Here is a 57,671-nt window from a genome sequence, read left to right as displayed (position 1 = left end):
CTTCTGCAACCGGTAGCACAGGAATATTGGCTGCCGCATAGTCATTAAAACGGAAAATCGCGATGGCATAGGAATGTGGCATCTGCCATAGGCTGAACATCAACAGCAAAATAGCCGCGCCCATGTCCATTTGCCCTGTCACACTGCAATAGCCAACCACGGGCGGTACTGCGCCCGAGAAGCTGCCAACTAAAGTGCCATACACTGAGTTACGTTTCATGTAGAGGCTATAAACCCCCACATAAACGATGTAACCAATAACGGCAAATAGCAGGGCTAATGCATTGGTAAACAAGGCTAAGATGCTAAAGCCTAACACACCTAAGGCGAGTCCAAACGCGAGTACGTTACCCACGGCAATTTCGCCCGTGACAGTGACGCGTTTGCAGGTGCGCTGCATCTTGGCGTCGATATCACGGTCAATACAGTTATTGATTGCGCAACCCGAGGCTACGACCAAGGACAATCCCACTAAGCTCGCCAGCATCAAGACCAAATTTACGTCGCCTTTGGCGGCTAATAAAAAACCGCCAGCAACGGAAATCAGATTCCCAAAAATGATGCCAGGCTTAGTGACCTGCACATACCCTTTGAAGCGTGCTTTCCATTGCGGTGACATAAATCTGTCTTGTGTTTGCATAGACTGTTTCTCGTTACATCATCAAAGCGTTGGCTTCGAGTATGATCCACACCGACAGGCCGACGACCATGACAATAATCAGGGCGGTAAATAGGAAGGAGAAGGTATTTACTTTGCCTTCTTTCGAGAAATCTAAGTGCAAGAAGTACTTAAGATGTACCACTATCTGCACTATCGCCATCACTAGCACTAAGCTGAGGGTGGTCGCTTTCTCGAAGTGATGGGTCATTACCGCCCAAAATGGAATGGCGGTTAATACCACTGACAGCACAAAGCCTATTAGATATGACTTAATGCTCGCGGCCAGATCGTCAGTGCCATGGATATGCTTATCAGTATGACTATGTGCGCTCATTACAGTGCTCCCAATAAATACACGACCGTGAATACACAAATCCACACTATGTCGAGGAAATGCCAGAACAGGCTTAAGCAGCTCAGGCGGGTGATGCTGCGATGACCTAAACCGGTTTTCGCCACTTCAATCATCATAATCGCCATCCAAATCAGACCTGCGGTCACGTGCAAGCCGTGCATACCGACAAGGGTGAAGAAGGACGACAGGAAAGCGCTACGCTGTGGGCCATTGCCGTGTTCAATCAGGTGATGGAACTCATAGACTTCCATCCCGATAAACACACAACCGAGGGCGAAGGTGACGAGTAACCAAGCCAAGGTCGCGGCTTTGTTATGGCGTTTAGCAAAAATCAGCGCCATGCCATAGGTAATACTACTAACGAGCAGGGCGGCAGTTTCGATCAGCACAAAGTCCAATTCGAAAATGTCTTTACCCGAAACGCCACCGTCCGTGTTCATGTAGAGCACAGCATAGGTTGCGAAAACCGAGGCAAACAAAATGCAGTCGGTCATCAGGTAAATCCAAAAACCAAACAGAGTGTTGCCACTCGTATCATGGTGTTCGTGATGATCTTCTGCGTGAGCTACTTCTAAATCTGCTGGGATTGCAATACTCATATCAGCCCCTTACTACATTGTTTAAGTGGGCATTTTCAATGCGAGCCACTTCATCGGGTTGCACGTAATAGTCGACGTCATTGTTATAGGCACGGAATAAGAACACGATAAACGCGCCCACTAAGCCCACAACGGCTAACCAGAGAATGTGCCAAATAGCGGCAAAACCCGCGGCAGTGATCCCCAGCGCCATTAAGATACCGCTTGAGGTATTTTTCGGCATATGGATTGGCTGATAGTGTTTGAGGCCTTGATAAGCCAAGCCTTTTTCTTTCGCATCGGTAAAGGCATCGATATCAGCAACCTGTGGCAGCTTAGCGAAGTTATAGCACTGGGGTGGAGAAGCGGTTGACCACTCTAAAGTATGGCCATTCCATGGATCGCCCGTAGTATCGCGGTTTTGGTCGCGGTCACGGATACTCACGTACAGTTGGATAAACTGCAGAATGATACCGACCATGATGATGCAAGCACCCACGGCGGCTAAGTAGATCCACAGGTTCCATGCTGGGTTATCCGTATGACTAATTCGGCGCGTCATACCCATAAAGCCCAATACGTACAGCGGCATAAAGGCTACATAGAAACCGATTTGCCAACACCAGAATGACGCTTTACCTAAACGTTCATTCAAGTGGAAACCTGTCGCTTTCGGGAACCAGTAAGTAAAGCCTGCTAAGTAACCAAATACCGCACCACCAATAATAGTGTTATGGAAATGCGCGATTAAAAACAAACTGTTATGTAGAACGTAATCGGCTCCCGGTAAGGCTAATAGCACACCTGTCATACCGCCTATGGTGAAAGTCACCATAAAGCCTAGCGTCCACAACACAGGTACAGTTAACCTTAGGCGGCCACGGTAGATAGTGAACAACCAGTTAAACAGTTTTACCCCGGTTGGAACCGCAATCACCATAGTCATCACCCCGAAGAAGGCGTTGACGTTGGCACTTGAGCCCATAGTGAAGAAGTGGTGTAACCAAACGATGAAACCTAAAATTGAAATCGCACCGCTCGCCCACACCATAGAGGTGTAACCGAACAAACGCTTAGCCGTAAAGGTTGAGATCACCTCGGAGAAAATACCAAAAGCAGGCAAAATCAGGATGTAAACTTCAGGATGTCCCCATGCCCAAAACAGGTTGATATACATCATGGCGTTACCGCCACCGTCATTGGTGAAAAAGTGGAAATCCATATAACGGTCGAGCGTTAACATGGCTAGCACGGCGGTTAAGATAGGGAATGACGCGACGATCAAAATGTTCGCCCAAGTACAAGTCCAAGTGAAGATTGGCATTTGCATCAGCTTCATGCCTGGGGCACGCATCTTAAGTACGGTGGCGATAAAGTTCACCCCGGTTAAGGTTGTCCCTATGCCTGAAATTTGCAGTGCCCAGATATAGTAATCGACTCCAACCCCCGGACTGTAAGCCAGTTCTGAGAGGGGGGGATACGCCACCCAACCTGTCTTAGCAAATTCACCTAAACCCAATGAAATATTGATCAGCACAGCGCCAGAGGCGGTCAGCCAGAAACTGAGGTTATTCAAGAAGGGGAAGGCAACGTCGCGTGCGCCAATCTGCAGCGGCACTACTAAGTTCATCAGACCTATCATAAATGGCATCGCCATAAAGATAATCATGATCACGCCGTGGGCGGTGAAGATCTGGTCGTAGTGTTCTGGCGGCAGATAACCTGCGGCGCCGTTGGTGGCGAGTGCTTGCTGGGTACGCATCATAATGGCATCGGAGAAGCCACGAATGAGCATCACCAAAGCCAACACTATGTACATGATACCGAGGCGTTTATGGTCAACTGAGGTTAACCAATTATTCCAGAGTACGCTCCATTTTTTGTGTTTAGTGATCAAGGCTGCGATATACAAACCTACCACAGCGACGACCGCTAGGGTCACCATGATGATGGGCTCGTGATACGGAATCGCATCTAAGCTTAATTTACCGAGAAATGACATGATTACTCCGCCTCCACTTTATGAGTGGATGAGTGCTCTAAGGATGAAGGTTCTGTGGATGAGTCTTGTGTTAATGACGGTACAGAAGGTGTTGAGCTATCCATGTCGGCCATGTTCTGTGTATTTTCCATCGCGTGCTCGCCTGCCATATGTGCCATGTCGTGCATACCTTTCATGTCTGCCATGTCAGATGTGTGCTCAGTGCCCATGTGTTCCATGCCTGCGTGCATGTCCATTCCTTCGTGACCTTTCATGCTCTCATGTGAGTCCATGTGCATGTATTGCATCACGATTTGGTCAAACATCCCTTTGCTCACTGAGCCAAAGTATTCAACTGGGTTGTATTCACTCGGTTTAGCCAGTGTGGCATAGGCCGCTGAGTCCAATGTTTTGCCCTGTTGTTTTAACTTGGCAACCCATGCATCGAAGTCGGCAGGTGTTTGAGTAGCAATCGCTTTAAACTTCATGCCCGCAAATCCGGCGCCGCTGTAGTTAGCCGAGATACCGTCGAAGGTGCCTGGTTCGTTAGCGATCAAATGCAATTTAGTGGTCATGCCCGCCATAGAATAAATCTGGCTGCCTAACTGAGGGATGAAGAAGGAGTTCATCGCAGTGTCAGAGGTGATCTTAAAGTTCACCGGCACATTGGCTGGGAACGCCAACTCATTGACCGATGCCACGCCTTGTTCTGGATAAATGAATAACCATTTCCAGTCCAGCGACACTACTTCAACCGTGACGGGTTTAGCTTCGTGTTCTAAAGGTTTATATGGATCAAGATCATGGGTCGAACCCCAAGTGATCACACCTAGCACTATCACGATCACAATCGGCACTATCCACACGACGGTTTCAATCGCCGTTGAGTGTGCCCATTTAGGCGCATAGATTTCCTGATCACGGCCATCGCGGTATTTCCACGCGAAGTACAATGTCATGGCAATCACAGGGATAACGACAATGAGCATGAGTAGGGTGGCGACGATAATCAGGTGTTTTTCATCGATACCGATTTGGCCCTTAGGGTCCAACACACCGCCATCACAACCCGCGAGCATGAGTGCTACTGCCGCGATTGCTGCTTTACTTAATTTTCGAATTAACAAAGGAAGATTCCTCTAACCCTAAGGTTTACAACTCTGCCAAGCGTTAACCGGCAGTCGCACTAAGCGGCGTTATCTGAGCGCAAATCCTGAGACCCAAGAGGCATGACACAACAATGTGCCGCCATTCCGAGGCCAATCGAAGATCAGCTTTCAGCGCTTAATGCTTAATTTTAATTTAAAAACAGAGGGTTAAAATGGCGGCGCGCGACAACCGTGGGCGGTATGTTCGAGGGATTTTAGCCTTGGGGGTGCTAAAAAAAGTGAAGCGTTAGTTAAATCGAGATGATTGAAAAATTTGAAGCAGGAGTCGATTAAATGCCATAACTGCAGAATAACGAGGGGGTTGAGCAATAATAGGCTGAGCAGACTGGCGCCGATAAACTCGACTAAAAAGCCATTGCTGAGGCTGATTAATTCACTAATATCGACACAACCGCCGATCAACACGGATAAAACGTCAGCTACAGGCAGCACAAACAATAACCCGAAAAACAGGGTTAGGTTTGTCATGCTAAAGGTTGAAAACCGAATAATCAGGTTCAATCTTTCAGCAATGAATTGGCTAAGAGCTAATTTCAATTAACGGGTCCGGTTGAACGGGAAAGGGAGTCAGTAGGCAGAACAAAAAATATTCAGCATGTAACTTTTTTATGCGGCAGGAGGATACCAAGAAGCGGCTATTGAATGAAAGCGGATCCCCGTAGTAAAAGGGCTTTAGTATTAAAAAAACCTTAATTAAAACTAAATTGGATCATTGTCCTTACAGAATTAACGGTATTTAAACTGATTTTGTTCTCATAAAATAAAAAATTGTGAAGCCTCTCATTTATTCATTTTGACTAAAGTTGGTTTGCTTGTGGTGTCATTGAGTTGATTATAGCCCCCATAAACATGTTAGCTTTACCCGCAAAAAGACTAAGCTTAACTTCTATGGCGGGGCTAATGTTGCCGATAGTTGTCTTGATGGGTTAGCTTGTTTGTCGCAAGATTGGGTTCGCCAAGTTTGGCTGTGTGATTAAGTACATTTGAGATCGACATCCCAAATAAAAACATCACGTTAAATGAGTGATTGTGTCAGTCATTTACGCTATTTACATTAGATAAACCGATTATTAAACTGTGAACTTATCTCGCCCCTGATATGTGCTTGAGATTGAGCCTGTGAGTAGGGCATGATGCTTCTCAATTCTCGAAGTGCGTCAGCATGAAGGACTACACATAAAGTCATTTATCCCATACCTTAAGGTAAACATTTTCATCGCCTTAGCTTACGTTATTGTAGGTAAAATTGGTTTGATGATTGCTTTGCCGCCTGGATATTCTGCTGCAATTTGGCCTGCCGCAGGTATTGCTATTGCCGCTTGTGTTTTATGGAAGGAATATGCGCCTTGGATTGGCGTGTTCATTGGTTCTTTGTTGATTAATCTCAACATCAGCGGACATATCCATTGGGGGTGGTTGCCCTTTGCGATTTCAATTGGCTCATCTATACAGGCAGTGCTTTCTGCCTATGTTCTTGGGCGAGTCGATCATTTATTCACCCTAGATAATCCTAACGCCGTCATTAAATCCTGCTTGAGTTTAGCTTTAACTTGTACTGTAGCGACTGTTTTTGGCAATTTCTCCTTAGTGATTAACGGTACGATTCCACAGTCCGATTTACTGGGTAGTTTAATAAATTGGTGGACTGGGGATTTGCTCGGTGCCGTGATTTTTATCCCTCTGACTATGTTGTTATTTGATAAGCGAGTTATTTGGCGTTCTCGCCGCATTCAGACGGGTGTGCCTTTGCTGGTGGGTTTTTTATTTTGCGTGGGGATTTATTACTACTCAGATATGAATCAGCGCCAACAGTTACGGGATAAGTTTCTGGTTCAATCTAATGCGATTATTAGCAATATTGAAAGTTTTCAAGATGCTAACCTCCAACAAATTGTTGCCTTAGCAAGCTTGTTCGATAATAGCGAGCAGGTTTCTGAGGATGAGTTTGTACAGTTTGGCAAACGCAATATGTTGATGAAGGATGGCTTTAGAGCTTGGTCTTGGTCACCGCTTGTGGCGGCAGCCGATCAGCAAAGTTTTGAGGCATCCATTCGTTCTGTGGTTGGTGGTTCCTACAAAGTGACTCGTCCCGAAGGCTGGCAGGCGAATACTGATGGTTGGCTAGTCCCTGTGATGTATATTCAGCCGCAGATAGGTAACGAAGCGGCCTTGGGATTGGATCTCAATAGTGAGCCGACGCGAGCCGCAGCCATAGCAAAAGTGCGTGCGACGTTAGCACCCGTGATGACAGCCAAGATTCAATTAGCACAAGATCCCAATGGTCCTGGTGGCACTTTACTCATTGCTCCTGCTTTTGACAGATTGGGTAAGATCTCAGGGTTTTGTTCAGCCGTAATTGATTTGCAAGGCATTATTGATGATGTTGATAGTGTAAAAGGGTTGCAGTGGCAACTGACAGATATGAGTGCGGGCGGTACCTTACTTTATAGCAATACTCAAAAATCGTTTCCTGAATTTAGCAGCAAGCTCTTCAGCGATAAAACTGGGCAGTATTTTCAGGCAAACCTGATGTTAGCGGATCGTCATTGGCATATAGTGATTTATCAATCCTATGCGGTGCTGATGGGCGATACTTTTAGCTTATCGCTACTAATGCTGCTGCTCGCCTTTATCACTTGTGCGGTCGTGGGCGGCATGACACTGGTTTCCTCCGGCGAGCGCCAACGTATTGCCGAAAAAGTGACAGAAAAAACCATGGCATTGTCGAAGGAAATTGCCCGCCGTCAGGCTTTTCAAGCTACCTTGGTCGAAAGTGAGCAAAAATATCGAAACCTATTTGATAAGGCCCCTGTGGGGCATGTGCTTAAACGTTTAGACGATGGTCAATTTGTGGCGATTAACCCCGCCTTTCAAGCGATTACGGGTTATTCACTCGATGAGCTTAATCAACTTGATCCTTGGGATCTTACCCCAAAGCGTTATCAATTAAGTGAAGAAGAGCAATTAGAGCGCTTAAAGCAGACGCGCCGTTATGGTCCCTATCAGAAGCATTATTTACATAAAAATGGCCAATTAGTGGCGGTGCGCCTTAACGGGGCTTTAGTTACTGGTGCCAATGGTGAACAGCTAATTTTGTTTATCGTCGAAGATATTACCGAGCAGGAGCGTACCGTTGCGCGGGTAAATCTCTTGGCGCAAGTATTTCAGCAGAGTGGTGAAGGCATCACGATTATGGATGCCAACGATATCATTGTGGATGTGAATAGCGCATTTTCTCAGATCACGGGTTATTCCCGAGAGGACATTATTGGTAAAAACTGCCGTTTTATAGAGGCTGAACGAACGGATAAAAGTATCGATTCTCAAGTCCGTGCAGCCCTCGAACAAACGGGTTTCTGGCAAGGTGAAGTCTGGGATAGGCATAAACAAGGCTACGATTTCCCGAAATGGTTGATGATGTCTGTGGTGCGGGATGATTCTGGTGCCGTGAGTCACTATATTGGCAGCTTTACCGATATCAGTGAGCGTAAAGTCAGTGAGGAACGCATTCATTTCCTTGCCCATCATGACTCTTTGACCTTATTGCCTAATCGACTGAGCTTGCAGTCGCGCCTCGAAGTGGTGTTTAAGGATGCTCTGGTATCCCACAGCCAAATAGCGGTAATGTTCATCGACATGGATCACTTTAAAAATATCAACGATACCTTGGGCCATCATGTGGGCGATCAACTGCTGCTAGAGGTGGCCCGACGTTTGAAATACATCGTTGGTGATAATGATACTGTGGCGCGTTTGGGAGGCGATGAGTTTGTGGTTGCCTTGTCCGATACAAACCATGATGAAGTGGCCAGTTTAGCCGAGGCGCTGCGCAGTGGTTTGAGTCAAACCTATGTGATTAATAATCAAGCATTACATTCATCGCCAAGTATAGGGATCAGTTTATTCCCCAATGATGGTGACAGTGTTGAAGCCTTGATGAAAAATGCCGATATGGCCATGTACCGCGCAAAAGCGGCTGGACGCAATAACTATCAATTCTTTACTGCGGCAATGAACACCTTGATCACTGAGCGCCAGCATATTGAAACTGGCCTGAGGCAAGTGTTAGCAAACGACGAATTGCGGCTGCATTATCAGCCACAAATTGATATTAGAAGCGGGCAAGTGGTCAGTGTCGAAGCGCTTGTGCGCTGGCAGCATCCCGAATTTGGCATGATAGCGCCTGACCGTTTTATTCCCATTGCCGAAGAGATTGACATGATCATCCCAATTGGCCAATGGGTGTTAGAAACGGCGATGGCGCAACTTGCTGTCTGGCGCGCTGCGGGTGCCACTGAATTGCGAATGGCAGTGAATCTGTCAGCGCATCAACTCCGTAAGGATACGATAGTCGCCGATATTACCAATGTGTTGGTGAAGCACAAGTTGGGCAAAGGCGCACTGGAGCTGGAGATTACCGAGAGTGTGGCGATGCAATATCCTGAGCAGAATGCGCGCTTATTAGCGGAATTGCGCCAACATGGTATCGAGCTCGCCATCGATGATTTTGGTACAGGATATTCCTCTTTATCCTATTTGAAACTCTTGCCCTTAGACAGGTTAAAGCTCGACCGATCCTTTGTGAAGGATATTGAGACCGACTCGAACGATGCAGCCATTAGCGCTGCAACTATTTCTATGTCCCATGAATTGGGGTTAACTGTGGTCGCTGAAGGGGTTGAAAACGAGGCGCAATTGGTATTATTGTCGAGTATGGGGTGCGACTTAGTGCAAGGGTTTTACTTTAGTAAACCCTTAGCGGCAGAAGAGTGTTTCCGCTTTATCCAGCGTAATTTATAACGGCAGAGTGTTGTTGTTTTTCTAATGCTGGCGCAGAGTTGGACTATACTTGAGTTCGCATTATGCATGCGTTAATCAAAATACTAAGGATGGTTTTATGCAAGTCATCTTCACTAAAGGTACTCAGCGTTATGGCCAGTTGCGTTGTGTGCGCATGGACGGTAGTGCGACCCAAACCCAAATGCCAGAACAAGGTATAGCACCTCACGATATGATCCACTATGTGGTTGAAAAACGTCTGCATATTCAAGGTGCTTTCTTCTCGCAGATCAGAGCTGGCGCCGATATCAGCTTTACCTTAGAGCATAATGAAACCTCCCGTGCCATCGCTGATAAAACGGAGGTGTGGCAAACCGAATCCATAGTTGAGACCCTGCAGTCGCTACTGTGGTCGGGTGAAACGCCAACCTATGACGGCTTTATTTATCAGTTAGAGCAAGCCTGTAGCAGTCGAGACTTAGCAGTTCCTATTGTTAACCAAATAGATTTTGATCATATTCTCAATGAGATTATGGATTTGAGTGTTGAGTGGCAGGGAATGGGAGAAGGTCAGTCCTTGACCTTGAAGTTCTGATCTATTGATTAGGGCGGTGAGTGGCTAAATACCTTCCCCTAAAAAGACTTTGGTATAGCGCGGCTGGATCCAAGCGCTATCACCTTTGTTTATGCCAAGCTGTTTAAATTGCACTTTAGATAATTCAACATGGATCAGTTGGTTATCTAGCTCAGTTAGGACTTCTAATCTCACTGCTGGGCCAACTATGGTCACTAAGTCTAAACTGACTTTAAGGGCATTTTCAGTTGGTTGTGTCAGTACTTCGATTTCGTGTGGGCGCACATAGGCTAAGCCTTGTTGCTCTTCGTTAATCGTGTGCTCAGGTGAGGGAATGTGAATATTGCCTATAGTGCTATGCCCTTGTTTTACTCGGGCATGAAATAGGTTCACATTGCCAAGAAACTCGTACACAAAAGGATTGCTTGGATTATCATAGACTTCTTCTGGCGTACCTTGCTGCTCGATACGGCCTTGATTCATCACCACGATTTTGTCTGCGACTTCGAGTGCTTCTTCCTGATCATGGGTCACAAATACGGTAGTGACATTAATCTCATCGTGTAAGCGTCTTAACCAGCGGCGTAATTCTGCGCGCACTTTTGCATCGAGCGCGCCAAAGGGTTCGTCTAACAGTAGAACCTTAGGTTCGACCGCAAGCGCGCGGGCGAGTGCGATGCGTTGCCTTTGACCGCCTGAAAGTTGTGATGGATAGCGATTAGCAGTCCAATCTAATTGGACGAGTTTGAGTAATGAATGCACCTTATCGGCAATGTCTGCCTTACTCGGACGTGTTTTTCGTGGTCTGACTGTGAGTCCATAGGCGACATTTTCGAATACAGTCATATGTTTAAATAGGGCGTAATGTTGGAATACAAAACCGACACCGCGTTCACTCACATGCTGTGTGGTAATGTCTTCGCCATTAAATCTGACTATGCCACTGTCGGCCTGTTCGAGTCCGGCAATAATCCTGAGTAAAGTTGTTTTGCCTGAGCCGGATGGGCCTAAAAGGGCCGTCAGCTCTCCGGTTTTGATCTCTAAATTGACCGAGTCTACGGCAACAAAATCACTAAAACGCTTATTAACTTGTTGAATGTGTATGCTCATAATGCTCTGTTCCCAAGGACGTTGCGTTTAGTTAATTTGATGTTTGCGCTCATCTTTCCACTCCACGAGGCTTTTCAGCACTATAGTGACCAGTGCTAAACCTGTGAGCAGGGATGACACGGCAAACGCGGCCGTAAACATGTATTCGTTATAAAGCACTTCTATGTGTAGCGGCATAGTATTGGTCTCACCGCGAATGCGCCCAGAGACCACTGCTACCGCACCAAACTCGCCCATAGCACGGGCATTACACAGGATCACGCCGTAGAGTAAGCCCCACTTAATATTTGGTAACGTGACGTACCAAAAGGTCTTTAAACCACTGGCACCTAGGGTGAGTGAGGCCTCTTCTTCATCTTTGCCCTGTTGCTGCATCAGTGGGATGAGTTCACGGGCAATAAAGGGTAAAGTGCCGAACATGATGACAATGACTATGCCCGGAACGGCAAAAATCACTTTTAAATCATGGGCAGCAAGCCAAGGCCCAAACCAGCCTTGGGCACCGAAGAGGATCACAAAAATCAGCCCGACCACGACGGGTGAAATGGCGAAGGGCATATCGATTATCGAGATCAGTATGGTTTTGCCTCTAAACTCAAATTTAGCAATGGCCCAAGCGATGGCGACACCAAAAATAGCATTAGTGGGTACAACAATAATTAACACTAACAAGGTGAGGCGAATGGAAGCGAGCGCATCGGGATCGGTCACGGCTTGCCACCAGACCTTGAGACCCGCTTCGAAGGCGCCGTAGAGCACAACCGCTAATGGCAAAACCAGAAACAGTGCGAGAAAGCTTAATGCGATCCCGATTAAACTCCACTTTATCCAAGGTGCCTCAGTGGTAGCTTGATGATTTACAGTCGATATTTGGCCCATAGACTTAACCTCTTTTACTCGCCCACCACTGTAGGCTATTAATTAATAACAATAAGAGGAAAGCTGCTGCGAGCATGACCACGCCGATAGCCGCAGCGCCGTTATAGTCATATTGCTCAGCTTTGGACACTATCAGTAGCGGAGTAATTTCGGTGCGATAGGGCAAATTGCCCGAGATAAAAATGACGGAACCATATTCGCCCACTGCACGTGCAAAGGCTAAGGCGTAACCCGTTAATAATGCAGGTAATACCGCAGGTAGGATCACTCTTCTTATGGTGGTTAATCGATTAGCACCGAGGGATGCAGAAGCTTCTTCCAGTTCTTTCGAAAAATCAGCCAAAACCGGTTGTACTGTTCGTACGACAAAGGGCAATCCAATGTAAGTTAAGGCGATCACAACACCAATTTGACTGTAGGCGACTTTAATACCCCATAAGTGTAAATATTGACCTACCCACCCGGTAGTCGAATAAAGCGTTACGAGCGCGATACCTGCGACAGCCGTCGGTAAGGCAAAAGGCAGATCGACTAAAGCATCGACGACTTTTTTACCAAAAAATTGATAACGTACTAACACCCAAGCGACGAGAGTCCCAAAAATGGCATTAATGCTGGCGCCAATAAAAGACGCCGTAAATGACAGCTTGTATGAGGCTACAACCTGAGGATGACTAATGGCGACCCAAAAGTCAGCCCAACTCATTTGCAGCGTAAACAGAACTAATCCGGCTACAGGAATAAGAAATAGCAAACTTAAATATAAAACTGAGAAGCCTAAGGTAATACCAAATCCAGGTAGCACAGATTTTATGACAACCTTGCTCATATCATTATTCCGTCGCGAGATAAGTGAAACTCATGGGCGGTTTCGTATGAGTGAAACCGCGTAAAAGATTACTTGCTAATCTTGGTTAAAATAGAATCGAATTGACCACCATCATTAAAATGAGTTTTTTGTGCTTTGTTCCAGCCACCAAAAACCTCATCAATGGTAAAGAGCGTCAGTTGTGGAAACTTGTCTTTGTATTGCAACGCAATGTCTGGGTTTGTCGGGCGATAAAAGTGTTTTGCAGCTAGGTGTTGTGCTTCATCAGTATAGAGATGTGCTAAGTAAGCTTCTGCTAACTTACGTGTCCCTTTGCGATCGACATTTTTATCTACCACTGTCACTGGTGGCTCGGCAAGAATGCTGACACTTGGAACAATGATTTCAAATTCACCTTTTCCTAACTGCTCAACTGATAATATGGCTTCATTTTCCCAAGCGATGAACACATCGCCAATTTTACGCTGTACAAAGGTATTGGTTGCGCCACGGGCGCCAGAGTCCAGCACAGGTACGTTTTTATAAATCTGAGTGACAAACTCTAACGCTTTTTCTTCTGAGCCGTATTGCTTCAGTGCATAACCCCAAGCGGCGAGATAGTTCCAGCGCGCCCCGCCTGAAGTCTTAGGATTTGGGGTAATGACCTCTACACCTTCACGAACTAAGTCATTCCAGTCATGGATATTTTTGGGATTTCCCTTGCGAACCAATAGCACTATTGTCGAGGTATAGGGCGAGCTATTGTGTGGTAGGCGACTTTGCCAATTTTCAGGAATTAAATCCGCTTTTTGCCTTAATGCATCAACGTCATAGGCCAGTGCCAGAGTGACAACATCCGCTTCTAATCCATCAATAACTGAGCGAGCTTGCGAGCCTGAACCACCGTGAGATTGACGTATGGTTGGGGCTTTATGGCCTTGTTTTTGCCAGTATTGGCTGAAGATTTGGTTATATTCCCGATAGAATTCACGGGTTGGATCATAGGAAACATTCAATAGCGTATCTTCAGCGAGTGCGAGAAAACTAGTAGAGGCCAAAACTAAGGTGAGTGTTGCTTTTTGTAGGTGAGATAAAATATTCATACCGAAATCCTCATATTATTTAATAAGGCTTCCGGTTGACCGGTCAGCGATGTGGTCTAACTGTGTTGATTGGGTGGTAAATTTCGTTTTTATTTCGACGGCGTAACTTGGTCTAAACGAATTTTTTCTTTCTTTTCTAATTGCACTAATTTCCCATGGTGAAAGGTTAATTCCACTGTCCCAAACTCAATTCTACCCAGTAGTTTTTCTAAACTATTGACGAGCACGGGGATCACGGTTTGTAGATCTTCTTTGGTTGCCATATAAGTCCTCATGTAAGTGGTTTTTGACAACGTAATTGGAATTATAATCAAATATTGATAACTAAAAAGTTACATTTTGCGATTTGATATTCTTTTATGTAATAAGTGTGTCTTTTGTGTGTTTGAGTTTGTGAGATCGTTAGACAGGCTCTGAGTTGCACTTTCTATTTGATAGATAAGATTACCAATAAGCACATCAATGAGGGGCCACTGTCCATGTCCGGAATCGACATTAATGTGGCCACTTAACCCTAAGTTGATTGTTGGGAATCCAAATTTCTTTGCCAGTTTTGCAGCTTGATTAAAGGGCATCCAAGGATCGTTTTCACTGGCAATGACAAGCCCTGCGACACCTAAGGGATGTTTTGGCAACAAGTGTTTGATCGTTTGAGTGCCATCGTGTTCAGGCAGAATGTGTCCATTCTCAGAAAATCGTGCTGGTGATGCTGGCGCAACTAAAATAGCTGCTGCTACCCGCTGTGGATGATGAGCGATGGCAAGGCTTGTCGCTAAACAGCCAAAACTGTGGGCGAGGATGAGGATTTCACCTTCGATTTGATCGATTGCGCGGCAAATGGCATTGGCCCAGATATGAATCTTAGGCTCCAATAGTGGTAAGTCATTGACCCATATAGCTGATTCATATTTTTGTGCAATCCAACTTTGCCAATGTAAAGGGCCGCTACCACCAAACCCTGGCACAATTAATAAGGTTGCCATATTTCATCCTCCAAGATGTGAGTTGATAAGAGAGCCAAATGACGACCGGATGAAGCCAGTTTGACTCGCACTCTGACTATATCTGCAAATTTGGTTATTAAAATTGTTATTTATAGTTCATTTTGGAATATGGGATGTATTTAGGATCTTAACTCTGGAGGAAGTTGCCTTTGTGAGGTGATGTTACAGATAAATAATCCATAAAAATGCCCAGTAAGAGGGTGAGTCTTCTGGGCACTCGTTTTCAGTTTATATCTTGTTATTCCCTATGACGGCGTTCTTGGCTTTGAGTTGATCGACCTTGGTTATGTTCTACCGAGCGAGCGGTTTGCGCATTTTGGCGTGGCTCACTTTGTCTCACTCTCACTTCTTCGTGTTGTCTAGGCGCTGCTTGTCTTGGTTGTTCAATCCGTTGTGGCTCTGTACGTCTTGTTTCAGGTCGTGGCGTTTCAACTCTTGGGGTCATAGTTCTTGGTTTTTCTTGCCTTTGTGACTGTGACCTTTGTTGTTCGACATTACGCGGCTGTGACTCCCGAGTTTGATATTGCCTTTGCTGAGGCTCCTTTGATGACATTGGCTTTGATTGTACGGGTCTTGATTGCATGTCATTACGCTCCTTGTGGGTTGGTGTTTGTACCATAGGGGCGGAGCGACGTTCCTTTAACTCGGCTTGTGTTTTCTGATAACTCGGCGCGCGGTTATCACGTTCACGGCTGACGTTATGATAGTCTTTATTATCACGACTTTTATTGCCCTGATTACTCATATTACCCAGATTACTATGGGTATCTTGACGTTCTTTAGACTTCGAATATTGGCTATTGAAGTGCTGTTTACTGCCGCTTGAGTGTGAATCTCTGCCGCGATATTTATCATCATGGTAATAGCGTTGTTTCACCACTGGATTGTGATAACTCACACCGCGTCTATGTTCGGGTTTATGTTTCCAAGGTTGTGCGCCATGGCTAACACTGTATCTTTCCCGTGGGCGATATCGGTGTGAATGGCGATAGTCGATCACCACCACTTTATGGTTGTGCCAGTGGAACGAACTGAAGAAGTAGTTAAAGGAAATATGGATGCCCGGTGACCAGTAGAAATGGTTATGACTCGGACGATAGGGATAGCCAGCATAGCCGCCAAATTCCCAATATACAGGAGGATAAGCCACACCCCAACGCCATGTGCCGTAAACCACGCGTGGATCGTAATAGGGGACGTAGACGATTTCTCGCTTAGCGGGTTCTATGATGATCTGATTGTTGGCGCGGGTAATTGCCATGTTATCCATGTCCGCTAAGCTATTCGCTTTATCAGCCTGTTGTCTTAGGGACTGAATGCTGTTCATCACTTGGCCTTCATCTTCTAAGAAAGCTTCACCGAGTCTTTGAGTCCATTCGAGATCTTCACTCATTTTTTGTAGCAGCGTCGGGAAGGCCAGCAAGGCTTTGACGCTCGGGTCCCAGTCCTGATCTTCGGCTTGCGACATAATTTGGTCGATCGATGATTTGGGGCGCTGGGTTAACCAACGCTGTGCCTGCACTATTTCGAGTGGATAAGTTGAGGCAATAAGTATGTGGGTCAGTAAGCTATCGGGATACAGGGCAATAGGCGCCAGCATTTGTTCGAGTTCGGCTTGGCTTGCCGCGGTGCTCGATCCTTGGCTCGCAGATATGCCCGCAGCCTGTGCTGTGGTAGTGAAAGGCAAGGCCACTAATGCCGCCGTTAACACTAGCCAATTCCATCGATGTAGTCTGTTCATGGTTTGCTCCAATAATCCTGTTCGAGGATGTTATGGGCATATTAGGCGTGTGAATATGAACATAAGCTGAAAGTGTTTTGCGGTTAAAAATTTATTAATAGCCAAATTTTAGGAGAAGTCATAAATCTATCACATTGAAAATAATGACTTAAACTGAGTGTGCAAAGCTGATGCTAAATTTGGCTCCACCTAAGGTTTCTGAACGAGAGACAGAAATTCTGCCGTTATAGCTGTCGACTAAATCGCGCACGATAGCAAGCCCAATACCATTACCTTGAAGGTAGGAGTCTGCGCGAATACCACGTTCAAAGATTTGATTTTGCAGGGCTTCACTGATCCCTGGGCCATCATCTTCGATACAGATTAGCAGTTGATAGGCATCGCCTGTGACCGTTAATGTCACCGTAGACTTCGCGGCTTTACAGGCGTTGTCGAGTAAATTGCCTAGAATTTCAGTCAGATCTGCTTCATCCCCCTTGAATACTGCGTGTTCTACCATCTCGCCGCTGAGATTGATTTGTGGCTCTCGATAAATTTTAGCTAATGTGCGTAATAACTTAGCGGCGACTTCATCGACACGAATACCTAAATGCCACGAGGCCGCCGCTGCGGTTTGGGCGCGTTTTAGCTGGTGGCCAATGATCCGGCTGATCACTGATACTTGCTCACTGGAGGATTCGCTTAAGTCGGCCTGACTCTTGATCACCGCCAGTGGTGTTTTGAGGCTATGGGCTAGGTCGGCCAAGGCATTACGATAGCGTTTTCGTTGGGTTTGTTCGGTATTGAGCAAAATATTAAGCTGCCGAGCAACCGCTTGTAATTCAGTGGGGTACTGGCTACTTAGCTGCATCGACTTACCTTGCTCGACGGAATGTAACTCTTGGGTAAAGCGTGCTAAAGGTCGTAACGTCCACAGTAACCAACTTAATTGAAACACTAACATGACTAACATTAAGATCAGCAGCCAAGTCCAAAGCTGTTGATTAAACTGATCAATTTGCTGCTGAAATTCTCGCTCGTCTTTAATGATGTGGATTGTCACTGGCACGTTTTGATTTTGGCTGGCAAAACTGACACTAAAGCTATAAATCAAATGGAGTTGATCGGCGAGCTCGATTTGCTCAAATGCGCTTTGACCTGTGGCTGGGATGGTAAAATGTGGCGGTGGCGTAATCCCCATAAAAGATTGCGAGTGCCACACTATATCTTGTTTGCCGCTGGCGTCTTCAGTGGTTGCAATGGCATACAGTCCTGATTGAATGAGGTTAAAACGATTCTCTAGCACTAACTCTGGGATAGATATTTGTTTGTTTTCGACTTCAGTCACCGCGAGAATTGAATAGACATAGGCACTGAGTTCATTCTTGGTTGCGCTTTTAACTTGTTCAGTAAAGGCATCGTTTAAGGCAACGCCGATCAAGGGTAATAACACTAAGATAAATAATAGCGCGCTGGCAACTAAGCGTGCTTTTAGGGAGTTCAGCACTTGCCACGCCATGGCGCGTTTACTCATCGGTTGCTTGCCCAGACGTTAACGCTTTTAGGCGATAACCTTGGCCGCGCAGGGTTTCAATCAGGTTGTATTGATTATCAGGATCGAGTTTTTTGCGTAACCTGCGGATAAAGACTTCGATGACGTTAGAATCTAAATCAAAATCCTGATCGTAGATGTGCTCTGTGAGGACGGTTTTTGATTTGACTTCGCCCTGATGCAACATAAAAAATTCGAATAACTTGTATTCAGAGCCGCTGAGGTTAACCAGTTCTTCGCCTTTACGTACTTCTAGACTGCTGGTGTTAAGGCTAAAGGGGCCGTTGTAGATCAGGGGGCTGGCCTTACCGGCGGAGCGACGGATCAGGGCTTTTAGTCGTGCGATGAGTTCTTGGGGATGGAAAGGTTTCGTCAGATAGTCGTCGGCACCGGCATCGAGTCCTTCAACCTTATCTTGCCAACTGTCCCTTGCGGTTAAAATCAGGATAGGAAAGTCGCGTTTTTGTTCACGCACGCTACGGATCAAGGCGATACCATCGAGTTTAGGTAAACCTACATCGATAATTGCTGCATCATAGTTGTATTCGAGCGCTTGAAATAAGCCTTCTTCACCATCACTCGCCACATCGATACTGTAATGGGCATCGAGGAGATGTTGCTTTAAGTTAGTCTGTAGTTCTATATCATCTTCAACTAGTAACAATCGCATCGTTAGTTCCTCGAGACTCGGCCCGTTGCGGCATCTACTGAAACAGAAAATACTTGGCCATCATTATTGAGGATTTTAATACGATATCCCGATCCGCTGGATTGTACGCTCAATACTTTGCCTTGAAATTGTCGTTGCGCCATTGCCACCGCTTGATCAGGGCTATTGACCGCCAGACGGCGCTGTTCATTCTTCGCACCTTGGTTACGAGGCTGATTGCGATCATCATGTCTATCATTACCTGCTATGCAACCAAAGGAGGCTGATAAGCAAGTGATTAGGGCCAAGGTCAAACCAAGTTTCATATCGGGTACCCGCAATGTTCAGCGATCTTAAGTTAATGAGTGAGATGGATAACTTATCGAGTCGACTAAGAATACCTCATCACCTTAACAAACACATAGAGATCAGCCAATTGGTTGGCACAATTCCTTCAAAATTAACTCTGACAGTTATTTTGTTATTCGTGACAGAACTGAAGTTCTGTTGGCGAGTCTATCTCTATGCTCGCGCTTGTATCGTTTAAGTTTTGTGAGTGTTACCCATTCCAGATGAACTCGGGCTGAACGTATCTTCTGGCTGAGAACAGTGAGCGTTGATGTTCAGCTTATGTTCACCTTCATTGCACTTTAATAGCTCCAATTTGAACGGGTTATCCATAGGATATTCAAGATGAACACACTCAATAAGCAAGATATGGCAGCCACAGTTAATATTAAGCTGTTTATGGCAACGGCTATTGCTGCGCTGTTTTTAGCGTCCCCTGCCGCTAGCGCTCAGCCCCGCGAACTGGAGTCATCGCAAAGCTTAACGCCATTTACTGCAGCCAGCGTTGGTATTGCCAAAAAAGCAGAAAATAGCGAGCAAGCTGCTGAGCAGGAACAACAAGCTTTAGCTTTGTTACAACAAGCCGCGCCCGCAAAAAATGTCACTGAAGTCGCCGCTGCGGCCGTGAAATCCTTGGCGCCAGCCTTATCATCCAAAGCGCCGACGGTAAACCGAGTGCAACTTATGGGCGCCTCGCCGATGACGCGTGAGCAAGTAACAGCGAAACATGCGAGCCAAGGGATTCCGAGTTCGAGTGCGACCAGTGAAGATCCCTACCGCGCACCTGTGTATCACAGCTTTTCGATTTTTGATGCCAGCAGTCGTTTGTTTGAAGACTTTGACTACGATGGGTTTTATCAAACGTTTAGCGTGACCTTCGACGTTGATGTCAATGGTTCATATCTTAATGAAAGAGCTGATTTATTTGCCGAGCTTTATCTCAGTCGTGATGGTGGCCCTTGGGTGCATTACTACACCACAGACGTATTTACCATTTACGGCGATTCGACACAGGACGATTACGAAGTGTTGACCACGCTCTACACGGGTTATGCGACGGATCACTATGATGTGTTGATTGATGTGTATGAAGTGGGTTACAGCGATATTGTTGCGACCATTAGCGCCGATGAGACCGATAGTTTGTATGCGCTGCCATTGGAGAGTAGCGATCGAGACAGAGAGCCCGACATTATCGTTGTTGAGGAAAGTGGCGGCGCCTTCTCAGTATTAGGTTTGTTATGTCTTAGTTTGTGTGCGGGGCTGCGGTTGAATCGAACTCGAGCCTAATCGCCCTTATTTCTCTCGGTGTTTATCTGCGGTAAATAGGGCTAGTATGGATGAGTTATTTTAACTAAATGGAGAAAGACATGATTGCTCAAGGTCAAACATTACCTGCTGCCACATTAGGTCAACTGACTAAAGATGGCATGGTGAATCACCAAGTTACCGAATTGTTCGCGGGTAAAAAAGTCGTATTGTTTGCAGTGCCAGGTGCTTTTACTCCAACGTGTTCTGAAGCGCATTTACCTGGCTATGTGGTATTAGCCGATCAATTTAAAGCGAAAGGCGTGGATTTGATTGCCTGTGTTGCTGTGAACGATGCCTTTGTGATGAAAGCGTGGGGCGAAGCACAAAATGCCTCTGAATTAATGATGTTAGCCGATGGCGATGCCAGCTTTACTAAAGCCTTAGGTTTAGAGATGGATACTGCCGGTTTTGGTGGCGTGCGTTCACAACGTTACGCCATGATCATCGATAACGGTGTAGTGACTCTACTGAATGTAGAAGAGCCAAAGGCTTTTGAAGCCAGTAAAGCTGAAGTTGTTTTGGCCGCTATCTAAGCGTATTTAAGACATGAAGTTTGGATGTGACCAAAGCCAGCCATTGATTGGCTGGCTTTAACTAAATCAATTTATTGTACGATTTGAATGTTGTCTGCATCTATGGTCACTTCAGACCAATCTTTATCCACTTCACCACGAATAATGACCTGAGTCTCAGGTGTTACTGTGTTGCCGCGCCATAAATCATCATCAATTTCGACCTTAATATCACCCGTAGCGTCACGGAAAATATAATCATCGTGTCCAATGGAAGAAATGATATGGCCCGTTAACTCAATTTGGGCGTCATCACTGGCATTGAGCGCGCTCACCACATCATGAATCACTTGTCTTGCGCTCGGCCCTTGGAAGCCACCCTGTATTTGAGGTTCACCCGTTGTAGGTTGAAAGCCTGCTTGGCTGGCCATAGTCGTGAATGAAAGTGCCATTGCGAAAACGGTAAGAGTCATTTTATTCATCTGTTTGTCCTTTCTATGGTTTTATGTAACTCAGCCTCAATGGCTATTACAGTGTTGCGAGCATAGTGCCAAGACAAGCGTGAAGCGGTTGTGAAGATTGGGTTTGCAACTCAGAATTTGCTAAAACGAGGCCATTTATCCAAGCTAACTTCGGTTAATGGGCATTATCTATAAACTGAACATAAGCCTGATAGCTAGCACCATCGTTTTGGGTTGAAAATGCCCAGCCCATTCGCTCGCAAATACGTTCAATAATAATTAATCCGCAGCCATAGCCTGATGTATCAGTACTTTGAGTGCTTAGTGGATTCAGTATCCATAATTGGTTGCTTTGCATCGTAATTTCAATGTTTCCGGCACTGTAATTGAAAGCATTTTTAATTAAATTGCCTATCACTATGTCAATAAAGCTCAGTGGCGCCTTGATGCTCAAGCAATCTTTAAGCGTTAAGCTGTAGGTGATTTCTTGCTTGGCAAAGTGCTGCGCCATTTCAGCTAAAATGTGTTCAAGGCGTGGTGCTAAATCAATTTGGCTGTAGTGCTGGGATTCAATGTCTTCTTTTCCGAGAAGTAAAAAGGCCTCGGTGAGCGTTTTCATTTGATGCCCTGCGTAATCAATACGTGTAATGGCTTTTTTGACCATTAATTGTTGAGCCTCGGTTGTCGCATTGGGGATTTTTTTGAGCAATTCGACCGAACCTTGGATCACCATAATGGGCGTGCGTAGTTCATGGGAGGCAAAACGGCTAAATTCTTGTTCCCGAGTGAAGTAGGCGGCAATTTTAGCTTTGTTGCTTAATAGGGTTTGCTCAATCTGGCGGGTTTCACGGTATGAAGTACTCGGTGTTGATGTCGGTCTTTTTGGTGATAGTTGATTGATTTTATTTTCAATCTCAGCGAGTGGACTGGATAGCAGACGTACAAAATACAATCCATACGCCATGATAAACAGGAGCAAACCGATCCCCATAATAGAGATCAAAATGTGCATTCTATCTTCATAGCTATCAAGGAAATCGTCCGCGTCATCCTTATAAACCACATACAACAGCCCTTGCCCAGAAGGATGAGCGGATATCAAAAAGTGTTTATCTTCGTCACCCAGTTGATGTTCGTAAAATCCGGTATTTTGATAAGGTTGCAGCCAAGCTGGTACAAACTCTTTGCTCCAATATGTTTTCAATTCATTGATATCGGGGAGCTGTGCTTTATCACCAAACCTTTGATAATTCTTTAGATATTCGCGAGTCTCTGTGGCCAGCGTTTGCTCGAGGCTAATCTTCTCAATTTGTTCTTCGGCGATATAAATGAGGCTCCAAAAAATGGCAAACATCAAGCTAGTTAATACTAAAAAAGTGAGGCGGATTTTTTTATATAAACTCGGAAAATGCTCAGGGGATAAGTCGGTAACCTTGGCCATGGATAGTCTCTAATTTTGAGTCTGAAAAACCTTTATCGAGTGCACTGCGTAAGCTGTATATGTGGCTGCGAAGTGAATCACTCGAAGGTGCATCATCTCCCCATACTGTATCTACCAATTGCTCTTTACTCACGATAGCGGGCGCATGTTTTAGTAACAGTGAAAGAATGGTGCGCTGAATTTTACTGAGCTTAATTTCTTTACCAGCACGGGTAACTTGATGGGTTTGCAAATTTAAACTGATATCACTGAAGCGCAAAATACCCACATCTAAACGTGGGCCACGATTATGCAGTGAATGCAGCCGTAAGCATAATTCTTCCATCGCGAAAGGTTTATTTAAAAAATCATCCCCACCTGATGTAAAAGAATCAATTTTATCCTGCAGACTATCTTTGGCGGTTAAAAATATAATCGGTGTATTACAATAAATTTCTTCACGCAGTTTTTTGACCGTATTAATACCGTCTAATTTGGGCATCATAATATCCATTATGATGACATCGTAATGGTTTTGTTGAATTAAATTGATTGCACTTTCCCCGTGATATGCACAGTCGGCAATAATTCCCTCTAGGGTTAAATAATCCATGATTGTTTCAATAACATCATGATTATCATCAACAATTAATACTTTCATAGGTTAATTCATTTCTTCACATTTGCTTGACGATCTTCATACTAAGATGCCCAGCACTGATTTAACAAGACAAAATAGGGAAGAAAATGAATAAACTCTTAGTCTGTATTACGGCCATTTTGCTGGCAGGTTGCGGTGGTAATGATTCATCAACAGATACCTCTAAACCCGATCCTATCGTTCCACAACCTACGTTACCCGCAAAAATTAACGGTACAGTAACAAATATTGCTTCTGACAATAATTCGATTACGGTCAATGGATATAACGTCAATATCGCTAATGCTAAGATTCACTATGGTCAACAGCCGTTAGAGGTTAATGCTATTCAAATGGGGATGAGGGTCAAAATTGATAATGAAGGCCAACAGGCTAAAAATGTCATATTAGATCCAAGCCTTGTGGGTGAAATCAGTTCCGTTAATCAAAATACTATTGCCGTTAATGGGATTAATTTAGTCGTTAAACCAGCGGACGCGACTCAGTATAAAGTAGGCGATTGGGTTGCGGTAAATGGTTATCCAACGGTAATGGGAGAATGGCAGGTTTATTCTATAAACCTTATCCCCAATTTTGCGTTTGCTGAAATTGAGGGACGTGTCTCTGGATTAAACAAGGCCACGCAACAATTCAATATCGGTTCGGCAGTGATTGATTATGCCAACGCACGTTTAGAAGGCAGCTTACAGGAAGGCGCATGGGTCGAAGTGGAAGGCCAGCAAAGTGGTGCTTCATTTTTGGCCTCTGAAGTCGAGGTGGAAGATACGGCGTCTTTTAACGATATGGAGCTAGAAGGGACTATTACTTGGGTCAACCAAGATAAAACGCAGTTTGAGCTTAATGCCCGTACTCGACTCTATGTCACTACAAATACTCAATTTGAAGATGGCAAGCAAGCTAACTTGGTTGAAGGCAAGTTAGTCGATGTAGATATTCAATCTATGCCGCAGGGTTTATGGGCCAGAGAAGTTGAATTTGAAACATCACATGATAATGGTGGAATACCTCCAACCTTAGGTAAAAAGTTCGAGCTAGAAGGTCTGGCGACACTGACTACCAATAATCAGCTACAAATTAATGGATTTACATTTGATATTGATGCCAGAACTCAATTCGATGACGGTTTAACCTTAGCGACACTTGACCAAAAATGGATTCAAATAGAAGGTGTTGAACTCGCAGACAACCAGTGGTTAGTGAAAGAAGTTGATCTTGAAGTGCGAAGCAATGAGCTTGATTTGTCGGGTTTAGTGATGCAAAAGACCTTGTGGGGCTATCAAGCGACTGATGCTTCATTAACGCCATTTGAAGGCAAATGGGTTGATGTCGAATGTCAGTTCGATGGCTCTAATATCCACAATTGTCGAATCGACGATTAAACACAAATAGAGAAATTAAGTGAATAAACGTGCGGTTTTAGGCCGCACGGTTTATTTGGCTTTGCCCAATCCCCAAGCTGGTTTCAATATCTTCTACACTCTGCTGTACTTCTTGGGCGATGACCTCACTCTGCTGTGAACTGGTTTGCGCTTGTTCTTTTAAACTATCCATAGTGCGAACAAATTCATCGAGATAATCGACTTGCTCTTTGGCATTTAGCGAGCCTTGTTTGGCGGTATTAGCCATTTCACTTGCTTGGTTTTGCACTGTTTGCGCCACTTGCCACAGGCTTTGAGCACGCAGTTTCTGGCTGCTGGTGGCCTGTGCTATGCCATCGACACTCTCACTGAGAGCATGATTTGATTGGGTAAGTTGTTGCAGAATTTTCACGATCTCATTCAAAGACACTTGGGTGCGTTGGCTTAAATTACGCACTTCATCGGCCACCACGGCAAAGCCGCGACCTTGCTCGCCAGCCCGCGCAGCTTCGATGGCAGCATTAAGGGCGAGTAAGTTAGTTTGCTCGGCAATATTGCCAATCACATCAATGATTTTCGATACATCCGTCACTGAGTTATTTAGGCTTTCAAGGGACGAATGGCACAGACCGACCGCGGTTTGTGTTTGCTCGGTCGCGCTCAATACCGCCTCGGCTTGTGCTTGACTCGACTGCATTTGGCGCATGGTTTCGGCGGCGCTGTCTTCCACGAGTGCCGAAGTGTGGCTCACCTCATTGGCGAGGCTGCGGATATGTTCTGTCTGTGTTTGCGTATCGGCCACAATCGTCTGGGTATGCTCTGTGTGCTGCGACAGCTGAGTAATGCGCGCCACCAGTTGGCTTAATGATTGAGAAACCTTAGTGATTTGCTGGCGCTGCGCCTCGTCTTCCTGTTCAAACCTGTGCAGTAATTGGTTGAAATGACCTGCGATTTGGCCCGTCTCGCAGCGACGATTAATATCTAAACGCTCGCGGCTGTTCGATTCGCTTAATTTCATAAAAGCTTGGTTGAGACGTTTTAGCGGTTTGACGACACGATTTTGCTGCAGGATTAAATAACCAATCGCAAACAAGGCCATGATGGAAACCATAGTGTAGAGGATTAGCTGTAACTCATATTTCAGCTGCTGGTTCTTTGCTGCCTGAGCCTCACCTAAACCAATAAGCTGTTGTTCCACATTGCTAATCGCTTGAATGAGTTGATCTTGCATCTCTTGGTTGGTTTGCAGTAATTGGTGGGTATTGGCGACTTCTTTGTTATATCGATTGGCGAGACTCAGCAGTTCACTGCGGTCACTCTCGCCGATTTCAATTTGTTCCGGTTCGCTGGCACCGAGTGCAAATTCATCTGCTTCTTGCTGTTCATATACGCCGATTAACGGCAGTGCGCTGAGGGTGTCGTGCCACGTATTTAGCTCTTTGCTGGTGCTGTCTAAAATACCCTTGAGCTGCTGATTTTTACCGATCAGATAACCATCGGTCAGTTGGGAAAGTTGGTAGACGATAGAAGGTAAATCGCGGCTCAATTGCAGATATTGTTCGGCGACCGCCGCATTTGTGGTTAAGCCTTTATCGGCATAACTGCCCAGACGACGGTTATAGTCGAGCATTTCAGATTCGGCGTGGGCGAGCAGTTGCCTAGGGTTGCCAGCGAGTTTACCCGCGGCGCGGTACTTGGTATCTAAATCTTGAATGAAGCTACTTAGGCTGGCTTGCAAGTCATTGTCGGTAGCGCCCATGGCTGCGAGGTTAGGCTGCGTGAGCTGGTTTTTAATGGCGCTGAGTTTGGTTTTCGCTTGTTCAAGTTGGCTAGCGTTGCCACTGGCTAAATAGCCATCGAGATCGCGGCGTACACCGACGAGAAAATCCTGCTGAATAGCTTGTAATGTAAGTGTTTGTTGCTCAATTTGTTGCCGCTGATCACTGCTCCACAGCACTACGGCTGCTAGCAATCCCGCGAGCAATAACAACAGGGCAGAAGCAGAAAGCGACAGCGTTGAAATTTTCATTTTGCAATCTTCATAATGGTCAGAGCCAGTAACTGTGCTGAGTTTATGAATTTAAGGTGACATTAATATGACAAGTGCTCACTTGGATGTCAGCGTTGTCATTTGATTTGCAAATATGTGATCTCGCGTTATTCCAGCGGCAGCCACACTTGGGCTTTTAAACCGCCTTCGGCGCGGTTGGAGAGTGTAATTTGCCCTTGGTGTCTATCGATAATCCGTTTGATGATGGCGAGGCCTAGGCCCGAACCAACACTACCACGGGCGATATCACCTTGGGTAAAAGGTTGAAATAGTTTGGTAATTTGTGACTCATCGATCCCTGGGCCGTTATCTTCAACGCTAAAACCGATACGTTTACCATCGAACTGTGAGCTAATGCGGATCCAGCCAGAACCATAGCGAAAGGCATTTTCGACTAAGTTACTCAGTACCCGCTTGATGGCAATCGCTTGGAATTGGGCTTCTGGGCAGTCAGTTAACACCACTTCAATTTCGCCGGAGCGATTGGCCTCTGCTTGAGCGACATCTTGAATAAGTTTATTGATTTGGCCTAGCTCACGGCTGGTTTCCTGATCTTGGCGAATATACGCAATAAACTGGCTGATGATGGCGTCCATATCTTCGATATCATTGACTATGCCATCTTTAAGATATTGATCTTCCTCAACCATCATCTCAGAGGCGAGGCGAATACGGGTGAGCGGTGTGCGCAAGTCGTGGGAGATCCCCGCCATCAATAGCGCTCTGTCCTGCTCCAGTTGCTTCATGCTGTGCGCCATCTGGTTGAAAGCATTGGTAACTTCGACAATTTCACTCGAACCTTTTAGCGGCAAGGGATCGGGAAATTCACCGCGGGAGACTGAAATCGCGGCTTTTTGTAATCGCCTAAGTGGGCGGTTTTGCTGGCGAGCAAACCACCATCCCCCAGCGACACTAAGTGCGCCAATCACCATTAAATAAAGGGTGAGTGGCGAAAGATCTGAAACATTTTGGCCGATAAGTGGCACTTTTATCCAAATCGAGGGCGCCTGTGGTGGACGGATCCAAATCTGTAATACGCTGCCATGGGTGACGCGGACTTCAGCATCGCCGCCAAGATATTCCGACATCTGCGATGACCAGAAACCATAGTAAGTGGCTTGCTCAATACCCGCTTCATGTGCTTGCTGTTGATTGTAGATTTTCATGCCATCGTCGTGGACTTTGGCATTAAGGGCATCGACTATGGTTAAGTGTTCGCGGCCAATATCTATACCGTCGACAAACAGTAATTTGACTTGGCGAGCGATTAACTGATTGATTTGTTGGTAACTTGGCTTAAGTACATAGACGGCGACCGTGACGTAAGACACCAGCTGATTGATCAGTAATAGGCAACCAATCAGCATCACGGTTTGACTAAATGCGCTGCGAGGAACAAACCGCCACCAAAACTTAGGTTTCATCGTGGGCTCAATAACCGCAGGAGATTAAGATGGCAGCGCGGCTCATCGACGCGCGGCACCATCGGGTACAAACACATAACCTAAACCCCAAACCGTTTGAATGTAGCGAGGATTCGCGGGATCTTTTTCGATTAAGCGGCGCAGACGTGACACTTGCACGTCGATGGAGCGTTCTAGCGCCGAATAATCGCGGCCACGGGCGAGGTTCATCAACTTATCCCGAGACAAGGGTTCGCGTGGATGGGTGACGAGCACTTTAAGTACGGCAAACTCACCGCTAGTGAGCGCAATCGATTCGTCGCCGTGGTACATCTCACGGGTCGCTAAATCCAGCGAGAACTCACCGAAGCTAATCTGTGCTTCCTGCTGAGCTGGCGCACCGGGCACATCTTGGGTTTGGCGACGCATCACGGCTTTGATCCGCGCAAGTAATTCCCGTGGATTGAAAGGTTTTGGTAGATAATCGTCAGCGCCCAACTCTAAACCAATAATGCGGTCGACTTCATCGCCCTTGGCCGTCAGCATCACGATCGGAATAGGGTTACCTTGCTGGCGCAGCCTGCGACAGATAGACAGGCCATCTTCACCGGGCAACATCAAGTCGAGCACGAGTAAATGGAAGTTTTCGCGTTCTAATAGGCGGTCCATCTGCTCGGCATTGGCCGCGCTGCGCACCTGATAACCTTGCTCCATCAGGTAACGCTCGAGTAACGCTCGCAGGCGCATATCATCATCGACGACGAGGATTTTCGAGGTTTCTTGTCCCATGGGATGTCCCTTAATTGCTCAGATTGGTGCTTATTCTACTGATGAGAAACAGTTAAGATTAACCAACTGGCTGAAATTGAAAACGAATCTGCCTAATATAGCCGCATTCAACCAAGGCGACTAGCTCACCTTAGTAACTTGAATGCGATAAATGCTGACATTGATTGCCCAATGTTAATACTAAGCAAATGAAATTGCATGGGAATACTCGCGTTTATTCACGCTATAGCTGAAATTGTAACTAAATTGGCATCAGCAAAAGAGGTGATTTAAAAGCCATTATGCACAGAGATGATTTAGTGGATAGAAATAGTACACATACTTTGATGAATGTACTATTTGCACGTTCAGCTCATAAAGTCATCACAGAACTAAGAACCGTTGTTAGCTCTATAACCATAAAAAGTGGTTATGGAGCCATCTATGGAAATAGAGCTCCAATCATTGATTGTTACAAGCGGTTTGAGACAGTTTATTTCCAATTAATCATATCGATTAAGGGCGTTAAATCGCTATTGGTTCCTGGACACTGAAGTAATGCTCCTGCTGTCGCTTGGTACTCAGGCTTGATGTGCTCTTGTATCCAGCCTTGAGCTCTTATTAGATCCTTACCCAGGAGCCCATAAAAACGTTGAGTATTTACAACTGGGGTATTTGGGAAAAAATCACCGCTAGTGGCTTCAATCATACTCAATAAAATGGCGTAGTTATCTTGGTTTTGGTCTGCTAGCGGATCCTCGTTTGATATCGCATTCATTAAAAGTACTGTGGTGTACTCTGGCGTGTAGACAATACCATTCTCGCCATGGTTATAATCCGGCGCGACCAGATTTTCCACATCAATATGATACACATGGCTGCCTTTATAGGTTAGATTTTCAGGTTTAATATCGTGCAGGAATATCTCCTTGCTATGTAAGGAACATAAATCTTCTAAGAGTGATTTAAAGTGAATTAAGGGAATCTTGTCCCCTTGTTCAATTAATTGTGCTACTTCAATGCCACCATTATGGGCAATCATGGTCGAATCGTTTACATAAATAGAAGGACAAATTGAAGGATGAGATCTAAGCTGATTCATTGCTAATTGGTTGTATTTATTTTTATCTATATCAAACGTGTCATTATGAATATGTAATTGCACAAATTGACTATCTTGGCGTACTAACTGTTTGTAGGTTCCTTTCCCAGCAGGATTAAATTTAGTTGGTGTTTTTGCGACTAATTCGGCTTGTGCATTATAGAAGTAGCTGCGTCCTGCCTTAGCATTTGTGAGTGATTTAATACCGACTGTATTGAGCTCTTTGTCAGCTTTTTTTTGTTGATAAGAGCGATAACTTTTTTGTATTAGCTGAGCCGCTTCGATTTTCACTCGATGGAGAGATTTTTTGACATTGTTGATCTCTGCGAATGAACTTATCGTTTTCACAGGCTTTAGCGTATCAGCTCTACGTTGGGAAAGCTTTACGATATTGAGCGTGTTAGGTATAGCTGCGAATTGATTGTAGCTTTTATAGCTGGAAAAATTAGAATAATTGCTTGTATGAATAGGCATTATCAAATCTCTGAATGGAATATTAATACTAAAATAAATGAAAATTTTATTAATGGTTAATGGCAAATGATGAATAAAAAATGATTAATTTACTTGAGTAATCCTAATTTTTACTTGTCTAAATAAACAGAGTGATTAAGTCATTCCAGTTTTACTCAGAATATTTCAGACAAAGTCTGTGTGTCCCTCTTCTACTTATTTATATAGTGATGGAGTAGATAGTTAGTTAATTGCTCACACATTTATAACATTAGTGAGCCTATGACCAGAGGAGTACCGTATGCCAATTTCCAATCACATCATCAATCCATCTTCATTCGATATCAAGAATAAAGAAGCCAGTATCGCCGCAACTGATAAACTCGAGATTAAGCAGGTGAGTAATAGACCGAGTATCAAAGAAAAGCCAGTTGCGAATAAACCGTTTCAGTTAGCTAAACCAGCCCAAGTTGCCAAAATGGCAGTTACAGTACCGAAGCAAAATGCGGATTCTAGACAGCCATTAATGCCAGCGATTCGTGATGGCGTTAAGTTGAGACCAGTAACGGCAGATCAGGAAGTACCACCTGTGACGCCCAATGCCGATACTTCATTTTTACAAGAAGTATTGAAAAAAAAGCAAGACGCTCGGATGGTTTTATCCAGCCAAAGTACTGCACCATCCACAGTGCAAGGAGATATTCAGCCTTCTGTCGCATTAACTATGGCAAGTGGTACATTGCCACCGCCACCGCCACCTTTGCCGCCACCGGCTCCGATCCTGCCAGTAGGTGCGATGGCAAGTGACGTGGTTTCGCCGTCAGGTGGAGGAAAGGACGCTTTGCTAAATGCAATTACAGGTTTCAATAAAAACAACCTTAAAAAAGCAGTTACTGGAATCAAAAATGACGATTTTCAGGCACCTGTAACAAAAAATGAGCCCATGGATGAACTCTACTCTGATGAATTACTTAAAACAGCGTCCAATATGAATCAAGCTAATAGAGAGTTGCTCTGCCAACAAATTAGTGATTATGTTGTCAATGCTATGGAGGTTAATTGGGAAGGCATTTTACTCGATCAATATGGGCAGTATGCGGATATTGATGCGTTAGAGGCGGCAATGAACGGGCAGTCTAAATCGATTTCAAGTTATTGGGCCGAAGTGAAACGTTTTCCTGATCTATGGAAGCGAGCCGATGTTGTGTCTGATCAGCCTTTCCAGACGCAGCGTAAAGGTGTTGCCACTGAGGCGATGAGTCGCCTCGATTCAGGAAAAACTCGGCTTTTCCGTTCGGATAGTAGCCGTGGCGCCATTGAGATGAAAAAAGGGGAAGCTATTTTAGATGGGGCTCGTCGCACAGCCAATCAGCTGACGACAAATGAAGAAAAGTTGAATTTACTGGGTAGCAATTACCGTCAGTCAGCACTCAAAGTTCTTACAGAAATGCCTTTTATGGAAGGATTCGCTACTAAGAATGGTAAAGATGCGCAGGCAAAGTTGGAAAAGCAATTTATGGCAAACATCCATGGAGCCGACAGTCTTAAAGCAGATATATCAAGATTCCTATCGACTCATATGAAAACTGGATTTGAAGACTTTACATTTTTAGGACAGGAGGCTTTGGTGAAAGAGCAGAGTGAGTTAATAAAAGCATTACAATTAAAACTGGGTGATTCTAACAGTTAAGCTAAACATAGTAAGTCGGGTCTAAGTAGATATTTTAGACCTGGCTTATGACTTAATGTATATAGATTTGTAAACATAAACATATGTGTACACATTAATAAATTAAGTTTCAACACTAAACTTTCCTAAAGGTAAATTTTCAATTTAAAATAATTAAGGTGAGTATAATAAAGTGTGTCATATTTTAAAGTATGAATATTTAGGTTTTTGTTAGTTATATTCTCTGTGGTTCCCGTAGTTCCTTATCACCTTCTAAGCATATCAGCGCAATGCACTGTAATCTTAATAATTAGTATTTACATTCGGCAGATTGATACATTTAGTTTCGTTTGTTTTTCCATTGTATTCAAAGCTGCAAAAGGCCCGCACCTTGTTTTTTGAGTGTGTTTTTTTCGATTTTTTTCTGGTTAATTCATCTTTTTTTGGCGATTTTTTATTACTTTATTCTGAAAAAAAGACCACAATGTAACTCTGAGTTAATTTTTTGATGAACGAGTAATTCTTAGGAGGAATAGCAATGGCAAGAAACTATGCGTTAGGAAATCAGATGGTTTTTGATGTGCTTAAAAGACAGGTTAGCACTGAGGATAATGTAGTTAGCATAGGTGGACGTGAGGCTGTAATATTAAAACTACTATGTGATCATGTAAATGAAGTTGTAGGTAAGGAGTATATACAAGAAAAAGTTTGGGGTAAGGTTTTCGTGAGTGAAACATCATTGACCAAAGCCATTTCCAATTTAAGAAAATCTCTTGCGCAATTTGATAACTTAGCGTGCGAAATAAAAACCATTTCTAAAGAAGGTTATATACTGATTCTGGATGAAAGTGTTTCAGGCGTTTTAATTGAAGAGGAATATCCGATTTTTGAGATAAAGAATATTAAGCAGAGTCGTAAAGAATCCTTAAGTAATATCAATGTTTCTCCATATTCAATCGAACGAAATTTATCAATTCGTACTGACATACCAATGAGAAATATATATTTTTTATTGGTATGTTTTTTCTCTGCTCTTCTTGCATCCATGTTAACAGTAGGAGCAATAGTCGTTTTCAATAAGTTTTTTTAAAATTATATTTCACGTAAATTTAAACTTATGCGTGCCAAGATTAATATTGGTTGACTTTTATTATTTAAAATAAGAGTTGATTCAATCTAAAAGATTTTTTAGTGTAATTTTTCACGTTCAAATTCAACCTTGAAACGAAATGAAATCATACGCAAGATTGTCTTAAATATTCTACTAGTATTCTATAATTTATGGGCTTCTCTACAGAGATTTGAGCCAAGGATAAGGCTTTTTTTGCTCCTTAAAGTCACTTTTACATCTTGGTATAAGCGCGATTGTTGGTTGTTATACATGTCGTTCGGTGATAGTTATTTTTTACGGATTTTTTCATAAGTAATCTGGTGATATTGATGTGCAGGATGATGGATAATTAAAGCTTAACCTCTAGGAGATATTATGCTTTCATTAAACAAACTAGCTGCATGCGGACAGACTGAAACATCTGAAATCATGGATAAAAAAAATATTGATTTAGATGTCAAAAAAATTTCCCACATTGAGAATAAAGATCCCATTGTTTCTTTAAGTAAATTGTTGAGTCCAAAACCTTATCAAAAAGTAAAAGTAGAACTAAAAAGCGGCAGTGAAATTTTTTCTTCTTTAATTAAAAATAAATTAATAAATGGTAAAAGTACTGCATCTGAACGGGCTCTCGATGCAATGGCATCTAGTTTAACTAATATTCTTAATACGGCAACAGATGATGTAGATCTAAGTGGGAAGAAGGTATATGTGAAAAACTTTCTTCAATGCGATCAAAGTAAGCCTGTCAAAGTGACATCTGATCAATTTACACTTGTGCATAAAGCAGAGATCTTTTCACGGTTATCAGTATGTTTTGATGGGTTTATGAATTCTAACCAAAGTGATTTATCTGAACGTTTGAACACAATCAGAGACAAATTATCAAAAAATGAAAAATTGAATGAAAGTGAAGAGAAACACTTATTTGAAAAATTAACTAAAGATGCATTGAAGGACACTCAAGGTAATAACCTTTATACAAACAAACTCTTGAAACCAGAAAACTTAGTGTTAGAGTTTCCTGGTGATGCTGCGGTTGTTAAAAATGAAACTGAAGCAAGAAATAATAAGATATTAGTTGAGAATTTTGGCTTTCCTAGCAGCCTTTTAGATAGACCAAGCGCTAAGCTCCATGAAACCTATGCATTAAACGCATTTATGAGTGAAAAAGGTGAGCCAGTTACTTTAGGTCAGCTTTTTGGTGGTGCCTTGCAAGGTATTATGCGGGACCCTGTCGATTCCAGTAAAAGTAAAAGTGGCTTATTTAATGAGGGGATTTTAGCTTCTGGGGGGTTACATTTTGATTTTAAGCCTAACGAAAAAATGTATCAAAATAATATCGATACGTTAGGCCAAGATATACTTGATTTAGCTGTAAACCTCAATATGGATAATTTCAGCCGTCCTGATATGGAGGGTTTCACTGCAGGTGTATCTGGAAATGCTCTGCATTATACCATTCAGACAGCTAAACTCTGTCGTGCCACTAATGCTACATTTAATTTCGAACAAGTGCTTGATGTATGCTTAGACCACTTAGTTGGTGATAGCGTAAAGCAGCCTGTGCATCATAGTTTACCTGAAGTGATACAGGGGGCATATATAGCCAATATGCTAATAAATAAAGGTGTATTGGATAAAAATGATAAAATTATGAAGCATGATGAAATGTATAGTAGTTTAAAGAGTGCCATTTCTGATGCAGATAAAAAAATCACAGACTTGATGGCAACGACTTATCGTAGGTAATGAGTTAGTCTCTGGCATTAATTGATATCACAATGTCTCAGTGTTAATAAAAAACCACTTTTAAAAGTGGTTTTTTATTGCAGATGTTATTTAAGGTGTGGTTAATGTTTTTATATTTATAAACTAAATCCATTTGTAGTATGAGAATAATATTAATGTATATGTTGCATAGTCATTGATTGTATTCTTCGTGGAAGATGGTGTGCTTTTCATCAACAAATTTAGAGGTGTATATGTCATTTATCATAATTCCTTCCTTGCGAGAAAAGCTTGGGTTAAATATATCATCGAGTGAATTAAAAAAGTTGGATGTAAAAAGTGTTCGTAATGTGGATATTTTACGCTTAAAGCAAACTTTGATAAGGAGCCTGAATATACAAAAAAGGGAAGTAATAGCAACATTTTTAACTAAGCTAGCTACACCACAAAAACTACTACTACCAAGACCAAGGTTGAAGCCACAACTGCAGCATGAAGTTCTGCCATTGCATCTAGCACTGTCAAGTCATGTTGATTCAATAAACATCCGTCATCCAGAAACAATATCTCAATTAAAAGAGGAGGCTAAGGCGGGAAAATATGAAAAATTTGAGGGGACAAATCGAGAAGTATTTATCGATAAAAAAACAGGGAGAGGGTATAAGATCTTTAAACAAGATAGTACGTGGGGAGCGTTAACTAATGCCGACTTAAGAGTAAATGATGTATATCGTAATCATAATTTCTATGATGGTAAGTATGCAATTTTTGCGAACAATGACCTTATTACTATGAGGGATGATAGAGTATGGGGCTCTCCACGAGTAAGAGTGTTTACTTTTCAAAAAATACCAGGTGCAAAACATCTAGATAATCATGAAAAAATTCCATATTCAGTGCTGGTTATGATGGAACAAGCAGGTTTTAGACCCTTTGATGTAAAGCCTGATAATTTTATGAAAGTCAAAAATTCACATGGAAGATATGACTATCTGCCTATTGATGCAAAACAGATAGGATTAACGAGGAGCAATAGCGAACGCTCTAGGGAGGTTCGTGAGTTTAAGCAACAACATGGTCCTTATTATTATGGTCAACGTTATGTTGATTATAATAAGTAATTGATAATTTATGATAAATTTTCAGTATTTGGAATGTTGATAAGGTGCAATCCATGGCCTGGTGTTTTACATGAAATTGCGAATGTAACAAATTCTATAAACAAGTTTAATTGCAAGAATTTTTTTACAAATTATTTCAAAAGTTATCAAATGAACCAGATAGTGATGATAGGGATAATATTTTTTATAACTAGATAATTTTGGAGTATAAATGTCTATCGGTATTGATTTTAATAGAGCCCTGTTCAATTTAAATGTATCATCTCGTGAGTTAAATAAGTTGGAGAGAATAGATGTAAAAAAAATATCGGCTATTGATATAAACAGATTGGGAAAAACAATTTCAAAAACTCAGAGTAAAGCTAAGCAAGCTACTATAATTAAAATATTGAATAAGGCAGGTCAGTTTAATGAGGATGGAATTCATATTTTAAGTAAGTATTCCAAAGATGAAGTTATCAATGTCAAGCAACACATACAAGATGGGAAAATCACTGGTAATAATCAGGTTTTCATGATGAGAAACGTTGAAAATACTCCAGTTAATAATGTGTTTGATATCCGTTCAAAGGAAATGATTGATGACTTTATATTCGGTTTTTCTCAAAAAAAAGCAAAGCCTGATATATATGCTTTATTGAATAAGGTAAAGTTTGAAAAACACGTAAAACCTATTTTTAATGCTCTACCTTGTAATGAAAGAGATGCTATCAATTTCTATATAGGGAATAGAAATGGCGAAAACTTACAAAATCCAGAACGGTTTAATGGGATTTTTTTTAGTGACTTAAACTCATACTTGAGGGGATATGAGGTGAGTGAGGATATGAGGGAAAGAGTTAATTCTATTGCGACTGATATGTACTCTGGATTAATGAAATTACCAATTGGAGAAAGTAGCACTATTAGCTATCGAGCAATAGATGCAAAAGGGGTGGCTGGTTTTGAGGCTTTGAACGAAGGAGTGGGTTTCTTTGATTTCGCTCCAATGTCATCCTCAGAGAATCAAGATTTTGTAAGAGGTTGGTTCAAGACAAGAATGGCAAACTATCCAGTTGAGAATCCTGCTGTATTTATTTTAGAAGGAAATCCTATCAATACAGGAGTATTAACAAATAAATCTGAAGTTATATATCCATCAGGTACAAAGTTTGAAATAATTCATTCAGATGTTAGGGATGTCAAGTTAATGGAAGGGTATGAAAGGAGTATGAAGTTTTTTGTTGTCCGGCAATTAGATCATAATAATGGTATTTTTATTGATTTAGCTTCAGGTAGAAAAGAATCATCTGACACAATAGCAATGAAATTAACAGATCTAGGGCTTGTTCGCTAGTTTCATTTAATGGTAACACTCATTTAATTATGGATCACTATTGATGGTCCATTTTAGCTATATAAAAATATTAAATATTTCTTAATGATCTTTAGTTCATTCGATGAAATATTTAACCCTAGAGTAGACCATAATTAAGTTAGAGCAAGTTACATGTCTTAGTACGACTCAGCGTGATTCAATGCTCAAAGCATCTGAGATGCTAATCATTTTGACTCACTAATATACACATGTAGTATTTTAATAAATCTATTTTAATCAATCAATTAGGTTTTTACTTTCACCTGCTAACGATAAATTAATACATTAGCTGATTGTGCTTTTAATGAGCTTTTTCCGTGTTTTATCAGAAGTTTTCACTGGCTTGGTCTGGTGCAGATGGCTTATATTTTGCGCATTCTAGAGCTATCTAGAGGTTTGTGTATTAAGTAGGCATGTTAAGTAGACATGTTAAGAATTAGAAATAAACGTATGAATAACTAGGGATGTATTAAATGGCTCAACAATTATCAACTGGGTATATAAGTGGTGTTTTTGGCGGTTTAGTTAATAATGCCGACGATAAGGTCAGTACATTCATTACCGATCATACTGGAAGTGTTGATAAAGATGGAAAATTTACACCAGATAAAGATGGTACGCTTATTTTGAGTGCATCTGATTCTTTATCGCTACAACAGTTAATGGCAGATCAAAGCATTACCGCTCAAACCTCAACAACTACATTAAAATCAATTAAAGACTCTATTTCTGCAGCGGCAAGAAATATTTAACTTTAATTTTATAATGCATTATGGGCAATAGAGAGTGCTATAGATGTTGCAATTATTGAATCCAGATAATGCATTTTCAGGAGCAAATTTAATTTTGCTCCTGACTCTGATCTTGTTGTCTACCGTCTTTTTTATCTGTTTCTCTGGATATGTTAAATATAATATTGTACTTAACATCATTAAAAATGCGGTGGGTACACAACAAATTCCACCTACAATAGTAGTGAATTTACTTGCGGCATTAATGGCGCTTAATAGTATTTGGCCTGATATAAAACCCGGATTAGAGAGGGTTAAGCCATATTTTATTGAGCAGATTAATGGAGGAATAGACCCTGACGTCTTGCAATCATCCTCCCTATTTGAGGATAAAAAGCCAGAACAAGTGACGATGTATTATCTGGTCAGCAATGTATTTGAGTTTTTCCCTGAACTGTTGGCGAGGGCGCAGCGTAAAACTAATGAACTAACTGGCATTATTGACATTCCACTTAATTTTGACTCAGGGAGTGATACACTAAAATATTTTCTTGGTAATCTGATTTTAGATTTGTATCAAGGTTTCGAGTTTGGCCTAAAGCTATACATGATATTTGTGAGTATTGACTTTTTAATTGCCGTGATTCTCAGTGGTGTAGGTATGACGATGTTATCACCGACGGTAATATCGACACCTGTAAAACTCGCAGTATTTTATTTTTCTGATAGTTGGACTATTTTATTTAGAGCGCTCCAGTGATATGGACATGCTTTTATTTCCTAACTGGCTGTTATTTGCAGGATTGTTTTTATTTTTAAAAATTTATAATCCAACACGTCTTTATCTTGATAATTCGACGGCACTTGCTATTGCTGTTGGACTTGCAATTGTCATAGATTCTAGTGATTTAGGAAATATTCCAACTCCTTTTTGGGTATTAAGCGTTATTATTTTTGCTATGTTTTCATCTGTACCTTATTGGCTCAGTGGTATGGTTGGCAGTGTTATACAACAGTTATTATTGCTTAACGAACAGTCTGTACAAGATAAACGTTTTACTGATGAGTCTGAAGCGCTATCTAAGATTAGTTCTTTGATGTTTTTGATGTATGCCTTGGACTCTGGAGTGGTTTTTAGGCCTTTGCTGGCGGTGATCTCAGAGAATATTGAACAAGGTGCTAATGTTGGTTTTGATACTTTGTATTTTTACATCACTGATAGCTTAACTATGATGGCTATGGTGACTGGTAAATACATGGTTCTGTTGTTGTGTATTACTATTTGTTGTGGCTATGTTGACCTTTTTTTCAAAAAAGCTTCTTTATCTATTAGTACAACAGCAGATATTAAAGCTATCACCATGATTATTATTCTTAACCTATGGCTGTTACAAGATCAGTTTTATGTTTTTAAACAAATAATGAAAAAGGCAGGGTATGAGTAACATTAATTTATTGAATGTCACATTGAATAGTCAGCAAATTAAAACCACTTCAGAAAAGGATGCCCTTCAGTTTGAGTCAGAACTCAAAGCTGCTGGTGAAGTACATTTTAGTGAACAATTTTCCGATAGCCAAGTAAAAGTACACGCTAGTAAGCAAAATGATTATGTTACTGAAGAAGAGTTTACGATGAAAATAGTAGAGCAAGCCATTATTAATCAAAGTATCAGACAAATGAAAGTTAGTCAGGAACGTATGAAGGAGATACTTGATGAAGTCTAGAATCTTACTTATTTTCCTTTTGTTTACGGCATTTACTTGTCAGGCAAAGGTATTTATCAAGCAGTCTGATATCGATTTGAAAGGCGCCTTGGCGGCAATAGCTAAGGATATGCAGCTAAAGTTAGTTGATGATATTGAAGAAAAAAAGGCTAAACAGCCTATTACTCAAACACTCTCTGGTGACGGTCTCGATTTGTTGGACCAGCTTTCTGATGTTTATGATTTTGATTGGTATGTATATGGCGGGACACTAACGGTTCACTCTGGTCAGGCTTATATAAATCATGCATTTAAACCCAGAAATATTACACCAGCTAGCCTGCTTAAAGAATTAAAGAGTACGTTCAGAGCCAATAATACGACGAAAATTGAACTCGTGGGCAGTGGCAACTCTATCTTTATTTCAGGAACACGTAAGTTTGTTAATGACGTTGTTGTCTACTCTAATATGATTGATAAAAATCAGTTTTTAGAGAATGGTAATAATTTGGAATTGGCACGGATCGAGTTTGATTATATATCTGTTATGGATCGCCAAATTGATTCATATGACGGTAATGTTATTTTTCCTGGTGCGCAGTCTTTAATCTCATCGGCAATTGAGAAAATTGGTCAGTTTGAGAATATTAGCGATGGAGAAATGGTTAAGCGCGCTTATAAACTAAAACTTAACCAAAATGATAAACAACAGCTTGAAGAGGATGAGTTTACCTCTAAAGTCCAGGTATTACCTGGAAGTAATGCATTGCTAGTTCGTGGTACCCCTGAGGAGATCCAGTTAGCTAAGCGTATTGCCACTCTTATTGATGTTAAACGGCAGCAGTTGCTATTTTTCCTTCGGGTTTATGATGTTTCGGTAGAACGAACTGAAGCACTAGGTGTTAATAGTTCATGGTTGAATGGCAGTCGAGGTCTGTACGATATTATCGTTCCACCCTTTACGGATACAGTAGATTTTTTCAAAAATTTTCAAGCTTTGTATACTAATAATATGGCTAGAGGAGTATATGAAACTAATCTCTTAGTCTTAGAGAACCAGCAAGGGCATTTTGGTAAAAAAGAAACGGCTACAGTTGTACTTATATCTGATAAGCAAGTATCAACTCAAAAAATTGAGGCCGAAAATAGTTTGTATGTCACTGGCCGTTTATTGCCATCAGGAAAAGTGCAGGCGAAATTTAGCTATATAGAAGAGTCACTGAGTGATGATAAGACAGAAGGCGGAGCGACTCAGGCGCCTAGAGTTAACTCTCAATCTTTGACATCAGAAGTCTATATTGAACCAGGGCAGACCGTTATTCTTGGAGGATTTGACAATACAGTGACTGATAGTGTCGAGAGTGGTGTCCCTATCCTTTCAAGTATTCCTTGGTTAGGTGAATTATTTAAGAGTAAGAAGGAAACTAAACGTAAATATAAACGTTACGTATCAGTGTCATTTAAGGTTATCTAGTCATGATCAAACATTTTTTTAAGGTTAAAGAATCTTATCAAGATACAGTGATTTGTCATGTCAGTATAAATACTTTTGTGGGGCAGGAGTGCTTCATTATCACAGTCGCTAATGAGCGTATTCGTGGTGAGATAATGAAAATTACTGGTAAAAGAGTAGAAATTAAGTTGCTCCAGCCTGGGGCTATTCAACGGGGAAGTAAAGTTGAAATTACCCCACGGCGCTTCTGTTTCCCGCTGAATGAAACCGCTCTTATTGGTAAGGTCATTAATTGCTATGGCGAGTCATTGTATGGTGAACAATATTTGGGCGGTGAGGGTGATTACTATGATCTACCCATTATCGATAAGCCTATACCGCTTAATATTCGCGCACCAATCGACACTGTCTTTCCAACAAAAATTAAAATTATTGATGGCTTATTCACCATTGGAGTAGGGCAGCGTTTGGGCCTATTTGCCCCCGCAGGTGCTGGCAAAACTACTACGGTTTCGATCATGGCAAATAACATGGATGCCGATGTGGTGATTTTCGCCATGATTGGTGAGCGTGCAAGGGAGGTGGTTGAGTTTTTGGAGGGGGAGATTGGTCCTGCTGTGATTCAAAAATCGATCACTATAGTGTCTACATCCGAAGCAAATCCGTTGGAGAAAGTGAGATCGGGTTTAGTCGCTGTATCTATTGCTCGGCATTACATGGCTCAGGGCAAGAAAGTGGTGCTCTATTTCGATTCATTGACACGTTTTGCACGTGCACAAGCCATGTTAGATGGTACTCCCATCGAGGGCGGAATTCCGATCGGAGTCTCTTTGGCACTGTCACGACTGGTAGAGAATTGTGGTAACTCTATTCATGGCTCAGTGACTGGAATTTTTACGGTATTGATTGAAAAAGAAATTGATGAAGATCCTATTGCACATGAAGTTAAGTCACTGATTGATGGACATTTGGTCTACTCAACGACAATTGCTTCTACTGGCCGTTATCCTGCTATTGATGTACTAAAGAGCAAGAGCCGTCTACAAAATAAAGTTCAGGATCCTCAATATGTAAGTCTTTCTGAAAAGTTCAAAGATATGGTGTATCGCTATTTTAATGTTGAATTGTTAATCCGAGTCGGCGAGTACGAGAAAGGTAACGATTTGGCGACCGACGAAGCGATAGAGCGCTTCCCATATATCATGGAGTTTTTGAAGCAAGGTTACGACGGGGTCGAATATGAAGAAACCCTCCAAGCAATGGATCGAATTTGGTCAACTTATTGATGTAGTTGACATCAGAATTGGCAAGCAACAACGTAAATTAGCCAAACTAAATTTGAAGCATCAAGAGCTATTGGATTCGATAGAGGCCTCATGGGCATTAATCGCCAATGAGCAACAAAAGTTAAAAAGTCTAGTCGTTAAAGACGAATTAAATGGGCTTTCTCGTTTGTTTCAGCGAAGAGAAAGCGTTAAGTCTCATATCGAGTCTTTATTCTTCGATGCGTCTGTGACCCAGCAAAATGCTAATGAATTAGCTGCCGAGATTGCCCTTGTTATCGCTGAAAAGCGAAGGCAAGAAAAACGAAAGGACGCTTTAGCTGAGATCCAAGAACAGTTAAGAGATGAGTGACAAAATGACAAAGATGGATAGACTTGCCCCAGTTGCCCAAATAGCCTGTTTGAGCCCAGTAGAGAGCGAATTTGAACAGCTTTTGAATCTATCAAAACGGCAGGCTTCTTCTCATGATGCATCAACATTTGATGGTGAAAAGGAGGCCATTGAAAGCCATGAGGCTGAGCATGAAGAGGGTTTTATTTGGGGGCATGTTGTACCTGTCACGGCTTATGTACCACTTCGGCAGCATATATTTTCGGCGAGTAAAGCTATCAGAATCCATTCGTCTGATGCAGTTAGTGGCAGTCGGCTTAAACTAGAGACCAGTGAACCATTGGCAAATGTGGCTAATTTGCAGCGGCCTAGACGTGCAATACCAGTAGCGAATCATGTTCAATCTCAGTTAAAAGTGAGCAACACTGATGAGGTTGCGATGAATACCCAGGTGTCATCTTCAACGGTGCCAGTCAGCAAGTCTTTGAACACAGCTCAGTCAACAGTAGGTGCGGATAAGATTACGCTCCCTCTGAGGGCAAAGTCTGAACTTTCTCAGCCATTACTCAAGTCGTCACTAATAAAGCAACCTACTACGGCAATGGGGTTTGAGTCAGTAGTGAATGCTCAAGTGTTAGAGGCGCCTGTCGGCAAATCCTTGATAGTAGAGCGCCCAGTTGTGAATTCAGAACAGGCTACGCGCTCACTGACGCGATTACCTCAATCTATTGCGGCAGTGCCTCAACCGACTCAGTCGTCACCAATTAAGTCGCCACTAATAAGTCAGCCGCCCGCTGTTATCGGACGAGAGTCTGGCGCGAATGCTCAAGTGTCAACGACGCTGGTTGGCAAATCCTTGATAGTAGGGCAACCAGTTGTGAATTCAGAACAGGCTACGCGCTCACTGACGACACCACCCCAGTCTATGGCGGCAGTGCTTCAACCGACTCAGTCGTCACCAATTAAGTCGCCACTAATAAGTCAGCCATCCGCTGTTATCGGACGAGAGTCTGGAGCGAATGCTCAAGTGTCAACGACGCTGGTTGGTAACTCCTTGATAGTAGTGCAACCAGTTGTGAATTCAGAACAGGCTACGCGCTCACTGACGACACCACCCCAGTCTATGGCGGCAGCGACTCTGTCGTCACCAATTAAATCACCACCAATAAGTCAGCTGGCTGCTATGGAGGGGGAGTCTGGAGTGAATCTTCAAAAGCAATCAGAATTAACAGTTGCTCACTCTAATGTACCTGTTTTGGCTCGAGTACAGCGAGAATCGAATGCTAATAAAGGCTTATCCGCCGGAGAGAAGAAAGAAGACCCGGTTATTAAAGCTTTTGTACCAGTTCATTCAAATTTAGAAGTAAAGGAGGGAGGTCAGCACATAAATAAGGTTTTTATTGAGGAAAAATCTTCAGTTTTAGTCACTCAGATGGAATTACCAAGTCTAGGTTCTAAACTTGTGGCGATTGGAGCTGTGAGTGCAGGCATGACTGTCCAACCTGTATTGTCTTCGTTGATGCTGCATTACCAAATCGCACCCGAGTATTTTACCCAATATGCGCAATTGAACACCTATCGAGTATTTTTTCGCAATAAGTACTACGTATTCCAGTTTGAGGATAACAAAGTGACTAACTTTCTTGAGGATTATTATGACCGTCATTGATGTCACAGCGGCATGCTTAGACATTCTCAAGAGTGCGATTATTATTTTTTCGCTTAGTTTTGTCGTCACGGGAGTTATTGTCGGTCTGTTGCAAACTGTGTTTAGTGTGCAAGATCCAGGCTTACCTATGGCGGCTAAATTAGTTGTATTTATCGTTTTACTTACACAAGTTGGCGGTGGGATTTATGATCAATTCCATCTGCTTTTTGGGCAACTCTAACATTGAATAGTTAAATATTAACTTTTAAACGGAAGGTATTATGAAAAAACTCAGAGAAATTGTTTATAAAACACTCGTAGATGATTTTAATGTGTCACCAAGCTTATTATCTCGCATCGAGGGTGATGATCCTATCGCAATCGAATTGAATGGCGGAGAGGAGATATTTGTTTATATAAATGATAGAACATTGCAAACTTTTATTGAAATCCCCTTGCGTGATCAACGCATGCTTAAAAATAAAGCTCCTAAAATAATAGAGAGTCTCATGTCTGATGAAGACGTTTTCTTCAATATAAAGAAAGAGAAATTAACAGTAGTGACAGAATTTTCCGCAGATATCGCTAATGTAGAACGAGTGTTGGCCGGTAAGCTGAAACTGTTCAATAACATGGTTGCATATATCAAAGTCTAGCCAGTAATTTACATCATTATTCAGGAATGAAATTTCTGCAGTTGATGATTCAAGAGGAATGATTTAGTTAATTTTAATGTTCTTTCATTATTATCTGTTCATCAACTGTCTCCAGTATATCCGACTAAGCTGGCTCCATAATGCACTGAAAAAGTGGCTATTGATTCTAAATCCAACGCAACGCGTGTTCGTCATGTGACTAATGGTGTCATCTATAGCCCTTTTAGCAATCAATTGTCTACCCGATAAAGTATTAAGAATATTTATGTTGTAGGCCATAGCGAAGCTGTTCGACTACAAATGACTTACTTCGAGAAGGAAAGGTGTTGACGTTTTGGGTAAAGCGTAAAACTGAAGCCGATAAATACTTTCCTAAAGCGCATATATTTGGATATGACGGGTTAGGAGTTTAACTAATAACTCGGGGTCTATTAATTAACTCATTGTATTAAAAAGTTATTTTTAAACTCGTGTTTTTTCACTTTGATTCCAGTTTGTTCATTTGCTTGCTAACGATGGCAGCGGTTAAATATCAAACATTGTGAAGCGTATTGATTTAAAGAGTTGTTTAGAAATGGTAGATCTTAATGTACAAGCGATACAACCTTCTGTATTTGAAGATACCTTTAATAATATTGGTGAAGGTTTTCAAGAGATTATGAATAATTTACAGAAGATAAATGATGGAAAAACGATTACCTTGCAGGATACGTTGGCCTTACAGCAATCGGTATTTCATTACAGCATGTATCAGGAAACAGTAACTAAAATTGCTTCGAAGTCTGCCACTGCAATAAATGATGTCATGAAGGCCCAGTGATGAAAAAACTGTACTGGATAGTTTTTCTTGTACTCTTTGGATGTAATGATCAGGGCCGAGTAGAAGTTGCCAATTTTGATTCCGCTGATGCAGCGAACAAAGTGGTTGTTCTGCTGGCCCGATATCAGGTTTCCGCTTCTTTATCTATTAGTAAGGATCGTCATCTTGTCTATGTTGATAAAGATCACTTAGCTCAGGCGAGAGAAGTGTTAACAAAATTCAATTTCTATTTTGAACGAGAAGATCTCAATGATCTGCTTGAGTCAAAATTTGCTAGCTTGAGTAAGTTAGAGATAGTGAAGGGAAACTTGCTTGAGAGCCGCGAAATATATAACAAAATTAGTGTTATTCCCAATGTGCTACGGAGCAGTGTTATCGTCACTGGGGAAAAAAATAAGCGAGTCTCGGTTATTATTTTTAGCTTTGATGAAATCGAACGTGAAAATAAGTTGAATATTGAGCGTTTTTTGAAAGGCTTAGTTTCAGAGTTGGATACATTAACTGTCAGTTATTTTTTTCAGAATACGGGTAATGAAAAAGTATAAAAAACTTCATCAAACATACTTACATTATTTACTGGTCAATCGGCGACTTTCCCCGGATCAATATAGTGTGCTTACAACACTAACCGAGAGTGAGGTACAGGTATGGTTTACACCTAGACGTTCAAAAATTACTGCTTTAGTGAAAGTATTGGGTAGCGTAGTCATATACCAAGCCCGCAAAGGTGACGCGAGTGATCGCTCTTGGCTGCTGAGCAAGCAATATCTCAATCAAAGTCAATATCTCTGGTCAAGTACACTAGGAATTAAACTCGATTCTAATGTGTCAAAAAATATGTGCACCCAAAAACTTGGAGTAGCATTATTGGCTATTCACAATCCACGTCATGCCATCATTTGGGCTTTAAGACTAGGTATATCACTGCCAGAATCCATATTAGCAGTAAAATCTTCTACTAGACTTGATGCCTTTATCTTACAAGTCGCCAAGGATACAGATATCGAACTCAGCGGCGGGTAAAATAACCGTTAAAATTGGATTGAATTTATATGAAAAAAAATACAATACGCCCAGGTGAAACCTGTGATGACTTTTTTGAGCTATTAAGTGGCACAGTCATTGAAAAAGATATTGCAGCTATGCGTAAGTCGCAGAAAATCACAATAACTCAACTAAAATCAATTTATGAATTAGGGGTTAAGTTTTATACTGACTTCCAATTTAAGGAAGCTGAGATTGTTTTTTCTGCCTATGTTGGTTTAAATCCGTATGATCATCGAGGCCCAGGATGTCTAGCTGCCATTTTTTTGGAAAAAGGGCAATTTAAAAAAGCTTTGGAAGTGCTAAACATATTAAAGACTTTCCCGACAAATGATCTAGATGAAACTATTCTCAACATTTCTTTGTGTCATTATAAGTTAAATGAATATACCGAGGCTAGTGTTACCTGGCTTATTGTAAAAGAAGATAATTTAAATGATTTCTATCTGCAACGATATCATTATCTTAAGTCGCAGCTGAGCCCGTATTTACCTTAATTATAGATAGTAAACAACCATTTGAATCTAAGTTTTTTCTTGAGATATAAGCCAATTTCATGACTCACACATTTAGCTGTTCTGTGTGAGTGCATTCCCAACCTGTACCATCAAGAGGATACAGGATTCTTAAATTGTAGAGACTCTATAAATGATAGTGAATAATGCACGAGTGTTATCAGATGCGCTAAATTTTGAACAAAAAAGTTCATCTTTGACTGATGCCGATAAAAAAAATCTAAATGATATAGAAAAGTTAGTTAAGTCTGCCTCCCAGCAAGAAGAAAAAACAAATAAAGCTCTGCCATTTACTAAGAGTGAGCCATCTCCATTTCAGACGCTTGCTACTTTTGCTGCCCATCAGAAAGAAGTTGTACGCTCAATGGTTGGCCTGAGCTCTGAAAGCGCGATCGCCTCTGCTTTGGCGGGAAGCATTGAAGCTTATGGTAAACAATTAGCACATATACAAGGTTGGACAACTGGCGGTCTGCCTATGTTCGAAAGTGCAATGAGAGAAATGTTCGAAGGTTTTCTGAAAGATGGTATCACAGGTAATGAAATTGAAGATTTATTTCAGCTAGCCATTATGGATTACATTTCACACTCAGCTGACTTTCCAGATCTCACGCCACAGATGATGGAAGACATGATGCATTTTTTAGAGAGCACGGGTTCTGGTTCACATGGATATCATGAGGGCTGGAATGGACAGAAATTCGCAGATAAAAGTACAGCTATCTTTGACTTTATGTTGAAAAATGCTCCGAAAGACAGCCTGTGTAATGAAGTACTGACATTTTTAAAAGATAAACAAGGCGCACCATCTGCATTAGTCGACCACTTTAAAAATAATTTTGAAAATAAATATTCGTTTATTGGTGATGCTGGATATCCAAGTGATGCAGGTGTCTCGCCTATGTTACGTATGGCACTAATGGCTGCCTATTTAAATAAGTATCCTGACGTAACGCAAGATACGATAAATTTATTTCTCACTGGGTCAGTGGGTGAGTTGAATGACTTTATTAAAAATAATACACCGGGCGGAAGTTATACATCTGCTATGGATTTTCTCTTTAAAAATGATGGTCACGGGGAAGATAGCGGTTGGCGTGAAGTCACTCAAAATGGGCATAAGGTGATTGATTGGGAGGGGGTTGGATTGGATTCCGGTTATTTTAAAGATATGTATACCGACTTTCCACCACGCGAGTTAACCGATGAAGATATTAAAGAAATTAACCGTATCGGCGATCAAGTGAAAATGATCCAGCAGACCCTTAAGTACTGGATTCAGATCTGCCGGGATGAACTCATGGCATTTGCTAGAAATATCTAACAATCAACAGGGAGTTTGCTATGAGTATTAATGGTGTTTCTGGTCTTCAGCCCCAGTGGACAGTGCCGTCTACAACCGAAAATGCACCACTTAAAGCTATGGTGCCTGTCGCGAATGAATCTAAGTTGGCGATTGCTGACCGTGCGCTCGCCTCACTCGATGTCGAAACGGGGGATGTAACAACGCTATTAATGGTTGCGGCGCAGCAGAAACAAGTGGTGATGGCTATGGCGGGCCAACATTCCGAGGCCGTTATTGCTTCGGCTCTTGCGACGAGTATTGAGGGCTATGGAAGTCAATTAGACATCGTTAATAAGTGGACCAGTGGTGGAAAACCTGCATTCGAGGCCGCCATTATGCAGATGTTTACTGCTATGAAAGAGGGCGGGATTAACGGAATTGAGTACGAGAACATGTTCCAGCTGGTGCTGCTCGATGTGTTGAGTAATAGTAAAGAGTACGGTTTAGAAGACGCTAACTTCTTGAAAGAATTGGGGACTCTACTGGAAAAAACTGGTAGTGGCAGTCATACCAATTGGGATTTTACCCCTGAGCAATTGGGGGCGAAGGTCAATAATGTTTGGAGTACTCTGAATAGTGCGATTCAGGGGGGGAAAATTCCAACGGATAGCATTGCTTACCAAGCTATGTCAGCTATGAGTGGCGGCAATATCTCATCGACGACGCCCACAGAGTTATCGAGTCGCTTTACCTCGTCTGTGTATAACGATCCCAATGCCGGTGGCTGGATCACCAGCGGCCTTAACGATATTAGCCCTATGGCAAGAATTGTGTTGCTGAGCGCGTTAAACGGTGATCAAACAGTATCGGCAGCCGAGGTCGAGACCATTCTCACTGGCAGTAAAGCAGAGGTTGATGGACTACTCACTAAATTAGCCAATATGGATGCGATGGCGTACTTGTTCAGTGCTAAGTGTCCTGGTTGGCAGAATTCGTCGGACACAAATAAGCCTTTACCACCTGGAGTGACTCAGGCCTTCGATTATGACGGAACGATTCAGGCTCAATATTTAACAGATCTTTATAAAAACTTCTCGCCTAGACAGCTTACTGATGAAGATATTAAAGAAATTAACCGTATCGGCGATCAAGTCAAGATGCTGCAGCAGACCCTTAAGTATTGGATTCAGGTCTGCCGTGATGAGCAAATGGCATTCGCAAGGAACATCTAAAGAGTCGTGTTTGTATTAAGTACAAAATAGAAGGGCATGGTAGCACTGGGAACATGCCGCTCGCATCGCGAGAATTTAGATGTGCAAGCTCACTTCAGTAACTCTGATAGTGAGTGCGCATCTATTCCCAGTATCGTCACATGAAAGGAAATAACTATGAGTACATTCATGATTACCGTCGCTGCGCCAAGCATTATTGGTACAGTCGATGAACAGAGCCAGAGTGTTCAGCGCCAAAACACTGCTGCGACAGAATCGGCTAAGCCGAATCAACCCTTACCAGGCAATACGATTGGAGTGTCCGATAGTCAGCTCTGGCGCATGGTGCAAGAGAGTATGAAACTGGCCGCTGAAGCGTTTTCTGGTACCGGTAAAGAAAACTCTGAAGCGAAAAAAACACTGATAGATATTCAAAAAAATACTCAGATCGATGCGCTTAAAGAGCGTATGGCGCAGATTGAAGAACAGAAGCAAGCCCAAAAGAGCCAAGGCATTTGGGGCAAGATTGCTATGGGATTAGGTTTTCTTGCGGCAATTATAATGGCGCCATTCAATCCTGTTATGGCTGCAGTGATGATTGGTTTCATGATTGCTTCGATCGTATTGCCTAAAATTGTCGATAAGATTATGGAAGCCGCAGGTGTCTCTGAAGAGATCAGGGGCTATGTATCAATGGGATTAGAGATTGCTATTGGCATTATCAGTATGGTGGTCAGTTTCAATCCTGGGAACATGATGGCGACTGCGGGTAAGGCTGTTGCGAGTGGGGCTGCGAAAGTCGCAACTATGGTTGATAAGGCTGTCGACGCAGTTAAAACGTTGAAGTCATTCAGCACTATATCGACAAAAATTCAGGGTATGGTCAACAAAGTTATGAAGTTGATTCAGCCTTTACTCGATAAGATTAAGTCATTTGCAAGTGGTGGTGAAAAGCTGACCTCAAAGATTGCTCAAGCAAGTTCGGTTACTTCAAATGCAACTTCAGTCGTGAGTAGCGGTTACGCGATTAAGTCTGCCGACATTACAAAAGATCTTGAGATTGCTAAAGCAAACCAAGAGGAGTTGGAAACACGTATCCAGCAAATCTTGACCATGCTTAATCAGGCGTTGCGTGCGGTAAGCCATGCTTTTGAATCACTTTTTAAAGTTAATAGTGATCAGCGCGAATACAACGACAAGATTATTTCAATCAATATGTAAGAGGAAGCTAATTTATGAATTTAGTACAAATGAGTGCACTGTCACTACCATCGACAAAATCTGAAGAGACTTCTTCTGTTAATAATCTCAAGCCGATAGATCAAAAAGCATGGGGCAGTTATGAAAACTCATTGAAAGAGGCCAACAAAGGCTCGGTATCAATGGCTGATTTACTGGCACTTTTAGCACAAATTATCGAGTCGTCTCAACAGGTTCGCGCTCAAGTGATGAAGAATCGCATTGGTGAAGCTGTTGCTACGTCAGAGTTGGCGACTATGCTCGCGCAAGATAAATCTCAAGATGCCAAATTACGCTTCGGTATTACCTTAGCGTCATCTGTGGTTAACATGGGAATGACAACAGCAGCAACTGTTCGAATTGGCCAAACTAAAACGCTGAAGGATAAACACTTATCCAAAATGGGCGACCGAGGGGCTGCGGATACAGGAGGAGTCAAGTTATTAAAAACGACGGATCTTGAGTCTGGTAAAGTCACTAATGTTGATAAGTCTCCTAAAGTCTCAGATCTAACAGCAAAAGAGCTTAATCAATACAGTGCTAATCTTCAGCAGCAGCGTACTGCCAAGTACAACTCTGTCACTCAAATGGGTGGAATGGCTGATGGTATGGTTGGCAATGCAAACGAAATTCAAAATGCTGAACAGGTGAAAGTACAAGAAGAGACTCAAGCGAGCAAAGACTTGAAAGAGAAGTTTGATGCTCAGCTTGATCAATATATTCAAGATCTGACTGCTGAAGCGGTGAAGTTAAATGAGATCCTTGAAGCTGTAGCGAAAGCGAGTTTAGTGACTAACCGATAATACGGAGCAGAGCGAGCCTAAGCTCGCTCTGATTAACTATGCTTCGACCCGTTTCTTTTGCCGTGACACAACGCACCGAAAAAATTTCGGATATTAACCGAACTCAGAAGGCTGGTGACCACCGCCAGCCTCGCCGAGTAAAAGATATAAAGCAAGTCGACAAGCGAACTAAAAAATATCCTCGTCTGTTCCGGGTTAAACGTAAAAATTTAACATTGGATCAGCAAAGGCAATTTGCTCGACAGCTTAATAGCTATCAGCTCAAGGCGTTACGCGATTGGCAAGGTTTCTCTGATAATTTACTTGATGTTAAATCATTAAATGATGCTCAACTTTGGATATTACATGCGGCAGAGCACTGTGAGCACTTATATCCATTAACGTTAAGAAAACAGCTTAAAAAATATATTGCAGATGTTAAGTCTTCCGCAGGGGATATGGATGCTAATAGCAAAACAGTGCAGCAACTTGTCGCTTATGAACATAATTTAGATGGTTTACTGTCATTATTGGCTTTATGTCGCCGTTACTATATTCAAGAGTAAAGTATAAATGCCTACAAATAATCGCCATGTTCGTATCTCGCATTGTCACTTAAAGGGCAAAACACTTGATCCTTATCAGTTATTAAAAGCCAAGTCAGAACGGCTTAGTTGGAATAGATTATCTGATGTGGAGATATATGCCGATAAACAAGCGGTAATAGAATGGTTTGCTATGTTGCGCGACTATTCTGAAACAACAGTTAAAGCGATTGTGGTAGAAGGGATATTAGATAGTCAATTTCATAAAATCACCTTTATTTTGACATTAGTGCAAAGTGTTGATTTTGAAGAGGTAACTTCGAAAGTTGCTTATCAACAGCTTTATGACTTTGTTTGTAAAACACCTACTGGAATACGTGATTGGATCGATGATATAGATTTTAAAATGAGTATGGATGTATTAGCACTGTTATCTAGGAACCGGTGAAATATATGAAACACAAACGCGTCAATCTCATGCCAAAATATGAGATGAAACCAGCAATTTACCGAGTAGTTAATCAAGTTGCTGGAACGACTTTTAATAATAAAGAAATTCGAGTTGATGTAGGTGCTATATGTCATCGATTTCAGCAGCAGGATTTAATATTACTCAGTTTAAAGCATGCAGGTATCGAGGCTGAACTATATGTTTCTTTATGCGAAGCAGGCAGGTTGCTCGGTTTGGATGTGAACCATCTCGAACAGGATTACTTATCCTATGTAATCACTCAAGTCTTAAGCCAGTATGGATTAGCGTTTAAATCATATCCTGAGATGGATATAGATGAGTTGCCTCTGTTAATGAGTTGCCAACTTATTATAGGAGATTTCAATATATCTGCATTGTTAAAAGTGGATACACTCATTATTGATGCTAACTATTTGAAAACTAGTTTATCTTCATTACCGAAAACGTTAGTTCTGATGGCATCTTGTACTATGTTTAAAACTAGTCTTAGTGTTGAAGAAATATTGTCGTTAACTAATAATGACCTTGTATTGGTTTGTCCAAAGTAAATGAAACCTAGAACGTGTGACTACATTCAACAATTTTTACAGCGCCTCGAAAAAAATGAGGGTGTTATTTTTAGAGATTACCCAGACAATCTATTGCTGCCAGTTTTTCCTTTTTTCCAGTTAATACATCTCGTTAACTTGGAGGCCGTTATTGATCTTATTTTACAATTTGAAATGGCCTCAAAAGGTGTATTTATTCGTGTTGATGGATTTCTTACTCTCACAATAGCTGAGCAAGATTATTCCGAAGATAATGTGAGACGGTTAAGCATTAATTTATTTGAAAAGATGAGATTTTAATATGGCACTTAATCCAGCGTTGGCTCGTAGTACTTCTATGCCAGAGTTATCACGTTTAGACTGTGAGGCTCTACCTAGGAATATAGCACGATCTACCTCTTTATTGGACGTTAGAGCTCCAACACTTAGATCTGCGGAACCTCAAACTCCAGAGAGTGTCTCTACTGCCCCTAGTATTTTGGAGACGGAAGAGCCTCATTCTAAAGCTAAGCCTAAAAAGATTAAAGAAAGCACTAAAAAATCAAATAGAGTGAGCACAGAGAAAAAGGCTAAGTTTCATTTGGCTGCGATCGCCGGTGCCGTAACAATCGGTACTGTGTTAGCTCCCTTCACCTTAGGATTTAGTTTATTACCGACGGTATTTGTGGTGATGTATGGTAATGCATCTGCGATAGCTATGTATGGTGGATCCCAATTTGTCGCTGGCGATAAAGAGAAGAAAAAAGCCCCGTTGGAGCCGCCTAAAGTTGATGCCCCCAAAGATTTACCAACTAAGCGCCCTTTTCATTTGCCTTCCCTGGCCGAGCTACCGGAACCTAAGCATACAGAAGATGTGACGGACAAAGACACCGAACGCGGAGATGTTTTTAATAACTGTTTTAACAACGTTAATAACTTTCATAACAGTTGGTATGTCTTTATTAACTCTTCCAAGGATCCAGACATTAATCTGGTTTCAGAAGATCAAGTTAAGACCCCTAACGAGTCGCATGTTAATAATATCGGCACGCAAACAACTGATGCAACATCGATCGGGCGGGTCACGTTACCCTTTGCTGATGCTGCTGAAGTCACTGTTGTCGAGACGCCAGTTAAGGAGCGTCAAGCGCGATTAAAGACGTTAATATCTGAGTGCCAAGAGCAAGTAGATCCGCAGCTGGTAACCTTATTCAATTTACTTCTAAGCGGGGATGATGCATGTGCTCAAATGGTCGAAATAAAAGGGAAAGATGGTGCTACAGCGTATGCTGTTATTCCTAATAGTGAATCATTGGTTATTGATGAACACGATCGTGCGACGGGATCCGATGTACCTAGGCCTTTAGCAGGTACAACAACGAAAACCACAACGCCAGTTGCGACGCAGACGGACGATACACCTGCGACAGTGACGGGCAACGGTTCGCCATCGATGACAGATGATGGCACGCAAACCGATGTGCCGACAGCCGTCGCAGACACACCGACGAATGCGGGTACACCAGCTCGTCCGCCTGTCGCGGCGAAGACCACAAGCACGCCAGTAACGTCACAGACGGATGGCGTGCCTACGGAAGATACCCCTGCGACAGTGGTGCCTGAGGCGAATGCTGCACAAGGATACACCGGCCGTAAATGGGAGGTGAGTAGTTCAACACCTGTGAATCTGAGTCAGGGTGCGCAAACGGGCAGTAATTATACCCCAGGACCTAGACGTAATTTGGGGACAACCCCAGATGCAGCGCCGAGTGCTGCGACAGCTCACCCTCGTGGTCCTGTTGGTAATGGCAGCGGTACAACCCCATCGGTGACTGGCAACGGTTCGCCATCGATGACAGATGATGGCACGCAAACCGATGTGCCGACAGTCGTCGCGGACACTCCGACGAATGCGGGTACATCGGCTCGTCCGCCTGTCGCGGCGAACATCACAAGCACGCGTCAAACTACAACGCCCGCAATGTCACAGACGGATGGCGTGCCTACGGAAGACACCCCTGCAACAGAAGTGCCTGAGGCGAATGCTGCGCAAGGATACACTGGCCGTAAATGGGAGGTGAGTAGTTCAACACCTGTGAATCTGAGTCAGGGTGCGCAAACGGGCAGTAATTATACCCCAGGACCTAGACGTAATCTTGGTACGACACTTGGTGCTGAGCCTGATTCTGCGGCTGGCAATGGCAATGGTACAACCCCAGCGGTAACGGGCAACGGTTCGCCATCGGTGGCGAATGTAACAGATGATGGCACTCAAACCGATGTTCCTACAGCTGTCGCAGATACACCGACGAATGGGAGTACACCAGCTCGTCCGCCTGTCGCGGCGAAGACCACAAACACGCGTCAAACTACAACGCCCGCAGTGTCACAGACGGATGGCGTGCCTACGGACGACACCCCTGCAACAGAAGTGCCTGAGGCGAATGCTGCAAAAGGATACACTGGCCGTAAATGGGAGGTGAGTAGTTCAACACCAGTGAATCTGAGTCAGGGTGCGCAAACGGGCAGCAATTACACCCAAGGACCTAGACATAATTTGGGGACAACCCCAGATGCAGCGCCGAGTGCTGCGACAGCTCATCCTCGTGGTCCCGTTGGTAATGGCAGCGGTACAACCCCACCAGTGATGGGCAACGGTTCGCCATCGGTGGCGGATGTAACAGATGATGGCACGCAAGCCGATGTTCCTACAAATACAGGTACACCGGCTCGTCCACCTGTTGCGGCGAACACCATAAACACGCCTTCAATGTCACAGACGGATGGCGTGCCTACGGAAGATGCCCCTGCGACAGTGGTGCCTGAGGCGAATGCTGCACAAGGATACACCGGCCGTAAATGGGAGGTGAGTAGTCCCACCCCGGTGAGTCTGAGTCAGGGTGCACAAACGGGCAGCAATTACACCCAAGGACCTAGACGTAATCTGGGGACAACCCCAGATGCAGCACCGAGTTCAGCGACTGGTCATCCTCGTGGTCATGTTCCTGCAACGGGCAACGGTTCGCCATCGATAACTGATGATGGTCCGCAAACCGATGCGCCTACAGCCGTCGCAGAAACACCGACGAATGCGAGTACACCAGCTCGTCCGCCTGTCGCGGCGAAGACCACAAACACACCTTCAATGTCACAGACGGATGGGGTGCCTACGGACGACACGCCTGCGACAGTGGTGCCTAATTCGGATGCAGCGCGAGGATACACCGGCCGTAAATGGGAGGTGAGTAGTCCCACCCCGGTGAGTCTTAGTCAGGGTGCACAAACGGGCAGCAATTACACCCCAGGGCCTAGACGTAATCTTGGTACAGAGCCTGATTCTGCGGCTGGCAATGGCAATGGTACAACCCCAGCGGTAATGGGCAACGGTTCGCCATCGATGACAGATGATGGCACGCAAACCGATGTGCCGACAGCCGTCGCAGACACACCGACGAATGCGGGTACACCAGCTCGTCCGCCTGTCGCGGCGAAGACCACAAACACACCTTCAATGTCACAGACGGATGGCGTGCCTACGGAAGACATCTCTGCGACAGAAGTGCCTGAGGCGAATGCTGCACAAGGATACACTGGCCGTAAATGGGAGGTGAGTAGTTCAACACCTGTGAATCTGAGTCAGGGTGCGCAAACGGGCAGTAATTACACCCAA

At 42.8% G+C, this 57,671-nt stretch carries 56 protein-coding genes (1 of these 56 running past the window's edge); 33 read left to right on the top strand and 23 right to left on the bottom strand.

Features of this window, described 5'->3' with window-relative positions; translation table 11 throughout:
* The 6 genes from cyoE to KO537_RS20905 form a co-directional block, all read right to left on the bottom strand.
* Nucleotides 1–640, bottom strand: the 5' portion of a protein-coding gene (gene cyoE, locus KO537_RS20930; protein ID WP_219235637.1) for a heme o synthase. It extends 293 nt beyond the left edge of the window; only the first 640 of its 933 coding nucleotides appear in the window; its start codon is at nucleotides 638–640; its stop codon lies off the left edge, out of view.
* Nucleotides 641–653: 13 nt separating this feature from the next.
* On the bottom strand, nucleotides 654–995 hold the full coding sequence (gene cyoD / locus KO537_RS20925; protein WP_219235635.1) for a cytochrome o ubiquinol oxidase subunit IV: 342 nt from the start codon (nucleotides 993–995) through the stop codon (nucleotides 654–656).
* The gene (gene cyoC, locus KO537_RS20920) at nucleotides 995–1,615 is read right to left on the bottom strand and encodes a cytochrome o ubiquinol oxidase subunit III (RefSeq protein ID WP_011787513.1); all 621 of its coding nucleotides are present in this window, start codon (nucleotides 1,613–1,615) and stop codon (nucleotides 995–997) included. The genes cyoD and cyoC overlap by 1 nt, the downstream gene beginning before the upstream one ends.
* A 1-nt stretch (nucleotide 1,616) precedes the next feature.
* Entirely contained in the window at nucleotides 1,617–3,596 is a 1,980-nt protein-coding gene (cyoB, locus tag KO537_RS20915) for a cytochrome o ubiquinol oxidase subunit I (protein WP_219235633.1), read from the bottom strand.
* 2 nt (nucleotides 3,597–3,598) lie between these two features.
* Nucleotides 3,599–4,702: a ubiquinol oxidase subunit II gene (cyoA, locus tag KO537_RS20910; protein ID WP_219235631.1), complete on the bottom strand. Its 1,104-nt coding sequence runs from the start codon at nucleotides 4,700–4,702 to the stop codon at nucleotides 3,599–3,601.
* Between the two features lie 189 nt (nucleotides 4,703–4,891).
* Nucleotides 4,892–5,281, bottom strand: coding sequence for a hypothetical protein (locus tag KO537_RS20905; protein ID WP_219235629.1), 390 nt, complete (start codon nucleotides 5,279–5,281; stop codon nucleotides 4,892–4,894).
* 615 nt (nucleotides 5,282–5,896) lie between these two features.
* Here KO537_RS20905 and KO537_RS20900 point away from each other — a divergent pair.
* Nucleotides 5,897–9,544 carry an EAL domain-containing protein gene (locus tag KO537_RS20900; RefSeq protein ID WP_219235628.1) on the top strand — a complete coding sequence of 1,216 codons (3,648 nt, stop codon included), beginning with the start codon at nucleotides 5,897–5,899 and terminating at the stop codon, nucleotides 9,542–9,544.
* 97 nt (nucleotides 9,545–9,641) lie between these two features.
* Nucleotides 9,642–10,118, top strand: coding sequence for a cytoplasmic protein (locus KO537_RS20895; RefSeq protein ID WP_219235627.1), 477 nt, complete (start codon nucleotides 9,642–9,644; stop codon nucleotides 10,116–10,118).
* A 24-nt stretch (nucleotides 10,119–10,142) separates the two neighbouring features.
* On the opposite strand, the gene KO537_RS20890 is transcribed toward KO537_RS20895, so the two are convergent.
* From KO537_RS20890 to KO537_RS20845, 10 genes are all read right to left on the bottom strand, one after another.
* Nucleotides 10,143–11,207, bottom strand: coding sequence for a sulfate ABC transporter ATP-binding protein (locus tag KO537_RS20890; RefSeq protein ID WP_173248327.1), 1,065 nt, complete (start codon nucleotides 11,205–11,207; stop codon nucleotides 10,143–10,145).
* Between the two features lie 27 nt (nucleotides 11,208–11,234).
* Complete coding sequence (gene cysW, locus KO537_RS20885) at nucleotides 11,235–12,086, bottom strand: sulfate ABC transporter permease subunit CysW (protein WP_014609850.1); 852 nt, start codon at nucleotides 12,084–12,086, stop codon at nucleotides 11,235–11,237.
* A 4-nt stretch (nucleotides 12,087–12,090) separates the two neighbouring features.
* Nucleotides 12,091–12,915 (bottom strand): sulfate ABC transporter permease subunit CysT, encoded by an 825-nt coding sequence (gene cysT, locus KO537_RS20880; RefSeq protein WP_011790693.1) that lies wholly within the window; start codon nucleotides 12,913–12,915, stop codon nucleotides 12,091–12,093.
* A gap of 68 nt (nucleotides 12,916–12,983) precedes the next feature.
* The gene (locus tag KO537_RS20875) at nucleotides 12,984–13,997 is read right to left on the bottom strand and encodes a sulfate ABC transporter substrate-binding protein (RefSeq protein WP_219235625.1); all 1,014 of its coding nucleotides are present in this window, start codon (nucleotides 13,995–13,997) and stop codon (nucleotides 12,984–12,986) included.
* Between the two features lie 89 nt (nucleotides 13,998–14,086).
* Nucleotides 14,087–14,260 carry a YezD family protein gene (locus tag KO537_RS20870; RefSeq protein WP_105250676.1) on the bottom strand — a complete coding sequence of 58 codons (174 nt, stop codon included), beginning with the start codon at nucleotides 14,258–14,260 and terminating at the stop codon, nucleotides 14,087–14,089.
* Nucleotides 14,261–14,329: 69 nt separating this feature from the next.
* Nucleotides 14,330–14,980: an alpha/beta hydrolase gene (locus KO537_RS20865; protein WP_219235623.1), complete on the bottom strand. Its 651-nt coding sequence runs from the start codon at nucleotides 14,978–14,980 to the stop codon at nucleotides 14,330–14,332.
* Between the two features lie 259 nt (nucleotides 14,981–15,239).
* Nucleotides 15,240–16,742, bottom strand: a complete 1,503-nt coding sequence (locus KO537_RS20860; protein ID WP_219235622.1) for a DUF3300 domain-containing protein — start codon at nucleotides 16,740–16,742, stop codon at nucleotides 15,240–15,242.
* Between the two features lie 148 nt (nucleotides 16,743–16,890).
* Nucleotides 16,891–18,255 carry an ATP-binding protein gene (locus KO537_RS20855; RefSeq protein WP_105250673.1) on the bottom strand — a complete coding sequence of 455 codons (1,365 nt, stop codon included), beginning with the start codon at nucleotides 18,253–18,255 and terminating at the stop codon, nucleotides 16,891–16,893.
* Nucleotides 18,248–18,943, bottom strand: coding sequence for a response regulator transcription factor (locus KO537_RS20850; protein ID WP_113940226.1), 696 nt, complete (start codon nucleotides 18,941–18,943; stop codon nucleotides 18,248–18,250). Before KO537_RS20850 ends, KO537_RS20855 begins: the two co-directional genes overlap by 8 nt.
* A 2-nt stretch (nucleotides 18,944–18,945) precedes the next feature.
* Nucleotides 18,946–19,248 (bottom strand): PepSY domain-containing protein, encoded by a 303-nt coding sequence (locus KO537_RS20845; RefSeq protein ID WP_105250671.1) that lies wholly within the window; start codon nucleotides 19,246–19,248, stop codon nucleotides 18,946–18,948.
* Between the two features lie 367 nt (nucleotides 19,249–19,615).
* On the opposite strand from KO537_RS20845, the gene KO537_RS20840 reads away from it, so the two are divergent.
* Together KO537_RS20840 and KO537_RS20835 are read left to right on the top strand one after the other, a co-directional pair.
* The gene (locus KO537_RS20840; RefSeq protein ID WP_212599488.1) at nucleotides 19,616–20,560 is read left to right on the top strand and encodes a choice-of-anchor H family protein; all 945 of its coding nucleotides are present in this window, start codon (nucleotides 19,616–19,618) and stop codon (nucleotides 20,558–20,560) included.
* Nucleotides 20,561–20,640: 80 nt separating this feature from the next.
* Nucleotides 20,641–21,114 (top strand): peroxiredoxin, encoded by a 474-nt coding sequence (locus KO537_RS20835; protein ID WP_113940228.1) that lies wholly within the window; start codon nucleotides 20,641–20,643, stop codon nucleotides 21,112–21,114.
* 71 nt (nucleotides 21,115–21,185) lie between these two features.
* On the opposite strand, the gene KO537_RS20830 is transcribed toward KO537_RS20835, so the two are convergent.
* The 3 genes from KO537_RS20830 to KO537_RS20820 all read right to left on the bottom strand — a co-directional run bounded on the left by KO537_RS20830 (nucleotide 21,186) and on the right by KO537_RS20820 (nucleotide 23,635).
* Nucleotides 21,186–21,575 carry a NirD/YgiW/YdeI family stress tolerance protein gene (locus KO537_RS20830; RefSeq protein ID WP_113940229.1) on the bottom strand — a complete coding sequence of 130 codons (390 nt, stop codon included), beginning with the start codon at nucleotides 21,573–21,575 and terminating at the stop codon, nucleotides 21,186–21,188.
* A gap of 154 nt (nucleotides 21,576–21,729) precedes the next feature.
* Nucleotides 21,730–22,995: a HAMP domain-containing sensor histidine kinase gene (locus KO537_RS20825; protein WP_131525517.1), complete on the bottom strand. Its 1,266-nt coding sequence runs from the start codon at nucleotides 22,993–22,995 to the stop codon at nucleotides 21,730–21,732.
* Entirely contained in the window at nucleotides 22,967–23,635 is a 669-nt protein-coding gene (locus KO537_RS20820) for a response regulator transcription factor (RefSeq protein ID WP_131525518.1), read from the bottom strand. Before KO537_RS20820 ends, KO537_RS20825 begins: the two co-directional genes overlap by 29 nt.
* Nucleotides 23,636–23,721: 86 nt before the next feature.
* Between KO537_RS20820 and KO537_RS20815 the strand changes: the two genes are divergently transcribed.
* The gene (locus KO537_RS20815; RefSeq protein ID WP_219235621.1) at nucleotides 23,722–25,014 is read left to right on the top strand and encodes a DUF5666 domain-containing protein; all 1,293 of its coding nucleotides are present in this window, start codon (nucleotides 23,722–23,724) and stop codon (nucleotides 25,012–25,014) included.
* A gap of 37 nt (nucleotides 25,015–25,051) precedes the next feature.
* On the opposite strand, the gene KO537_RS20810 is transcribed toward KO537_RS20815, so the two are convergent.
* The 4 genes from KO537_RS20810 to KO537_RS20795 form a co-directional block, all read right to left on the bottom strand.
* A complete protein-coding gene (locus tag KO537_RS20810; protein WP_219235620.1) occupies nucleotides 25,052–27,022 on the bottom strand; it encodes a methyl-accepting chemotaxis protein in 1,971 nt (656 codons plus the stop codon).
* Between the two features lie 128 nt (nucleotides 27,023–27,150).
* Nucleotides 27,151–28,467: a two-component system sensor histidine kinase EnvZ gene (gene envZ / locus KO537_RS20805; RefSeq protein ID WP_113940234.1), complete on the bottom strand. Its 1,317-nt coding sequence runs from the start codon at nucleotides 28,465–28,467 to the stop codon at nucleotides 27,151–27,153.
* A gap of 42 nt (nucleotides 28,468–28,509) precedes the next feature.
* Nucleotides 28,510–29,235: a two-component system response regulator OmpR gene (gene ompR, locus KO537_RS20800; RefSeq protein WP_006079507.1), complete on the bottom strand. Its 726-nt coding sequence runs from the start codon at nucleotides 29,233–29,235 to the stop codon at nucleotides 28,510–28,512.
* Nucleotides 29,236–29,707: 472 nt separating this feature from the next.
* Nucleotides 29,708–30,790 carry a hypothetical protein gene (locus KO537_RS20795; RefSeq protein ID WP_219235619.1) on the bottom strand — a complete coding sequence of 361 codons (1,083 nt, stop codon included), beginning with the start codon at nucleotides 30,788–30,790 and terminating at the stop codon, nucleotides 29,708–29,710.
* Between the two features lie 280 nt (nucleotides 30,791–31,070).
* Between KO537_RS20795 and KO537_RS20790 the strand changes: the two genes are divergently transcribed.
* The 28 genes from KO537_RS20790 to KO537_RS20655 all read left to right on the top strand — a co-directional run.
* Nucleotides 31,071–32,459 (top strand): WH2 domain-containing protein, encoded by a 1,389-nt coding sequence (locus KO537_RS20790; RefSeq protein WP_219235618.1) that lies wholly within the window; start codon nucleotides 31,071–31,073, stop codon nucleotides 32,457–32,459.
* 517 nt (nucleotides 32,460–32,976) lie between these two features.
* The gene (locus tag KO537_RS20785; RefSeq protein ID WP_173497857.1) at nucleotides 32,977–33,528 is read left to right on the top strand and encodes a winged helix-turn-helix domain-containing protein; all 552 of its coding nucleotides are present in this window, start codon (nucleotides 32,977–32,979) and stop codon (nucleotides 33,526–33,528) included.
* A gap of 396 nt (nucleotides 33,529–33,924) precedes the next feature.
* A complete protein-coding gene (locus tag KO537_RS20780; protein ID WP_173248301.1) occupies nucleotides 33,925–35,301 on the top strand; it encodes a hypothetical protein in 1,377 nt (458 codons plus the stop codon).
* A 233-nt stretch (nucleotides 35,302–35,534) separates the two neighbouring features.
* Entirely contained in the window at nucleotides 35,535–36,401 is an 867-nt protein-coding gene (locus KO537_RS20775; protein WP_219235617.1) for a hypothetical protein, read from the top strand.
* A 211-nt stretch (nucleotides 36,402–36,612) separates the two neighbouring features.
* The gene (locus KO537_RS20770; RefSeq protein WP_219235616.1) at nucleotides 36,613–37,737 is read left to right on the top strand and encodes a hypothetical protein; all 1,125 of its coding nucleotides are present in this window, start codon (nucleotides 36,613–36,615) and stop codon (nucleotides 37,735–37,737) included.
* 494 nt (nucleotides 37,738–38,231) lie between these two features.
* Nucleotides 38,232–38,510 carry a hypothetical protein gene (locus KO537_RS20765; protein WP_014620520.1) on the top strand — a complete coding sequence of 93 codons (279 nt, stop codon included), beginning with the start codon at nucleotides 38,232–38,234 and terminating at the stop codon, nucleotides 38,508–38,510.
* Nucleotides 38,511–38,553: 43 nt separating this feature from the next.
* Nucleotides 38,554–39,249, top strand: a complete 696-nt coding sequence (locus KO537_RS20760) for an EscR/YscR/HrcR family type III secretion system export apparatus protein (protein WP_168826332.1) — start codon at nucleotides 38,554–38,556, stop codon at nucleotides 39,247–39,249.
* 7 nt (nucleotides 39,250–39,256) lie between these two features.
* A complete protein-coding gene (locus KO537_RS20755; protein WP_242068364.1) occupies nucleotides 39,257–39,934 on the top strand; it encodes a type III secretion system apparatus protein VscT2 in 678 nt (225 codons plus the stop codon).
* Entirely contained in the window at nucleotides 39,927–40,214 is a 288-nt protein-coding gene (locus tag KO537_RS20750) for a hypothetical protein (RefSeq protein WP_219235615.1), read from the top strand. The genes KO537_RS20755 and KO537_RS20750 overlap by 8 nt, the downstream gene beginning before the upstream one ends.
* Nucleotides 40,204–41,667 carry a secretin N-terminal domain-containing protein gene (locus KO537_RS20745; RefSeq protein ID WP_168826338.1) on the top strand — a complete coding sequence of 488 codons (1,464 nt, stop codon included), beginning with the start codon at nucleotides 40,204–40,206 and terminating at the stop codon, nucleotides 41,665–41,667. The genes KO537_RS20750 and KO537_RS20745 overlap by 11 nt, the downstream gene beginning before the upstream one ends.
* A 2-nt stretch (nucleotides 41,668–41,669) precedes the next feature.
* Complete coding sequence (gene vscN2, locus KO537_RS20740) at nucleotides 41,670–42,932, top strand: type III secretion system ATPase VscN2 (RefSeq protein ID WP_168826340.1); 1,263 nt, start codon at nucleotides 41,670–41,672, stop codon at nucleotides 42,930–42,932.
* Nucleotides 42,886–43,281 carry a hypothetical protein gene (locus KO537_RS20735; RefSeq protein ID WP_173497860.1) on the top strand — a complete coding sequence of 132 codons (396 nt, stop codon included), beginning with the start codon at nucleotides 42,886–42,888 and terminating at the stop codon, nucleotides 43,279–43,281. The genes vscN2 and KO537_RS20735 overlap by 47 nt, the downstream gene beginning before the upstream one ends.
* Nucleotides 43,282–43,285: 4 nt before the next feature.
* Nucleotides 43,286–44,929, top strand: coding sequence for a hypothetical protein (locus KO537_RS20730; RefSeq protein WP_198572422.1), 1,644 nt, complete (start codon nucleotides 43,286–43,288; stop codon nucleotides 44,927–44,929).
* On the top strand, nucleotides 44,916–45,149 hold the full coding sequence (locus tag KO537_RS20725) for a flagellar biosynthetic protein FliQ (protein ID WP_173248286.1): 234 nt from the start codon (nucleotides 44,916–44,918) through the stop codon (nucleotides 45,147–45,149). The genes KO537_RS20730 and KO537_RS20725 overlap by 14 nt, the downstream gene beginning before the upstream one ends.
* A gap of 40 nt (nucleotides 45,150–45,189) precedes the next feature.
* Entirely contained in the window at nucleotides 45,190–45,564 is a 375-nt protein-coding gene (locus KO537_RS20720) for a hypothetical protein (RefSeq protein ID WP_173248284.1), read from the top strand.
* Nucleotides 45,565–46,105: 541 nt separating this feature from the next.
* Entirely contained in the window at nucleotides 46,106–46,384 is a 279-nt protein-coding gene (gene sctI / locus KO537_RS20715) for a type III secretion system inner rod subunit SctI (RefSeq protein WP_263162474.1), read from the top strand.
* A complete protein-coding gene (locus KO537_RS20710) occupies nucleotides 46,384–46,929 on the top strand; it encodes a type III secretion protein (protein WP_173248282.1) in 546 nt (181 codons plus the stop codon). Before sctI ends, KO537_RS20710 begins: the two co-directional genes overlap by 1 nt.
* The gene (locus tag KO537_RS20705; protein WP_173248280.1) at nucleotides 46,916–47,407 is read left to right on the top strand and encodes a regulator; all 492 of its coding nucleotides are present in this window, start codon (nucleotides 46,916–46,918) and stop codon (nucleotides 47,405–47,407) included. Before KO537_RS20710 ends, KO537_RS20705 begins: the two co-directional genes overlap by 14 nt.
* Before the next feature lie 29 nt (nucleotides 47,408–47,436).
* Complete coding sequence (locus KO537_RS20700; RefSeq protein ID WP_173248278.1) at nucleotides 47,437–47,925, top strand: regulator; 489 nt, start codon at nucleotides 47,437–47,439, stop codon at nucleotides 47,923–47,925.
* Nucleotides 47,926–48,076: 151 nt separating this feature from the next.
* Complete coding sequence (locus KO537_RS20695; RefSeq protein WP_173248276.1) at nucleotides 48,077–49,264, top strand: hypothetical protein; 1,188 nt, start codon at nucleotides 48,077–48,079, stop codon at nucleotides 49,262–49,264.
* A 20-nt stretch (nucleotides 49,265–49,284) separates the two neighbouring features.
* Nucleotides 49,285–50,457 carry a hypothetical protein gene (locus KO537_RS20690; protein ID WP_198572420.1) on the top strand — a complete coding sequence of 391 codons (1,173 nt, stop codon included), beginning with the start codon at nucleotides 49,285–49,287 and terminating at the stop codon, nucleotides 50,455–50,457.
* Nucleotides 50,458–50,613: 156 nt separating this feature from the next.
* Nucleotides 50,614–51,657 carry a VspD gene (locus KO537_RS20685; RefSeq protein WP_219235614.1) on the top strand — a complete coding sequence of 348 codons (1,044 nt, stop codon included), beginning with the start codon at nucleotides 50,614–50,616 and terminating at the stop codon, nucleotides 51,655–51,657.
* Between the two features lie 14 nt (nucleotides 51,658–51,671).
* A complete protein-coding gene (locus KO537_RS20680; protein ID WP_173248270.1) occupies nucleotides 51,672–52,478 on the top strand; it encodes a type III secretion system protein in 807 nt (268 codons plus the stop codon).
* 38 nt (nucleotides 52,479–52,516) lie between these two features.
* Nucleotides 52,517–53,023, top strand: coding sequence for a hypothetical protein (locus tag KO537_RS20675; protein WP_028759493.1), 507 nt, complete (start codon nucleotides 52,517–52,519; stop codon nucleotides 53,021–53,023).
* A 7-nt stretch (nucleotides 53,024–53,030) separates the two neighbouring features.
* The gene (locus KO537_RS20670) at nucleotides 53,031–53,450 is read left to right on the top strand and encodes a hypothetical protein (RefSeq protein ID WP_198572419.1); all 420 of its coding nucleotides are present in this window, start codon (nucleotides 53,031–53,033) and stop codon (nucleotides 53,448–53,450) included.
* Nucleotides 53,451–53,455: 5 nt separating this feature from the next.
* Complete coding sequence (locus KO537_RS20665) at nucleotides 53,456–54,022, top strand: hypothetical protein (protein ID WP_219235613.1); 567 nt, start codon at nucleotides 53,456–53,458, stop codon at nucleotides 54,020–54,022.
* Nucleotides 54,023–54,322, top strand: a complete 300-nt coding sequence (locus KO537_RS20660; protein ID WP_219235612.1) for a hypothetical protein — start codon at nucleotides 54,023–54,025, stop codon at nucleotides 54,320–54,322. It begins immediately after the preceding gene.
* 280 nt (nucleotides 54,323–54,602) lie between these two features.
* A partial coding sequence (locus tag KO537_RS20655; protein ID WP_251071175.1) for a hypothetical protein occupies nucleotides 54,603–57,671 on the top strand: 3,069 nt, incomplete at its 3' end.

Source organism: Shewanella sp. NKUCC01_JLK, from assembly GCF_019345615.1.
Classification (GTDB): domain Bacteria; phylum Pseudomonadota; class Gammaproteobacteria; order Enterobacterales; family Shewanellaceae; genus Shewanella; species Shewanella oncorhynchi.
The sequence above is the reverse complement of the archived record's forward strand: the minus strand, read 5'-3'. Positions and strand labels throughout refer to the sequence as shown.

Coding starts and splice junctions, on each gene's coding strand:
- KO537_RS20745 (WP_168826338.1), top strand. CDS start 40,204: ATGAAGTCTAGAATCTTACTTATTTTCCTTTTGTTTACGGCATTTACT.
- KO537_RS20725 (WP_173248286.1), top strand. CDS start 44,916: ATGACCGTCATTGATGTCACAGCGGCATGCTTAGACATTCTCAAGAGT.
- KO537_RS20780 (WP_173248301.1), top strand. CDS start 33,925: ATGCTTTCATTAAACAAACTAGCTGCATGCGGACAGACTGAAACATCT.
- KO537_RS20875 (WP_219235625.1), bottom strand. CDS start 13,997: ATGAATATTTTATCTCACCTACAAAAAGCAACACTCACCTTAGTTTTG.
- KO537_RS20820 (WP_131525518.1), bottom strand. CDS start 23,635: ATGAAAGTATTAATTGTTGATGATAATCATGATGTTATTGAAACAATC.
- cyoC (WP_011787513.1), bottom strand. CDS start 1,615: ATGAGTATTGCAATCCCAGCAGATTTAGAAGTAGCTCACGCAGAAGAT.
- KO537_RS20840 (WP_212599488.1), top strand. CDS start 19,616: ATGAACACACTCAATAAGCAAGATATGGCAGCCACAGTTAATATTAAG.
- KO537_RS20735 (WP_173497860.1), top strand. CDS start 42,886: ATGAAGAAACCCTCCAAGCAATGGATCGAATTTGGTCAACTTATTGAT.
- KO537_RS20855 (WP_105250673.1), bottom strand. CDS start 18,255: ATGAGTAAACGCGCCATGGCGTGGCAAGTGCTGAACTCCCTAAAAGCA.
- KO537_RS20710 (WP_173248282.1), top strand. CDS start 46,384: ATGAAAAAACTGTACTGGATAGTTTTTCTTGTACTCTTTGGATGTAAT.
- ompR (WP_006079507.1), bottom strand. CDS start 29,235: ATGGGACAAGAAACCTCGAAAATCCTCGTCGTCGATGATGATATGCGC.
- vscN2 (WP_168826340.1), top strand. CDS start 41,670: ATGATCAAACATTTTTTTAAGGTTAAAGAATCTTATCAAGATACAGTG.
- KO537_RS20870 (WP_105250676.1), bottom strand. CDS start 14,260: ATGGCAACCAAAGAAGATCTACAAACCGTGATCCCCGTGCTCGTCAAT.
- KO537_RS20845 (WP_105250671.1), bottom strand. CDS start 19,248: ATGAAACTTGGTTTGACCTTGGCCCTAATCACTTGCTTATCAGCCTCC.
- KO537_RS20835 (WP_113940228.1), top strand. CDS start 20,641: ATGATTGCTCAAGGTCAAACATTACCTGCTGCCACATTAGGTCAACTG.
- KO537_RS20705 (WP_173248280.1), top strand. CDS start 46,916: ATGAAAAAGTATAAAAAACTTCATCAAACATACTTACATTATTTACTG.
- KO537_RS20755 (WP_242068364.1), top strand. CDS start 39,257: ATGCTTTTATTTCCTAACTGGCTGTTATTTGCAGGATTGTTTTTATTT.
- KO537_RS20895 (WP_219235627.1), top strand. CDS start 9,642: ATGCAAGTCATCTTCACTAAAGGTACTCAGCGTTATGGCCAGTTGCGT.
- cyoB (WP_219235633.1), bottom strand. CDS start 3,596: ATGTCATTTCTCGGTAAATTAAGCTTAGATGCGATTCCGTATCACGAG.
- KO537_RS20730 (WP_198572422.1), top strand. CDS start 43,286: ATGACAAAGATGGATAGACTTGCCCCAGTTGCCCAAATAGCCTGTTTG.
- KO537_RS20790 (WP_219235618.1), top strand. CDS start 31,071: ATGCCAATTTCCAATCACATCATCAATCCATCTTCATTCGATATCAAG.
- KO537_RS20785 (WP_173497857.1), top strand. CDS start 32,977: ATGGCAAGAAACTATGCGTTAGGAAATCAGATGGTTTTTGATGTGCTT.
- KO537_RS20700 (WP_173248278.1), top strand. CDS start 47,437: ATGAAAAAAAATACAATACGCCCAGGTGAAACCTGTGATGACTTTTTT.
- KO537_RS20850 (WP_113940226.1), bottom strand. CDS start 18,943: ATGCGATTGTTACTAGTTGAAGATGATATAGAACTACAGACTAACTTA.
- envZ (WP_113940234.1), bottom strand. CDS start 28,467: ATGAAACCTAAGTTTTGGTGGCGGTTTGTTCCTCGCAGCGCATTTAGT.
- KO537_RS20865 (WP_219235623.1), bottom strand. CDS start 14,980: ATGGCAACCTTATTAATTGTGCCAGGGTTTGGTGGTAGCGGCCCTTTA.
- KO537_RS20660 (WP_219235612.1), top strand. CDS start 54,023: ATGAAACCTAGAACGTGTGACTACATTCAACAATTTTTACAGCGCCTC.
- KO537_RS20810 (WP_219235620.1), bottom strand. CDS start 27,022: ATGAAAATTTCAACGCTGTCGCTTTCTGCTTCTGCCCTGTTGTTATTG.
- KO537_RS20765 (WP_014620520.1), top strand. CDS start 38,232: ATGGCTCAACAATTATCAACTGGGTATATAAGTGGTGTTTTTGGCGGT.
- cysW (WP_014609850.1), bottom strand. CDS start 12,086: ATGGGCCAAATATCGACTGTAAATCATCAAGCTACCACTGAGGCACCT.
- KO537_RS20680 (WP_173248270.1), top strand. CDS start 51,672: ATGAATTTAGTACAAATGAGTGCACTGTCACTACCATCGACAAAATCT.
- KO537_RS20775 (WP_219235617.1), top strand. CDS start 35,535: ATGTCATTTATCATAATTCCTTCCTTGCGAGAAAAGCTTGGGTTAAAT.
- KO537_RS20665 (WP_219235613.1), top strand. CDS start 53,456: ATGAAACACAAACGCGTCAATCTCATGCCAAAATATGAGATGAAACCA.
- cyoD (WP_219235635.1), bottom strand. CDS start 995: ATGAGCGCACATAGTCATACTGATAAGCATATCCATGGCACTGACGAT.
- KO537_RS20685 (WP_219235614.1), top strand. CDS start 50,614: ATGAGTACATTCATGATTACCGTCGCTGCGCCAAGCATTATTGGTACA.
- KO537_RS20690 (WP_198572420.1), top strand. CDS start 49,285: ATGAGTATTAATGGTGTTTCTGGTCTTCAGCCCCAGTGGACAGTGCCG.
- KO537_RS20720 (WP_173248284.1), top strand. CDS start 45,190: ATGAAAAAACTCAGAGAAATTGTTTATAAAACACTCGTAGATGATTTT.
- KO537_RS20770 (WP_219235616.1), top strand. CDS start 36,613: ATGTCTATCGGTATTGATTTTAATAGAGCCCTGTTCAATTTAAATGTA.
- KO537_RS20830 (WP_113940229.1), bottom strand. CDS start 21,575: ATGAATAAAATGACTCTTACCGTTTTCGCAATGGCACTTTCATTCACG.
- KO537_RS20675 (WP_028759493.1), top strand. CDS start 52,517: ATGCTTCGACCCGTTTCTTTTGCCGTGACACAACGCACCGAAAAAATT.
- KO537_RS20795 (WP_219235619.1), bottom strand. CDS start 30,790: ATGCCTATTCATACAAGCAATTATTCTAATTTTTCCAGCTATAAAAGC.
- KO537_RS20860 (WP_219235622.1), bottom strand. CDS start 16,742: ATGAACAGACTACATCGATGGAATTGGCTAGTGTTAACGGCGGCATTA.
- KO537_RS20695 (WP_173248276.1), top strand. CDS start 48,077: ATGATAGTGAATAATGCACGAGTGTTATCAGATGCGCTAAATTTTGAA.
- KO537_RS20760 (WP_168826332.1), top strand. CDS start 38,554: ATGTTGCAATTATTGAATCCAGATAATGCATTTTCAGGAGCAAATTTA.
- KO537_RS20815 (WP_219235621.1), top strand. CDS start 23,722: ATGAATAAACTCTTAGTCTGTATTACGGCCATTTTGCTGGCAGGTTGC.
- KO537_RS20890 (WP_173248327.1), bottom strand. CDS start 11,207: ATGAGCATACACATTCAACAAGTTAATAAGCGTTTTAGTGATTTTGTT.
- cysT (WP_011790693.1), bottom strand. CDS start 12,915: ATGAGCAAGGTTGTCATAAAATCTGTGCTACCTGGATTTGGTATTACC.
- KO537_RS20670 (WP_198572419.1), top strand. CDS start 53,031: ATGCCTACAAATAATCGCCATGTTCGTATCTCGCATTGTCACTTAAAG.
- KO537_RS20825 (WP_131525517.1), bottom strand. CDS start 22,995: ATGGCCAAGGTTACCGACTTATCCCCTGAGCATTTTCCGAGTTTATAT.
- KO537_RS20750 (WP_219235615.1), top strand. CDS start 39,927: ATGAGTAACATTAATTTATTGAATGTCACATTGAATAGTCAGCAAATT.